At 70.3% G+C, this 54,064-nt stretch carries 61 protein-coding genes and 2 tRNA genes (1 of these 63 only partly in view); 31 read left to right on the forward strand and 32 right to left on the reverse strand.

Translation table 11 applies throughout. The features are described 5' to 3' along the window. Positions 1-122: the final stretch of a creatininase family protein gene (locus E3328_RS19840; protein ID WP_135366363.1), read on the forward strand. It extends 661 nt beyond the left edge of the window; the window shows 122 of its 783 coding nt (coding positions 662-783); the start codon falls outside the window, past its left edge; its stop codon occupies positions 120-122. A 24-nt stretch (positions 123-146) separates the two neighbouring features. On the opposite strand, the gene E3328_RS19845 is transcribed toward E3328_RS19840, so the two are convergent. The 3 genes from E3328_RS19845 to E3328_RS19855 form a co-directional block, all read right to left on the reverse strand. Beyond that, positions 147-617: a DUF5790 family protein gene (locus E3328_RS19845; RefSeq protein ID WP_135366364.1), complete on the reverse strand. Its 471-nt coding sequence runs from the start codon at positions 615-617 to the stop codon at positions 147-149. 146 nt (positions 618-763) lie between these two features. Further along, positions 764-1,936: a DUF7544 domain-containing protein gene (locus tag E3328_RS19850; RefSeq protein ID WP_135366365.1), complete on the reverse strand. Its 1,173-nt coding sequence runs from the start codon at positions 1,934-1,936 to the stop codon at positions 764-766. A gap of 91 nt (positions 1,937-2,027) precedes the next feature. After that, positions 2,028-2,381: a dihydroneopterin aldolase family protein gene (locus E3328_RS19855; RefSeq protein WP_135366366.1), complete on the reverse strand. Its 354-nt coding sequence runs from the start codon at positions 2,379-2,381 to the stop codon at positions 2,028-2,030. A 127-nt stretch (positions 2,382-2,508) separates the two neighbouring features. Here E3328_RS19855 and E3328_RS19860 point away from each other — a divergent pair, with 127 nt between their 5' ends. The 4 genes from E3328_RS19860 to E3328_RS22395 all read left to right on the forward strand — a co-directional run bounded on the left by E3328_RS19860 (position 2,509) and on the right by E3328_RS22395 (position 6,679). Next, the gene (locus tag E3328_RS19860; protein WP_135366367.1) at positions 2,509-3,015 is read left to right on the forward strand and encodes a hypothetical protein; all 507 of its coding nucleotides are present in this window, start codon (positions 2,509-2,511) and stop codon (positions 3,013-3,015) included. A gap of 81 nt (positions 3,016-3,096) precedes the next feature. After that, positions 3,097-4,542, forward strand: a complete 1,446-nt coding sequence (locus E3328_RS19865) for an Hsp70 family protein (protein WP_167837491.1) — start codon at positions 3,097-3,099, stop codon at positions 4,540-4,542. Positions 4,543-4,840: 298 nt separating this feature from the next. After that, the gene (gene azf, locus E3328_RS19870; protein ID WP_135366369.1) at positions 4,841-5,620 is read left to right on the forward strand and encodes an NAD-dependent glucose-6-phosphate dehydrogenase Azf; all 780 of its coding nucleotides are present in this window, start codon (positions 4,841-4,843) and stop codon (positions 5,618-5,620) included. A gap of 135 nt (positions 5,621-5,755) precedes the next feature. Further along, positions 5,756-6,679, forward strand: a complete 924-nt coding sequence (locus tag E3328_RS22395; RefSeq protein ID WP_209452243.1) for a hypothetical protein — start codon at positions 5,756-5,758, stop codon at positions 6,677-6,679. A gap of 124 nt (positions 6,680-6,803) precedes the next feature. Here the strand turns inward: E3328_RS22395 and E3328_RS22240 are convergent, their stop codons facing one another. The 8 genes from E3328_RS22240 to E3328_RS19910 all read right to left on the reverse strand — a co-directional run bounded on the left by E3328_RS22240 (position 6,804) and on the right by E3328_RS19910 (position 10,663). Further along, positions 6,804-6,950 carry a DUF7563 family protein gene (locus tag E3328_RS22240; RefSeq protein WP_167837492.1) on the reverse strand — a complete coding sequence of 49 codons (147 nt, stop codon included), beginning with the start codon at positions 6,948-6,950 and terminating at the stop codon, positions 6,804-6,806. Positions 6,951-6,991: 41 nt separating this feature from the next. After that, positions 6,992-7,198: a YgaP family membrane protein gene (locus E3328_RS19880; protein ID WP_135366370.1), complete on the reverse strand. Its 207-nt coding sequence runs from the start codon at positions 7,196-7,198 to the stop codon at positions 6,992-6,994. Between the two features lie 83 nt (positions 7,199-7,281). Continuing rightward, entirely contained in the window at positions 7,282-8,010 is a 729-nt protein-coding gene (locus E3328_RS19885) for an HVO_2922 family protein (protein ID WP_135366371.1), read from the reverse strand. A gap of 81 nt (positions 8,011-8,091) precedes the next feature. Beyond that, positions 8,092-8,712, reverse strand: coding sequence for a DUF309 domain-containing protein (locus E3328_RS19890; RefSeq protein WP_135366372.1), 621 nt, complete (start codon positions 8,710-8,712; stop codon positions 8,092-8,094). Positions 8,713-8,744: 32 nt separating this feature from the next. After that, entirely contained in the window at positions 8,745-9,245 is a 501-nt protein-coding gene (locus tag E3328_RS19895; protein WP_209452244.1) for a DUF6653 family protein, read from the reverse strand. Between the two features lie 60 nt (positions 9,246-9,305). Continuing rightward, positions 9,306-9,791 (reverse strand): DUF6653 family protein, encoded by a 486-nt coding sequence (locus E3328_RS19900; RefSeq protein WP_135366373.1) that lies wholly within the window; start codon positions 9,789-9,791, stop codon positions 9,306-9,308. A gap of 46 nt (positions 9,792-9,837) precedes the next feature. Further along, positions 9,838-10,212: a VOC family protein gene (locus E3328_RS19905; RefSeq protein ID WP_167837493.1), complete on the reverse strand. Its 375-nt coding sequence runs from the start codon at positions 10,210-10,212 to the stop codon at positions 9,838-9,840. A gap of 103 nt (positions 10,213-10,315) precedes the next feature. Then, a complete protein-coding gene (locus E3328_RS19910; RefSeq protein WP_135366375.1) occupies positions 10,316-10,663 on the reverse strand; it encodes a cupin domain-containing protein in 348 nt (115 codons plus the stop codon). 163 nt (positions 10,664-10,826) lie between these two features. Between E3328_RS19910 and E3328_RS19915 the strand changes: the two genes are divergently transcribed. After that, positions 10,827-11,546 carry a hypothetical protein gene (locus E3328_RS19915; protein ID WP_135366376.1) on the forward strand — a complete coding sequence of 240 codons (720 nt, stop codon included), beginning with the start codon at positions 10,827-10,829 and terminating at the stop codon, positions 11,544-11,546. A gap of 54 nt (positions 11,547-11,600) precedes the next feature. Here E3328_RS19915 and E3328_RS19920 read toward each other — a convergent pair. After that, a tRNA-Arg gene (locus E3328_RS19920) sits at positions 11,601-11,673 on the reverse strand. A gap of 113 nt (positions 11,674-11,786) precedes the next feature. Between E3328_RS19920 and E3328_RS19925 the strand changes: the two genes are divergently transcribed. From E3328_RS19925 to E3328_RS19945, 5 genes are all read left to right on the forward strand, one after another. Next, positions 11,787-12,443, forward strand: a complete 657-nt coding sequence (locus tag E3328_RS19925) for a RodZ family helix-turn-helix domain-containing protein (RefSeq protein WP_135366377.1) — start codon at positions 11,787-11,789, stop codon at positions 12,441-12,443. Between the two features lie 688 nt (positions 12,444-13,131). Beyond that, positions 13,132-14,619, forward strand: a complete 1,488-nt coding sequence (locus E3328_RS19930; RefSeq protein ID WP_135366378.1) for a single-stranded DNA binding protein — start codon at positions 13,132-13,134, stop codon at positions 14,617-14,619. A 136-nt stretch (positions 14,620-14,755) separates the two neighbouring features. Further along, entirely contained in the window at positions 14,756-15,193 is a 438-nt protein-coding gene (locus tag E3328_RS22775) for a histone (protein WP_135366379.1), read from the forward strand. 4 nt (positions 15,194-15,197) lie between these two features. Then, positions 15,198-16,214 carry a histone deacetylase family protein gene (locus tag E3328_RS19940; protein WP_135366380.1) on the forward strand — a complete coding sequence of 339 codons (1,017 nt, stop codon included), beginning with the start codon at positions 15,198-15,200 and terminating at the stop codon, positions 16,212-16,214. A 271-nt stretch (positions 16,215-16,485) separates the two neighbouring features. Then, complete coding sequence (locus tag E3328_RS19945; RefSeq protein ID WP_394345917.1) at positions 16,486-16,665, forward strand: MarR family transcriptional regulator; 180 nt, start codon at positions 16,486-16,488, stop codon at positions 16,663-16,665. Between the two features lie 126 nt (positions 16,666-16,791). Here the strand turns inward: E3328_RS19945 and cca are convergent, their stop codons facing one another. Then, on the reverse strand, positions 16,792-18,171 hold the full coding sequence (cca, locus tag E3328_RS19950; protein ID WP_135366382.1) for a CCA tRNA nucleotidyltransferase: 1,380 nt from the start codon (positions 18,169-18,171) through the stop codon (positions 16,792-16,794). Between the two features lie 146 nt (positions 18,172-18,317). On the opposite strand from cca, the gene E3328_RS19955 reads away from it, so the two are divergent. Continuing rightward, positions 18,318-18,420: transfer RNA gene (locus E3328_RS19955), tRNA-Asn, on the forward strand. A gap of 49 nt (positions 18,421-18,469) precedes the next feature. Here the strand turns inward: E3328_RS19955 and E3328_RS19960 are convergent. From E3328_RS19960 to E3328_RS19970, 3 genes are all read right to left on the reverse strand, one after another. Further along, on the reverse strand, positions 18,470-19,267 hold the full coding sequence (locus E3328_RS19960; RefSeq protein ID WP_135366383.1) for a polysaccharide deacetylase family protein: 798 nt from the start codon (positions 19,265-19,267) through the stop codon (positions 18,470-18,472). Between the two features lie 125 nt (positions 19,268-19,392). After that, the gene (locus tag E3328_RS19965) at positions 19,393-20,970 is read right to left on the reverse strand and encodes a lipase maturation factor family protein (protein WP_135366384.1); all 1,578 of its coding nucleotides are present in this window, start codon (positions 20,968-20,970) and stop codon (positions 19,393-19,395) included. A 90-nt stretch (positions 20,971-21,060) separates the two neighbouring features. Beyond that, a complete protein-coding gene (locus tag E3328_RS19970) occupies positions 21,061-21,258 on the reverse strand; it encodes a hypothetical protein (RefSeq protein WP_135366385.1) in 198 nt (65 codons plus the stop codon). A 120-nt stretch (positions 21,259-21,378) separates the two neighbouring features. Here E3328_RS19970 and E3328_RS19975 point away from each other — a divergent pair, with 120 nt between their 5' ends. The 4 genes from E3328_RS19975 (at position 21,379) to E3328_RS19990 (ending at position 27,251) form a co-directional block, all read left to right on the forward strand. Beyond that, positions 21,379-22,278, forward strand: a complete 900-nt coding sequence (locus E3328_RS19975) for a DUF7351 domain-containing protein (RefSeq protein WP_135366386.1) — start codon at positions 21,379-21,381, stop codon at positions 22,276-22,278. A 154-nt stretch (positions 22,279-22,432) separates the two neighbouring features. Continuing rightward, positions 22,433-23,794 carry an O-acetylhomoserine aminocarboxypropyltransferase/cysteine synthase family protein gene (locus tag E3328_RS19980; protein WP_246023064.1) on the forward strand — a complete coding sequence of 454 codons (1,362 nt, stop codon included), beginning with the start codon at positions 22,433-22,435 and terminating at the stop codon, positions 23,792-23,794. Further along, on the forward strand, positions 23,795-25,006 hold the full coding sequence (metX, locus tag E3328_RS19985) for a homoserine O-acetyltransferase MetX (protein ID WP_135366387.1): 1,212 nt from the start codon (positions 23,795-23,797) through the stop codon (positions 25,004-25,006). Between the two features lie 121 nt (positions 25,007-25,127). Then, the gene (locus E3328_RS19990) at positions 25,128-27,251 is read left to right on the forward strand and encodes a hypothetical protein (RefSeq protein ID WP_135366388.1); all 2,124 of its coding nucleotides are present in this window, start codon (positions 25,128-25,130) and stop codon (positions 27,249-27,251) included. On the opposite strand, the gene E3328_RS22245 is transcribed toward E3328_RS19990, so the two are convergent. Continuing rightward, on the reverse strand, positions 27,248-27,388 hold the full coding sequence (locus tag E3328_RS22245) for a DUF7503 family protein (protein WP_167837494.1): 141 nt from the start codon (positions 27,386-27,388) through the stop codon (positions 27,248-27,250). The two genes, E3328_RS19990 and E3328_RS22245, sit on opposite strands and share 4 nt — an antisense overlap. Positions 27,389-27,636: 248 nt before the next feature. Here E3328_RS22245 and E3328_RS19995 point away from each other — a divergent pair, with 248 nt between their 5' ends. Together E3328_RS19995 and E3328_RS20000 are read left to right on the forward strand one after the other, a co-directional pair. Then, positions 27,637-28,239 (forward strand): DUF7504 family protein, encoded by a 603-nt coding sequence (locus E3328_RS19995; protein WP_135366389.1) that lies wholly within the window; start codon positions 27,637-27,639, stop codon positions 28,237-28,239. A gap of 58 nt (positions 28,240-28,297) precedes the next feature. Further along, positions 28,298-28,912 (forward strand): hypothetical protein, encoded by a 615-nt coding sequence (locus tag E3328_RS20000; RefSeq protein ID WP_135366390.1) that lies wholly within the window; start codon positions 28,298-28,300, stop codon positions 28,910-28,912. Positions 28,913-29,114: 202 nt separating this feature from the next. Here E3328_RS20000 and E3328_RS20005 read toward each other — a convergent pair whose 3' ends face one another. The 5 genes from E3328_RS20005 to E3328_RS20025 all read right to left on the reverse strand — a co-directional run bounded on the left by E3328_RS20005 (position 29,115) and on the right by E3328_RS20025 (position 34,511). Then, complete coding sequence (locus E3328_RS20005; protein ID WP_167837495.1) at positions 29,115-29,771, reverse strand: helix-turn-helix domain-containing protein; 657 nt, start codon at positions 29,769-29,771, stop codon at positions 29,115-29,117. Between the two features lie 252 nt (positions 29,772-30,023). Further along, positions 30,024-30,920 carry a hypothetical protein gene (locus tag E3328_RS20010; protein WP_135366392.1) on the reverse strand — a complete coding sequence of 299 codons (897 nt, stop codon included), beginning with the start codon at positions 30,918-30,920 and terminating at the stop codon, positions 30,024-30,026. A 95-nt stretch (positions 30,921-31,015) separates the two neighbouring features. Then, the gene (locus E3328_RS20015; protein ID WP_135366393.1) at positions 31,016-31,825 is read right to left on the reverse strand and encodes an MFS transporter; all 810 of its coding nucleotides are present in this window, start codon (positions 31,823-31,825) and stop codon (positions 31,016-31,018) included. Positions 31,826-31,946: 121 nt separating this feature from the next. Next, entirely contained in the window at positions 31,947-33,350 is a 1,404-nt protein-coding gene (cofH, locus tag E3328_RS20020) for a 7,8-didemethyl-8-hydroxy-5-deazariboflavin synthase subunit CofH (protein WP_135366394.1), read from the reverse strand. A gap of 129 nt (positions 33,351-33,479) precedes the next feature. Beyond that, positions 33,480-34,511 (reverse strand): sodium:calcium antiporter, encoded by a 1,032-nt coding sequence (locus tag E3328_RS20025; protein ID WP_135366395.1) that lies wholly within the window; start codon positions 34,509-34,511, stop codon positions 33,480-33,482. 152 nt (positions 34,512-34,663) lie between these two features. On the opposite strand from E3328_RS20025, the gene E3328_RS20030 reads away from it, so the two are divergent. After that, a complete protein-coding gene (locus E3328_RS20030; RefSeq protein ID WP_135366396.1) occupies positions 34,664-35,716 on the forward strand; it encodes a phosphoribosylaminoimidazolesuccinocarboxamide synthase in 1,053 nt (350 codons plus the stop codon). A 13-nt stretch (positions 35,717-35,729) separates the two neighbouring features. After that, entirely contained in the window at positions 35,730-36,116 is a 387-nt protein-coding gene (locus E3328_RS20035; protein ID WP_135366397.1) for a CHY zinc finger protein, read from the forward strand. Between the two features lie 72 nt (positions 36,117-36,188). Here the strand turns inward: E3328_RS20035 and E3328_RS20040 are convergent, their stop codons facing one another. Together E3328_RS20040 and E3328_RS20045 are read right to left on the reverse strand one after the other, a co-directional pair. Beyond that, positions 36,189-37,022: a CPBP family intramembrane glutamic endopeptidase gene (locus E3328_RS20040; protein ID WP_135366398.1), complete on the reverse strand. Its 834-nt coding sequence runs from the start codon at positions 37,020-37,022 to the stop codon at positions 36,189-36,191. Positions 37,023-37,310: 288 nt separating this feature from the next. Next, positions 37,311-38,291 (reverse strand): formyltetrahydrofolate deformylase, encoded by a 981-nt coding sequence (locus tag E3328_RS20045; protein WP_135366399.1) that lies wholly within the window; start codon positions 38,289-38,291, stop codon positions 37,311-37,313. Positions 38,292-38,485: 194 nt separating this feature from the next. Between E3328_RS20045 and E3328_RS20050 the strand changes: the two genes are divergently transcribed. The 4 genes from E3328_RS20050 to purQ are packed head-to-tail and all read left to right on the forward strand — an operon-like array spanning position 38,486 to position 41,102. After that, a complete protein-coding gene (locus E3328_RS20050) occupies positions 38,486-39,409 on the forward strand; it encodes a GAF domain-containing protein (RefSeq protein WP_135366400.1) in 924 nt (307 codons plus the stop codon). Beyond that, entirely contained in the window at positions 39,406-40,068 is a 663-nt protein-coding gene (locus E3328_RS20055) for a DUF7504 family protein (RefSeq protein ID WP_135366401.1), read from the forward strand. Before E3328_RS20050 ends, E3328_RS20055 begins: the two co-directional genes overlap by 4 nt. A 49-nt stretch (positions 40,069-40,117) precedes the next feature. Beyond that, positions 40,118-40,369, forward strand: coding sequence for a phosphoribosylformylglycinamidine synthase subunit PurS (purS, locus tag E3328_RS20060; protein WP_135366402.1), 252 nt, complete (start codon positions 40,118-40,120; stop codon positions 40,367-40,369). 55 nt (positions 40,370-40,424) lie between these two features. After that, on the forward strand, positions 40,425-41,102 hold the full coding sequence (gene purQ, locus E3328_RS20065) for a phosphoribosylformylglycinamidine synthase I (protein ID WP_135366403.1): 678 nt from the start codon (positions 40,425-40,427) through the stop codon (positions 41,100-41,102). A gap of 47 nt (positions 41,103-41,149) precedes the next feature. Here purQ and E3328_RS20070 read toward each other — a convergent pair whose 3' ends face one another. Together E3328_RS20070 and E3328_RS20075 are read right to left on the reverse strand one after the other, a co-directional pair. Continuing rightward, entirely contained in the window at positions 41,150-41,335 is a 186-nt protein-coding gene (locus E3328_RS20070) for a hypothetical protein (protein WP_135366404.1), read from the reverse strand. A gap of 60 nt (positions 41,336-41,395) precedes the next feature. Further along, the gene (locus E3328_RS20075) at positions 41,396-41,944 is read right to left on the reverse strand and encodes an NUDIX domain-containing protein (RefSeq protein WP_135366405.1); all 549 of its coding nucleotides are present in this window, start codon (positions 41,942-41,944) and stop codon (positions 41,396-41,398) included. An 86-nt stretch (positions 41,945-42,030) separates the two neighbouring features. On the opposite strand from E3328_RS20075, the gene E3328_RS20080 reads away from it, so the two are divergent. Then, positions 42,031-42,774, forward strand: a complete 744-nt coding sequence (locus E3328_RS20080; protein ID WP_246023065.1) for an ABC transporter ATP-binding protein — start codon at positions 42,031-42,033, stop codon at positions 42,772-42,774. 49 nt (positions 42,775-42,823) lie between these two features. Beyond that, entirely contained in the window at positions 42,824-44,068 is a 1,245-nt protein-coding gene (locus E3328_RS20085) for an ABC transporter permease (RefSeq protein WP_135366406.1), read from the forward strand. A 19-nt stretch (positions 44,069-44,087) separates the two neighbouring features. On the opposite strand, the gene E3328_RS20090 is transcribed toward E3328_RS20085, so the two are convergent. Together E3328_RS20090 and E3328_RS20095 are read right to left on the reverse strand one after the other, a co-directional pair. Continuing rightward, complete coding sequence (locus tag E3328_RS20090) at positions 44,088-44,534, reverse strand: thiol-disulfide oxidoreductase DCC family protein (protein ID WP_135366407.1); 447 nt, start codon at positions 44,532-44,534, stop codon at positions 44,088-44,090. Positions 44,535-44,651: 117 nt separating this feature from the next. After that, the gene (locus E3328_RS20095) at positions 44,652-45,296 is read right to left on the reverse strand and encodes a hypothetical protein (RefSeq protein ID WP_135366408.1); all 645 of its coding nucleotides are present in this window, start codon (positions 45,294-45,296) and stop codon (positions 44,652-44,654) included. Between the two features lie 144 nt (positions 45,297-45,440). Here E3328_RS20095 and E3328_RS20100 point away from each other — a divergent pair, with 144 nt between their 5' ends. The 5 genes from E3328_RS20100 (at position 45,441) to E3328_RS20120 (ending at position 49,913) form a co-directional block, all read left to right on the forward strand. Next, positions 45,441-45,851: an SRPBCC family protein gene (locus E3328_RS20100; RefSeq protein ID WP_135366409.1), complete on the forward strand. Its 411-nt coding sequence runs from the start codon at positions 45,441-45,443 to the stop codon at positions 45,849-45,851. 144 nt (positions 45,852-45,995) lie between these two features. Next, on the forward strand, positions 45,996-46,220 hold the full coding sequence (locus E3328_RS20105; protein ID WP_135366410.1) for a hypothetical protein: 225 nt from the start codon (positions 45,996-45,998) through the stop codon (positions 46,218-46,220). A gap of 161 nt (positions 46,221-46,381) precedes the next feature. After that, positions 46,382-46,696, forward strand: a complete 315-nt coding sequence (locus tag E3328_RS20110) for a DUF7990 family protein (protein ID WP_135366411.1) — start codon at positions 46,382-46,384, stop codon at positions 46,694-46,696. A gap of 97 nt (positions 46,697-46,793) precedes the next feature. After that, positions 46,794-47,765: an ArsA family ATPase gene (locus tag E3328_RS20115; RefSeq protein ID WP_135366412.1), complete on the forward strand. Its 972-nt coding sequence runs from the start codon at positions 46,794-46,796 to the stop codon at positions 47,763-47,765. 270 nt (positions 47,766-48,035) lie between these two features. Then, the gene (locus tag E3328_RS20120; RefSeq protein WP_135366466.1) at positions 48,036-49,913 is read left to right on the forward strand and encodes a carbon starvation CstA family protein; all 1,878 of its coding nucleotides are present in this window, start codon (positions 48,036-48,038) and stop codon (positions 49,911-49,913) included. Here the strand turns inward: E3328_RS20120 and E3328_RS20125 are convergent. From E3328_RS20125 to E3328_RS20140, 4 genes are all read right to left on the reverse strand, one after another. Further along, positions 49,910-50,596, reverse strand: coding sequence for a DUF8052 family protein (locus tag E3328_RS20125; RefSeq protein ID WP_209452246.1), 687 nt, complete (start codon positions 50,594-50,596; stop codon positions 49,910-49,912). The genes E3328_RS20120 and E3328_RS20125 overlap by 4 nt on opposite strands. After that, on the reverse strand, positions 50,593-51,012 hold the full coding sequence (locus E3328_RS20130) for a cupin domain-containing protein (protein WP_135366413.1): 420 nt from the start codon (positions 51,010-51,012) through the stop codon (positions 50,593-50,595). The genes E3328_RS20125 and E3328_RS20130 overlap by 4 nt, the downstream gene beginning before the upstream one ends. A gap of 740 nt (positions 51,013-51,752) precedes the next feature. Continuing rightward, a complete protein-coding gene (arcS, locus tag E3328_RS20135) occupies positions 51,753-53,549 on the reverse strand; it encodes an archaeosine synthase subunit alpha (RefSeq protein ID WP_135366414.1) in 1,797 nt (598 codons plus the stop codon). 85 nt (positions 53,550-53,634) lie between these two features. After that, positions 53,635-53,952 (reverse strand): hypothetical protein, encoded by a 318-nt coding sequence (locus tag E3328_RS20140; protein ID WP_135366415.1) that lies wholly within the window; start codon positions 53,950-53,952, stop codon positions 53,635-53,637. Positions 53,953-54,064 lie beyond the last annotated feature (112 nt).

The raw sequence follows: 54,064 nt of genomic DNA on the forward strand, positions 1-54,064 counted from the left end.
GCGACCCCCGCGACGGGACCGGGGCGCTCGGGGAGTGGCTGCGCGAGCGGGCGGCCGAGCGACTGGCGACGCTGCTGGACGCGGTCGCGAGGCGGGACCTGTCGCGGCCCGACCGGCGCTGACCGGCGGCCCGGACCGGACTCGCCTCAGGCCTCGGCTTCCTCGGCGTCCGCGTCGGCCTCGGCGTCCGCTTCCTCCTCGGTCTCGTCGTCGGCGTCCGCCTCGTCGGCCTCGAACTCCTCCAGGGCGCTGCGGAGCTGCGGGACCGTACTCGCCAGCTCGCTGACCTCCTCGTGGGCCGCGGTCACGTCGTCGACCAGGTCCTCGACGGCCTCGATCTCCTCGGCGAGGTCGTCGGCGTCCTCGAAGGCGTCGGCGCGCTCGCCCATCGTGTACCACTTCTTGGCGTCGACGAGGTGGTCCTCGGCGTCCTCCACGTCCAGCGCCGACCGGAGCGCGTTCAGCACGCCCAGCGTGTTGTCGGCGTCGACCTCCCAGATCGCGTCGGCCTCCGGCAGCGCCGCGCGGGCCTCCGAGAGGCTCGCCTCCACGTCCTCGCGCATCTCGCTGGCCGCGTCCTCGAACAGGTCGTCGTCGTCGAAGGTCGCTTGACTCATGTCTCCCCCTTCGGCCCCGTCCCGTTTAAAAACACGCCTGGAACCGAAAGTGAAACTCGACCGTAGCGGCGTCGACCGGAGCGATACCGCCGGTCCGCCCGATCAGTTACGGTCCGCCGGTATCGATCCCGGCCAGACGGGCGGACTCACCGCCGGTCGTCGCCGTCGCTGTCTCCGCGGTCGACGTTCCAGTCGTCGCCGTCGGTTCCGCCGTCGTCACCGGGTCCCGAGCCGCCCGGGTCGTCGTCGGCCGGAGCGTCGGCGGTCCCGTTCCCGGTATCGTTGTCGTCGCTGTCGCCGCCGTCCGTCCGGACGGCCGCGCGGGCGTCGGGGACCACGTCGAACGCGGGTTCGACGTCGCCGAGGACGAACAGGGCGTAGTAGCGCAGGAACGTCTGGAAGGGCACCTGGATCAGCAGCGCACCGACGAACACGAGCAGGCCGTACAGGAGCACGAGCACCAGGACCACCGCCGCGGCGGCGGTCCCGCCGCCGGCCATCGCGAGGGCGAACCCGAGCGGCGCGCCGACGACCAGGAACGGGATAGCGAGCGCGATCAGCAACAGGACGAGCAGGAACCCCACGGCCATCGAGACGCCGATCCCGAGCAGAACGGAGAGGAGGAGGTAGGCGAGAAACTCCAGGGGCTCGTCGGTCAGCGTCCCCCCGAAGCGCCGCCACGCCGAGAGGACGCCCCGGTCCTCCGCGAGCATCACCGGGACGACGAAGACGGTCGTGAACCCGAGCAGTATCCCGAGGATCAGGGCGCCGACGCCCAGCACCGGGATCGCGAGGATCACGACGGTCAGGATCGTCCCGTCGTTCCAGGCGGTCGGCGGCCACCCGCCCATCGACGCGCCGACACCGAGCAGTGTCGCCGCGGCCGTCGCGATCGCCACGACCCACACGGTCAGCCGGAAGCCGAACAGCCGGAGGCCGCGCCGCCAGTACCGCCGGACCGACCGGCGCAGCCGCACCTCCTCGTCGCGCAGCGCGGCGACGAACGCGAACTCCATCGTCGCGCCGACCACCGAGTACAGCAGGAAGGCGACGACCCCGAGGACGGCGATCCCGACGATCAGCGCGATCAGCTCGGGCGTCAACTCGGGCGCGATGTCGGGCGCGCCGGGGCCCGGTTCGGGGGCGTCGGCGTCGCCGCCGAAGTTCGTGGTCGGCGCGCCTGGGAAGGAGAGGCCGGCGCCGCCGACGAAGAACATCACCACCGCGAGCCGGAACCACCGCACGCGGTCGACCGGCGTGAGGAACCGCTTGGTCGCCTTGATGGCGTCCTCGATATCGTTCAGGGCGGCGAGGGACATACCGGACCGGTTGTCCGCCCAGTCACATATCTCTCGTGGTCGGTTCGGCGCCTCGCCGGTCCCCGACACCCCGGCCCGGTACCACCGACGGTCAGGAATCGGGAGCCACGTCGACGACGCGCATGAGCGGGTAACCGTCCTGCATATCCATCCGCGTCCGGACCTCGGTCCCCTCGTAGTCGATCGTCATCTCGACCTCGACGAACCGGCCGGTCAGCTCCGTGTACTCGGCGGTCGAGTCGGCCAGCTCGGCCGCCAGGTCGTCGACCAGCACGTCGACGGTGACCGACTCGCAGTACGGCTGGTTCTCGATGGCCTCCTCCATCGCGCGGGCGAGGCTGTCGGCGCTCGCCGGGCTGACCGGCGTGCCGGCGAACTGGTGGTACAGCGACCCGAACTTGATGCCCGCCTCGAAGCAGGCCGTCTGGGCGTCGGTGGCGTCCATACCGGCCGCTGGGTCGCCCGGGAGTAATGGGTGTCGGGTGCTGGCAACGACCCGTCACGTGCAGACTGACGGCCCGGGACTGTAGCTCAAAAAAAAAACAAAGTGTGTGGATGCGGATGTTTGACGCGTGCCATTCGACATCGCTGATAGGATCCGCGGTGGCCTCGGGCCCTCGGACGACTCCGGGGTATCGTTCGAAGACGTGGACCGGCCGGACGACGTGACTGTCGAGCGTGTCACGACCGATCTCACGAACGCAGTAGCGAACGGCGACCTCGCAGTCGAGGACACTGGGTTCGACGGCGAGTCGGACCTTCTCGGAGCCGTCGAACCGATCGTCCGGGATTACCGCGAGTACCACGACTCGATCGACTCCTTGGTCCAGGTCCAGACGGCGTGGGAATCTGATACCCCCGATACGGACTCGGGTACGACCGACGAGCCGGAGGGCGACGAGGTTGTCGAAGCGCTCGACCGACACACGTCGAAGATCGTGTCGCTACTGGAAGGGTTCGGAGAGACTGAACCGTTGAGATGGACGCGCGCCTACGCCAACCGGTATCCCTATTTCGGCTGCCTCGTCGAATACGTCTTCGCGTATCGCGAGCTCGAGGACCGGGACTACTTCGAGTGACGGGCCGGACGGAACTCCGGCTGGGCGGGTCAACACTGGCCACACCGTATGATTTTTACTGTCGTTTCGTATACTGATAGTGTGTCTGATCGGAAGTTTCTCGGTCTCGATTTCGGCACGCGCCGGTGCGGAATGGCGGTGTACGGAGACGGTCGACCGGAGCTCGTGGCCGCCGGTAGCCGGAACGGGGGCGTGAGTTCTATCGTCGCGCGGTCCGGCGACGGGCAACCGGAACCGGGACAGCCCGACACCGAGCCCGTTCCGTCGGACCGACGCGCTCGCTCGGCGAAGCGACTGCTCGTCGAAGCCGATCTGGCGGACGAACTGCCGGAGGCGCTACGCCCGGTAGCTACGGTCTTGCGACGGGTCAAGACGACCGCCGAAGAGCGACTCGGTACCGAGATGCCCCACCTCGTCATGGCCGTACCGACGCGGCTGAGCGTCCGACGCCGGAAGTTGCTGGCCGACGTCGCGGAAGTCGTGGGGTTCTCCCGGATGCATCCTCTCGACGAGACGACAGCGGCCGTGATGGCGTACGGACACGGGACCGAAGCGAACGGAACCGTTCTGGCGATGGATGTCGGTGCCCGGACGGTCAGTACGTCGCTCGTCGATATCAACGGCGGTGCGTACGAAGTCCTCGCCACGACCGGCGAGCTACATTTCGGCGGGGACGACTGGGACGAAGCGGTCGTGGACTGGGCCATCGACCGAACCGGTGTCGAGACAGTCCCCGATTCGGCGCGGTCTCGGCTCCGGGAACAGGCGGAGCGCGCCAAACGTGACCTGGCTGTGCACGAACAGACGGAGGTGACGGTTCCGACCGACGGGCGGAACCGCCAGTTGACACTCACGCGGTCGAAGTTCGAACACGTGACCACGTCCCTCACGGGTCGGCTCACTGACCAGCTGCGGCAGGTGTGTAGTGATGCCGGTGTCACGCCGCAGGAGATCGACGAAGTCGTGCTCACCGGACAGACGGCACGGCTCCCACAGGTTCGGTCGACTGTCACCGAGTTCGCGGGCAGTGAACCGACTGACGGGATCGACCCCGAGACGGCCGTCGCGCGCGGGATTGCAGTTCAAGCCGGCGTCTACGGCGGCCGGTGTGACGATGTCGTGGCGCTCCCGTCCCACGGGACCGCAATCGGCATTAGATCCGGCGACGGGGCGTTCCAGCCGGTTCTCGAACAGGACGTGACGTTCCCGACTTCGGAGACAGTGGTGGGCACGACCAGTTCCGACGACGCCTCGGCCATGCGTTTCGACGTGTACCAGGGCAACCGCGATGCCGTCACCGAAAACGAGCTGATCGGCTCGTTCCGAGTGGCGGGTCTCCCTTCGGCGCCGAGCGGCAAACCGGACGTAGAGCTATCCTTCCATCTCGACGAGCGCGGACTGCTCCACGTCGACGCCGAAGAGACCGCACTCGAGACAGCGACCGAGGTCACTGTCGAGGGAGATATCGGACTCTCGGACAGGGAACGGAAGGAACTGGAGACGTGGCTCACTGAGCGGGATCGCTGATGAGGACAGCGGACGGCGCGGACTCTATCGAGCGCATCGCAGTTCCCGCCCGAGGCGTAGCACGCCGGCGCGACGGACAGGCTGTTCGCGGCTGCCTCGCCTAGGCACCCGGTGTAGCCGCTGTTCTCGGTGGCGATTGACAGCGGAACGGTGAGTCGTACAAGGGTTCGCGAACCCGTTTTCACCCCTGTTCTGTCGTCGGGTTCCCCGCAGGTCGCCGCAGGTGACAGGGCAGACCCGAGCGGCAAAGAGACGGAACCGTACCTTACTTACTGACCGGTCGCAAGGGTACACCTGAATGGACGAGCCGGTCTTACTCACAGGTGCAGGCGGGCGCGTCGGGCAGGCCGTGCTGGAGGGGCTCGCCGACGAGTACGAGTGGAAGCTGCTCCTCCACAGCCCGCCGGACGAGGAGCCCGACCACGAGTACCTCGTCGGCGACGTGACCGACGAGGAGACGGTCGCCGAGGCCATGGACGGCGTGGGGGCCGTCATCCACCTCGCCGGCGACCCGCGGCCGAGCGCGCCGTGGGACTCGGTCCTCTCGAACAACATCGACGGCACCGAGAAGATGTACGAGGCCGCCGTCGCCGAGGGCGTCGCAAAGTTCGTCTTCGCCTCCTCGAACCACGCCGTCGGCGCCTACGAGACCGACGAGCGCACCCCCGACATGTACCGCAGCGGCGACGAGTTCCGCCTCGACGGCACCGAGTTCCCCCGCCCCGGCAACCACTACGGCGTCTCCAAGGCCGCCGGCGAGGTGCTGGGCCGCTACTACCACGACGAGCACGGCATCTCGGTGTGCAACATCCGCATCGGCAACCTGACACGGGGCCACCCGCCGATCGACTACGAGCGCGGCCAGGCGATGTGGCTCTCCTACCCCGACTGCGCCCGCATCCACCGCTGCGCCCTGGAGGCCGACTACGACTTCGAGATCGTCTACGGCATCTCCGACAACGACCGGAAGTACTACTCGCTGGAGCGCGCGAGGGAGGCGCTGGGCTACGACCCCCAGGACAACTCCGCCGAGTGGGACGGCGACGACCACGTCGCCGACTACGAGCGCGACGCGTAGCGACGCCCGGAACTCGACGACATCTGCTCACTTCTGTCCCTTCGAACCGGACGAACGCACGGCTTCGCCGCGAGCACGAGAGAGAAGTGACTCTTTCGGAACGTTTTAGATCCCTGATTTGAATGGTCGAAGCGGATGAAGCGACTCGGGCTTATCGTCGTGTTGGTACTGTTAGTCGCCTGTGCGCCGGGCGCGGTGCAGGCGGACGAGGACGAGATTCCGGACACCTGCGACTACACGCCGTACAACATCGAGGAGTTGGAGGACCGGTACGACGCGAACGCGACGGGTGTCGGCGGCGCGATCAACTCCCCCGACGACACCGACGCGTTGCCGCTTCGGGCGGACAGCGGCGATTACTTCGCCGTGACTATCCACCACGGGGACATCGGGGACGAGGAACGGCGGCTCACGTTCGCTCTCCCGCTGGGTACCTCGGTGACCGAACAGCGGAACGTCGAGGAGTACAACGACAGACTGGACTTCCTCACCGTCTCCGACTCGTCGGAGAACGCGTCGTTCAAGTTCTACGCGGAATCGGACGGGCCGGTCTGTCTCCGGATGTCCGAGGAGGGCCGGTTCTACGGCGAGTACAACTGGAGTTTCACGATCAGTCAGAACAACGAACACCAGTGGTATCCCGCATCTGACGGCTCGACGGCCACGCCGACCCCGACGCCAACGCCGACCGCTACGCCCACGCCGACCCCGACCGCTACGCCGGCCCCGACGGCCACGGCGACGCCCACGCCCACGGCAACTGCGACGCCGACCCCGGTCCAGACGCTCTCGGCGACCGCGACGGAGTCGGCGTCGGAACCGGGCGACTCGTCGAGCGAGGCGACCGACGCTCCGGCGGCCGGTGACGGCGACGACGTTCAGGACAGCGACGGCGACGGCGTGATCGATTCGGAGGACTACGCGCCGAACGACCCGGACGTACAGGAGAAAAGCGACCTGGTAGACACGACGGCCAGCGGGTCCGGGGCCGGCTTCGGTCTCGGGCTGGCCGTCACCGCGCTCGCGCTCGCGGCAGTCGCGGCCACGCGGCGGTCCTGACGGCGCGGCGTCGCGTCTCAGTCGATTCCGGCGGGCCGGACTTCCGAGGACAGGGGACCGACGACTACTCGGACCGAAGGATTCCCGACGCGGGTCCGCGGTCGGCGACCGCGGGACCGGCCGTTCAGTTCCGTTTGGTTCGCACGTCGCCCTTGTCGCGGGTCTTGTCCTCGCAGTTCGGGCAGACGCGGGGCTGGTCCATCCCGTTCGGCGCGAACACGCGAACGTACGATTTCGTCACGACGGCGTCGCAGTTCCGGCAAGTGGGCACACCGGTACGAGTGCGAACAGACTGATAACGCTTGTTTTCGGTCACTCCGTCGTCGTGTCGATCCCGAGCGCGCGATTCAGCCCGCAAAAGCAGGTCACGGCGTTGATTCCCAGACCGAGGGCAGCGACACCCAGCAGGACGGCCCGCGAGCGCCTGCCGCTGGCCAGCGCCTTCACCGCGACGACGGTCAGTAGTACCGCGACGATTCCGCGGGCGATGCGGTCGCGTCCGCCGACGTTGGATTCCATGCGTGACGGTTAGGGCGCCACCGTCTCAAAGCCACCGGCGGCGCCGCGTCCCCGCGGTGGACCGGCGACGGCGGAGACGCCGCTCAGTCCTCGACGACCTCGGCGCCGGACGCGTTGGCCATCACGCTGCGCATGCCCTTCTCGGCGTTGTGCTTGCGGGTGTAGCCCTCGCCGCTGGACGCGATGACGTTGCCGTTCCGGTGGACGAGCCGCCAGCGCCACTCGTCGGCCCGGTCGCGGAACAGCTCGAACCGCGCCTGGCTCACGACCGGCGCCGCGGCCGCGACGGGCGATTCGACTTCCTCGCTGCCGGAGACGGGCTCGTCCACCTCGTCCCCGTCACCGGCGCCAGCATCGTCTCCATCCCCAGTCTCGCTCTCGCTCTCCTCGTCGGTATCGGCGCCGGCCGCGGCGACCGTCGCCGTCTCCACTGCCGGTCGGTCGGCGTCCGCTCCGTCCTTCGGTTCGGGCTCCGACTCGTCCGCGTCGTCACTTGCCGCGACGGCCTCGGGTGTCGCGGGCTCGTCGCCGGGCGCCCACTCCAGTTCGACCTCGATCTCGACCTCGTCGTCCTCGCGCTCGTACTCGACCTCGAACTCGAAGCTGTCGGGGACCGCCACGGCGAGCGCGTCCTCGCCCTCGCCGAGCGCCACCGCGCCGGCGTCGACCCCGTCCGCGAGGCCGCGGAGGACCGCGGCCGCCTCGGCTCGCGTCGCTGTCCGCTCGCTCTCGAACGCCTCCTCGGCGTCGTCCGGTTCGTCTTCGGACCCCTCGGCGGGCGATTCGTCGGCCGCGTGGTCGTCGTCGGACATGGGTCGAGGTAGGGCGTCCGCGCGGAAAACAGTTGACTGCGATCGGTCGCGGGCGGCGTCGAACGGGGAGGGGTCGGCGGGTCACCGCTCGTCGAACAGCCCGTCCACGTCGGACTCGCGGCGCTCCCGGCGGTCGACGTGCTCGGAGAGCCGCTGGGCGACGATCCCCCGGCTGTCGGGGTCGCGGACGAAATCCAGCAGGAAGGTGACGAACCGGCTGCCCTCCTCGCCCGCTTCGAGGTCCGCGCGAGCGTACTCGACGGCTCGCTCGACGGTGTCTTCGTCGTATCCCAGGTCCTCGGCGAGCACTTCGGCGGCCACCGCGGCCGACTCGAAGTCCAGGTCGGCGAGCGCGAGCGCCTCGCCCGCGCGGGTGAGCGCGGGGGCGGGCGCCCGCTCGATGCGCTCGGGGTCGCGGGCGAGGGCGGCGAGGTACTCGCGGACGCGGCCGACGTTCACGCCGCGGTAGTCGGCGGGGAGGTCGGCGAGGTACTCGCCGCCGCTCTCGGCGAGGCCGACGGCGCCCGACCAGTTGCGCTCGCGGGCGTGGTGGACGGCGGCGGTGAACTGGATGAGCCCGTGGAGAAAGCGCTCGTCGTCGCCCTCGTCGAGGGCGAGCCACTGCTCTTCCCAGGCGTCGTGGGCGGCGTGGTAGTGGCCGGCGTTGTAGACGGCGACGCCCGCCCGCAGCTGCGCGTCCATGGGCACGGGTCGGGCCGCCGGGGCGAAAACACCTACGGGCCGGCCTCGTCGGGGGCGTCGGCGTCGACGCCCCCCGTCGCGGTCGTCGCGGCGTCGTCCTCGTCCTCGGTTTCGGCCTCGTAGTGGCGGACGAGGGCGTTGACGAACGCGAACTTCAGCGCCATCGAGAGGGCGGTCAGGACGGCGGTCGACCGCGGTTTGCGGCGGTAGGCGGCGTACAGCGCGCCGACGGTCACGGGGAGCGTCGCGGCGTCGAGCGACCGGAGGACGGCGCCGTGTTTGCCGTGGTCGACCCAGTAGCGCTCGGCCTGGATCACGTCGCTGGTCCAGGCCTGCGCGTCGTCGGGCTGGGGGAGCACGACCGGGTTGACCGCGATGGCCGCGACCGCCGCGACCAGCAGCCGTCTGCGCCGCGTCAGGACGGCGTACACCAGCACCGGGAACGCGAACACGCGCGTCCACCCGCTCCAGGGGTTGGCGTGTCGTTCCCAGAGGAACTCTGCGAGTCGTTCCGATGGCACTGTGGTCGACACGTGAGCGATTTGGTAGCAGACCGCAATAAGCGTGGGGTCCGTCGGGCGACGGCGCGGCGGTCAGTCGCGGTCGCCGTCGCCCTCGCCGTCGGTCGAGCCGCCGCGCTCGGCAGGCAGCGCGTCCAGGTCGCCCTCGTAGCGCCGGACCAGCGCGTCGACGAACGCGAGTTTCAGCGTCATCGCGAGCGCGCCCGCGACCGTGGCGCCGCCGGTGTCCTGGCGGGCGGCGGCGTAGACGGCGTACAGCGTCGCGGCGGCGTTTCCGACGTTGAGGAAGTGGAGCGCACCGAGGTCGTCGCCGGTCGCCCGCCAGCGCCGCTCGGCGAGGACCACCTTCGTCATCCACGCGTCGGCGTCGTCGGGTTTCGGGAAGAGGACCGGGTTGAACAGGGTGAACGCGACCGTCGCGGCGAGCAGCCGCCACCGGCGGTGGTACACCGCGTACAGCAGCGCCGGCAGCGTCAGCGTCCGCGACCACCCGCTCCAGGGATTGGCGTGGCGTTCCCAGAAGGCCCGCCCGGCTCGCGCTCGTATCGACTCGTCCATACCGCGAGTTCGCGGGCGGGCCCGAAAAGGGGCGGGGCCGCGCCGGCTACAGGTCCTCGACCAGTTCGATCCCCCAGCCCTCCGGGCCGGTGACGAACGCGACCCGGGAGTCGAACTCCTCCATCGTGATCGGCCCGTCGTCGACTCGCTCGTCGTCCAGGGATTCGACCGCGGCGTCCACGTCGTCGACGGTCAGCGCGACGTGCTCGAAGTCGCCCGTCTCGACGGGCCCGCCGGCCTCCACGAACTGGATGGCCGCGGGGTCGTCGGTGTCCGCGTCGGCGGGGTCGCCCACGAAGACGTTGCGCGTGCCGTCGTCGGTCTCGAACTCTCGCAGCACCTCGTAGCCCAGCAGGTCCGCGTAGAAGTCGACGCTCGCCTCCACGTCCTCGACGCGCAGCGCAGTGTGTCGGAGTGTCATCGGGCGGACCCTCGGAGGGAGGGGGGTTAAACGCTCCGCGACAGTGCCGGGAGCGTGCTGTCGGGGCATGCGGGGTACTCCGGAGCGGCGCTCGCGTCCGCGCTCACTCCTCGCGGTCGGTCCAGAAGTCGAACGAGCGCCCGGGGACGAAGATGTCGAGGCCGACGGCGGTCTCCTCGCCCTCGTTCGCCACGCGGTGGGACTCCCAGGGGTCGAGCCACACGGAGTCGTACCGTTCGAGGCGTTCGCTGGCCTCGTCGGTGTGGACGGTGAGTTCGCCGTCGAGGACGAGACACACCTGCCCGTTCTCGTGGTCGTGGGTCGGCGAGGAGTGACCGGGCGGCTTCTCGAACCACTCCAGGCTCACGTCGTCGTCGCCCGCCAGCGCGACGCGGCGCCACCCCTCCTCGGGCTCGTACGTCTCGGCGTCGTCGAAACTGACTCGCTCCATACCCCGAAGTCGGCCGCTCGCGACTAATCTCTGGGGGTGATCGGCTCACGCGACCGCACTGGTTCCCCGGCGCGTCCGCTCGAACCACTTAAACGATTCGCCCCACTGCCGACCGTGAAGCGCGGCTGTGGGGTATACCCCCTTCGGGCCTCTATCGGTAGGTATGACGGACGTAGACACCGTGCGCGATGTGGATCGACCGAACGCCGACGGACCGACCGAGGGGCGCGACCCCGTGCCGGCGGTGGCCGACTGGCTGCTCGGCCTCGTCGCCGGCGCTATCGGGCTCGTGCTGTCGGCGGTCGGGGTCGGACTGTACGCCCGCGTCGACCGGGCGCTGCTCACCGACTTCGTCACCAGCGAGGAGGTGGAGGTGAACGGACTGACGCCCGCGGAGGCCGTCACCGCCGGGGTGCCGTTCGTCGACTGGCTCGCGGCCGGGCTCGTCGTGACCGGACTGGTGCTGGTCGGCGCCGCCGCGGCGTTCGTCGTCGCGCGCCGGCGCACCCGCCGCCGGGTCGACCGCGAGGGCGGCACGACCGCGACCTTCCGGGCCTGTGCCGTCTACGGCGCCGCCGTGACGGCCCTGGTCTCGTTCGTTCCGGGGTCGGCCATCGCGGGCGGCAGCGCCGCGGCGTACCTCCTCGGCGACGACGACGCCGGCGTGCGCGTCGGCGCCGCCGCCGGCCTGGTCGGGTGGGCGCTGACCGCCCCGCTGCTCGTCTTCGTCGCCGGCGGGTTCCTCGCCGGCGCCGACGCGATCGGCCAGCTCGCCGGCGGCGCCGTCCTCGTCGGGATCATCGTCGCCGGCGAACTCCTGGCGCTGGCGATCAACGCCGCGCTCGGCGGCGTCGGCGGCTTCCTCGTCGGGAAGTTCGCCTGACGCCGCGACTCGACGGATGGACGCGGCGCTCCGGGAGTTGCGTCGGAGAGGAAACGTCCGGACGGCGATTTGAACGCCGGTCCCTGGCTCCGCAAGCCAAGAGGATAGTCCACTACCCTATCCGGACTCACTCCTACGTACCGCGGTTGATTGTAAAGGGGTTACGATCCGTCCGGGCAGTGTCAAAGGGTCGCTTGACCGTCGACAAGGCCCTTTATTTCGACGCGCCTCTCTCCGGTCGTGAAGCGACGCGCCCTCCTCCGCGGCCTCGGCGCCGCGGGCACGCTCGCCCTGACCGGCTGTCTGTCCGACGGATCGGGCGATCAGCCGACCGATACCGACGAACCAGTCGATACTCCGACCGACACGCCCGCCGGCGGTTCCACGGACACCGACCGGCCGGCGGCGACCCCGACCGACCGGAGCGACGACATCGTGACCGAACCGGACCCCGGCGGCACCGACGACCCGAGCGCCACGCCGAGCGACTCGCCGGCCGAGACGGCGAGCGAGACGCCCGACGGCGAGCCGTCGGCGACGCCCGGCGGCGTGACCGACTCGTCGCTCGACGTCACCGACAGCGGCTGTGGAACTCAGACCGACGAGGCCTCGGTCGACTTCGACGGGAGCGACGGGACGGTCACGGTGACCGGGACGACCTGGGGGTCGGACGCGTGTTACACGGCCGTCCTGTCGGACGTGCGTCTCGACGGCGGCACGGCGACCGTCGTCGTCGGCTCGGAGTCCGACGCCGGCACGGACACGATGTGCGCCCAGTGCATCACCGAGATCGACTACGAGGCGACGGTCGCGTTCGACGGCGCGCTCCCCCGGGAGGTCGTCGTGGTCCACGCCCACGACGGCGAGGACACGCGCGTCACCTCGACGACGCGATAGGGTCCGTCGGAGGTGGCTGTACCCGTCGGCACGTGGTGCAGGCTCCTCCCCGTGCTCGCTAGCTGGAATCAGTACCGCAGCCGACAGCAGGCGCTGAAAGCCCTCGCCGCGCTCGCGGTCGCTGAGCGACATACCCTCGCAGCCGTGCGGCCGCTTCGGGTAGGGGTCGCTCAGGCGACTGGCGGCGCGAGCGCGCCTCGCCCGTTCAGTCCGCCGGGAGAGCAAGCTCTCCCGAGCCCGCGCTCACACGTTCGCGTGGACGCCAGGGACGCACGGCGCCACAACCGCCCCGCACAGCACCGCAACGGGCCACGAGCCTCCCCAGCCGATTCGCGACACGCGAGTCGCGAATCCACCGTCGGAGCACGCTCCGACGAGCCTTCGTTCACACAGTTCACGAAGACCTCGCGCGGCTACCGTCGCGCGCACGAGAGCGCGCTCCAGCGCGCGCCGACCGCACCACACTGGACCGCCGTCCCCTCACGGCGGCTGACCGCATCGGCCGACCCTCGAACTTATACCGGAAGCCCGGACCACCTCGGGGTATGACCGCGACAGCGGCGAGGCGGCGGGTCAGCGCGCCGGTGCGGTCGGCGGGCCGGCCGGCCCCGAAATCGAGCGACGAGAGCGGGGTAGCGAGGCAACGACAACGCTTAAGCGGAGTGCAACCATGCCCAATGCTAGACTAATGGGAGCGATCGAGGAGGTCTACGCGGATCTCGATACGGACGTCTCCGAGGAGGAGTTCCGCGAGGCCGTCGAACAGAAGGTCGAGCAGATGGGCGGGCTCGCCGACGAGGAGACGGCGGCGATGCTGATCGCCCACGAGCTCAACGAAGGGGAGGTCGACACCGTCGCGGACATCGAACCGGGCATGGACGAGGTGAAGTTCCTCGCGAAGGTGGTCTCCATCGGCGAGTTACGCACGTTCGAACGCGACGGCGAGGACGAGGAGGGCCGCGTCGTCAACGTCGAGGCCGCCGACGAGACCGGCACTGTCCGGCTCGCCTTCTGGGACGAGCAGGCCGCCTCCGTCGCCGAGGGCCAGCTGGAGGAGGGACAGGTCCTCCGGATCGCCGGCCGGCCGAAGGACGGCTACAACGGCCTCGAAGTCTCCGTCGACAAGGCCGAACCGGACGAGGACGCCGAGATCGATGTCGACCTGGGGGAGGGGTCGACCGTCGACGCGCTGACGATGGGCCAGTCCGACGTGAACGTCCGGGGGATCGTCCTGGAGACGGAGTCGGTCCGCACGTTCGACCGCGACGACGGGACGGAGGGGAAGGTGGCGAACTTCCTGCTGGGCGACGAGACCGGGCGCGTGCGCGTGACGATGTGGGACGACCGGGCCGACCGCGCCGAGGAGCTGGAGCCCGGCACCGCGGTCGAGGTGGTCGACGGCTACGTCCGCGAGCGGGAGGGCGACCTGGAGCTGCACGTCGGTGACCGCGGCGCGGTCGACGAGATCGACGAGACCGTCGAGTTCACGCCGGAGGCAGACGCCATCGACGCCGTCGAGATGGACCAGGTGGTCGACCTGGCGGGCGTGGTGCGGTCGGCCGACCCCAAGCGCACGTTCGACCGCGACGACGGCTCGGAGGGGCAGGTCCGGAACATCCGCGTGCAGGACGACACGGGCGACATCCGGGTGGCGCTGTGGGGCGAGAAGGCGGACAAGGAGATCGCGCCCGGCGACGAGGTGTTCGTCGCCGACGCGGAGATCCAGGACGGCTGGCAGGACGACCTGGAGGCGTCGGCGGGCTGGCAGTCGACGGTGGTCGTCCTCGACGAGAACACCGAGGCGGGCTCGGCCGCGCCCTCGCCCGGCGGTGTGAGCGGCGACGACGGCGGGTCGGGCGGCTCCGAGTCCGCCGGCCTCGGTGCGTTCACCGGCGACGACGATGGCGACGACGGCGGCGAGACGGACGCGAGCAGCGCCAGCGCGTCGAGCGATGCGGGATCCGCGGGCGGAGGTGCCGACGGCGGCGCCGCGGCGGCCGCGGCCGAGGAAGTCGAGTTCACGGGGACGGTCGTCCAGACGGGCGATCCGGTGATCCTGGACGACGGCCAGGAGACGATGCAGGTCGAGACGGACGCGGCGCTGACGCTCGGGCAGGAAGTGACCGCCCGGGGCGCGATGGTCGACGACCGGCTGGACGCCGACGACGTGTTCTAGCGGGCCAGCGCCGCTCGCGGCCGTTCACGGCGTCGCTGTCGGAGCCGTGGGTGCGTGGCGCGGGCCTCGAACCGCTATCGATGGCCGAGAGCGGGTTTCGGAAACGCTTAAGGCCGGAACGACCGGCTTGTGTTCTATGAGCGTCGAGCTACCGTTCGCGCCGGTCGACACGATCATCCGGCGCAACGCCGGGAGTTTGCGGGTCAGCGCCGAGGCCGCCGAGGAACTCGCTCGTCGCATCCAGCGGCGGGGGGCCGAGCGGGCGGTCGAGGCGGCCGACGTCGCGACCGCGGACGGGCGGAAGACGCTGATGGCGTCGGACTTCGGGACCGAGCCCGCCGGGGACAAGGACGATCTGGAACTGCCGATCGCCCCGGTCGACCGCATCGCCCGCCTCGACATCGACGACTACCGGGTCTCGATGGACGCCCGCCTCGCGCTGGCGGCCGAGCTGGAGGGGTTCGCGGACGAGGTGGCCGCGGCGGCCGCGGACCTGGCGCGCCACGCCGACCGGCGGACCGTCAAGGCCGAGGACGTCGAGGCCTACTTTCGACTGAGCGAGTACTACGAGTGACCGCATGAACTTCGGCTACCGGGAGGCCTGTCTCGACCACGACACCGGCAAGCGCCACCCCGAGAGCCCCGACCGCCTGCGCGCCATCCGGCAGGGCCTCTCGGAGAGCCACGGCGTCAGGTACGTCTCCCCGGAGGACGCGACCGTCGAGCAGGTCGCGGCCGTCCACGACGCCGACTACGTCGACTCGGTCGAGGACTTCTGCGCCGACGGCGGCGGCGACTGGGACGCCGACACCGTCGCCGTCGAGGCCACCTGGGACGCCGCCCTGGCCGCCGCCGGCATGGCCAACTGGGTCGCCGACGAGGCGCTCGACGGCGCCGACGGGCGCGACACCCCCTTCGCACTCGGGCGGCCGCCGGGCCACCACGCCGTCTACGACGACGCGATGGGCTTCTGTTTCTTCAACAACGTCGCCGTCGCCGCCCAGCACGCCCTCGACTCGCTGGGCGCCGACCGCGTCGCTATCCTCGACTGGGACGTCCACCACGGCAACGGCACCCAGGACATCTTCGACGACCGCGGGGACGTGTTCTTCGTCTCCGTCCACGAGGACGGCATCTACCCCGGCACCGGCGACGCGAGCGAGACCGGGACCGGCGACGCCCGGGGGACGACGATGAACGTCCCGTTCCCGCCGGGGACGACCACCAGCGGCTACCTCGCCGCCGTCGACGACCTGATCCTCCCGGCGTTCGAGGCGTTCGACCCCGACCTGGTGCTCGTCTCCGCGGGCTTCGACGCCCACGAGCACGACCCCATCTCGCGGATGCGCGTCTCCACGGAGGGCTACGGCCTGCTCGCCGAGCGCGTCGACGCGTTCGCCGACCGCATCGGCGCCGGCCTCGGGTTCGTCCTCGAAGGCGGGTACGGGCTCGACACGCTGACAGAGAGCATCCGCACCGTCCACGAGGTGTTCGACGGCTACACCCCGGCCGAACCCGACGAGGACGTCCAGGACGCCGCTCGCCAGGTCATCGACGACGTGCGCGCCCAGGGGTTCGACCTCGTCGACGAGTGACCGCCCCGCGCGGAGCGAACTCTTCGGCGGACCGGCATCCGACTACTGTGGCACCCGCCGGTCTATCAGTCCAGCGAGGGACGAGCGACGCGCGAGTATCAGTCCGTGATCTGATGGGTACCGGCCTACACATCAACGCGCCGCGGAAACCTATACATGGGTGTGTGCGGAACCGTGCTGTTGGTGACCTTTCCCCGTGTGCTGTTGTACGGAACAAACGTATCGTGACTGGGAATCGAAACTCGACGATCTGACACCGAGCGCGAAGTTCGTGTACACGGTCCTCGAGTACGAAGGCCCACTGACCCAGAAGACGCTCGCCGAGGAGACCCGGCTCTCCCAGCGCAGCGTCCGCAGCGCGCTGTCGGACCTGACGGAGACGGGCCTCGTCGAGGAGCGGATCTACCCGGCGGACGCCCGCCAGCGGCTCTACGCTATCGACACCGAGTGACCCCGCCCGTCGGGGTCGGCCGTGTCGAGTGCTTTTATTCCGGCCCGGACAGGGAGCGGCCGCAGCCGCGAATCCGGGGGAACAGTTGCAGCGCGACCCCGGGGACCGGCCGCAGTCGCGCGCCCGTCAGGGCCGCGGGTCGAAGTACCGCGCCAGCTCGACGCCGAACTCGTCGGCGAGCGCGCCCACCGCCTCGCCCGATAGCACCGCATAGTTCTCCCGCATAGCCGTCTCGACCTGCGCGCCCAGCGCCACGTCGAAGACGGCGTCGCTCTCCAGCAGCCCGACGGCGGTCTCGAACTCGCGGGGCCGCTCGACGACGTAGCGGTCGCCGTCGAGGAACGGACCGTAGGTGCCAGCCGTCCCGTCGTCCGGCGCGGCGGGCTCGTCGGCGTAGGCGTCGTAGAACCCCCCGGCGTGGTCGCGGACGTGGACCGGCGGCCCCTCGTGGCGCTCGACGGCCGGCCGCTCGGCGACCGCGAGTTCGGCGAGGAAGACGACCGTCTCGTCGGCCCACGCGGCCGCCCGCAGCACGTCGAACCCCCGGCGGTCGAGCTCGCCGACGAGACCCTCCAGCGACCGGTCGAGCTGGGGGTACAGCTGGTCGTCGACGATGTCCGGAGCGTCGAACCGGATAGCGACCGGCGCGGTCCCGCGGCGCTCGACGGCGTCGACGACCGCCTCCGGGTCGAGCGGATCGGGGTCGTCGGGGACGAACAGGTCCTCCCGCGGGTCGGCGAGCAACTCGCGGGCGTAGTGCTGGAGTCGCGCGACCGCCTCCGCCGAGCAGACTGCTGCGACGTTGCGCTCGGGGTCGGTCGGGTCGATCACGACCAGCGGGTCGTCGAAGGATTCCTGTGCGTGGTTCTCGGGGTCGAACTCGACGGGCGGGTGCCAGTCGGCCGCGGCCGCGACGAACGGCCGGAAGCCGTCGTACTCGTGGACCAGGAGCTCGGTCAGATAGCCCGAAAAGCCCCGCGTCCGGAGGTCGCTCCCGTAGACGCCGATCCCCGTGAGGAACTGCTTGGCGACCCGCACCTCGCCCGCCAGGTCGGCGTCGATCCGGTCGGCGAGGTACTCGGTGTGGAAGGGGGTGCGGTCGACCGCCGACCGGGTCGCGGTGGCCTCGGCGACCGCGTAGCAGGGGACCAGGTCCACGTCGAACCCCTCGTAGGTCCCCTTGACGTAGGGGTGTTCGGCGAACTCCTCGTGGCCGTCCGGGAGGACCGCGTGGCCGACTTCGAGGCCGTACGATTCGAGGTCCGCGCGGTCGACGCCCGTCGGGAACGAGACGAACAGATCCACGTCGCGGTCGCCGGCCAGCCACGTGTCCCGGGCCGTCGACCCCACCTGGATCACCTCGGCGTCGACCGGCAGGTCCGCGACGGCCTCGCGGGCGCGCTCGCGCAGGTCCGCGACGACCCTATCGAGGCGCTCGCGCTCGTCGTCGTCGGGCGTCACCCGCTCGCGAACCCGTTCGACGACGGCGTCGAACTCGTCGCTCATGGCTCCGCGTTGTTCGGGGGCGGTGAAAACCGGTCCGGTGTGTCGCGAGGGGGAGCCCGTCGGTCGAATCGCCGTACGTGACTCCGTGTCGTGGCGAGGGCAAAGCGAAATCCCTATACAATAACTCCGGCTATGGTGGGATGCGTGCCGCCGTAGCTCAGTTGGTAGAGCACCTCGCTGTTAGGGTGCGCAGGGTACCTGCGTGCCGCAGACACGAGGTTGTCCCAGGTTCGAGTCCTGGCGGTGGCGTTTTCCACTTCGCCGCTCCGTTCGGTGAGTCGCTTCGCCGCGCGCTCGCTCAGACCGCCCGGCCGACGAGGCGGTCGGCGACGGAGCCGACGAACGTGCCGGCGTCGGAGAGGTCCCAGCGCACCTCCCAGAACGGGTTGGCGCCGTTGACCTGCGGGACCGCCTCCGGGTCGGTGTCCGCCGAGAGGTACTCGCGGCGGCCGCGGCCGGCGACCCCGATGTCGTGGGACTCGCGGACGAGTTCGGCCGCGTGTTCGTCGCAGCTGTTGTACGGGTAGCTGAATCGGTCGATGTCGACACCGAGCGCCCGTTCGAGGCGGCGCTTGGCGCCGACGATCTCCCGTTCGAGGCGGTCGGGCGGGACCTCGGCGAGCTTCGGGTGGGTCCGCGTGTGGTTGCCGATGGTGACCAGGTCCTCGTCGAGGAGCGCGAGGAGGTCCCCGCGGTCCATGTACTCGTAGTCGAAGCGGTCGTTGTGGGTGAACGACGGGTCGTCGATGGCGTCGGCGATCACGAAGACGGTCGCGGGCACCTCGTACTCGCGGAGGACGGGCACGACGTGCTCGGCGAAGTCGCGGTAGCCGTCCTCGAAGATGAGGGCGATCCGTTTCTCGTCGCTCGGCTCCCTCACCGCGGGGAGGTCGACGAGCTCGTAGTGCGTGTCGAGGTACTCGATGTCGCGGCGGAGGCGGTCGGGGGCGATGTCGTCGTGGAAGCCGCCGCCCACCGAGTGGTAGGCGACGATCTTGTTCGTGCCACGCGAGGACAGCGACTCCACGCCCGAGAAGTGACCGACGAAGGCGACGGTCCGCCACGCCCTGAGCAGCTGCGACTCGGAGACGAGCATACCGGTTGTGCAACCGACGGCCCCTTCGTTATGTTCGACCTGATACCGCTCGCGACCGGGTAATACGCCGCCTACGTGCGGGATACGTTCCGCGACGGCCGCGGACCCCGGCGGCGTGCGGTCTGTCACTCGGCGTCGGCGACCCGTGCGGTCTCGCTCGCCGCGGTGGGTCTGTCGTCGCGCTCCCGCTCGGGTTCGGGCACGTCCCAGCCGCGGCGCTGCAACTGGAGCCGGAACCGCGAGTCGTCGAGCGAGACGGGGCCGTAGTAGGTGCCGACGCGCTCGCGGCGCCACCACCGGCCGGTCTCGCGCAGTTCGCCGAGGTCGGTGAACTCGTAACGATACCGGAGCGCGCGGACGTGCTCCGGGGGTTCGTCGGGGAAGGGATCCGTCCGCAGCAGCGAGCGGGCGCCGTCGTCGCCGGCGAGTAGCTTCGCGAGGAAGTGGACGAACCACGGGTGGCGGGCCGGCGAGGGGGCCATCGCGGCGAACCACAGCTGCCAGTCCAGCCGGAGGTGATAGGGCGCCCACTGCGGGGGCAACCGCCCGGGGTCGGTGGGCTTGCCGGGGAACTCGTAGGTCTCCCACTCGGTGTCGTCGGTCACGACGGCGTCGTCGGTCCCCTGGACGACGATCTCGTAGCGGGTGCGGGTGATCGACCCGAACGCGCCGTAGGTGTTGACGAGATTGAGGGGGTCGAACGCGCGGTTCATCGCCTGCGACGAGGAGACCATGTTCCGGACCGGGTAGTAACTCAGCGCGGCGACGAGGACGACCAGCGCCGCGACGGCGACCTGGAACCACAGCGGGAGCGGTGCGAGCGCGCCGGGGTCGGGAACCGGGAGGGACAGGCCCGCGGGGAGCGCGCCGGCGACGACGGCGTCCGCGAAGAGGCTCCCGGCGAGGACGATGCTGAGAAACGAGAGGAAGGCGAAGTTGCCGGTCAGCATCAGCCAGAGGTGAAAGCCGACGGTGGCCAGGCCCGCGGCGGCGGCGACGCGGGGCGGGCCGAAGTAGAGGACGGGGACGAGGAGTTCGACGACGTGGTTGCAGAGCACCTCGACGCGGTGGAAGCGGTCGGGCAGGCGGTGGGCGACCCACGAGAGGGGGTTGGGCATCGGCTGGGTCTCGTAGTGGTAGTCCATGCAGGTGAGATCGCGCCAGCAGTCGTCGCCGCGGATCTTGATGAGGCCGGCGCCGAGCATGTTGCGGAACTCGACCCACCGGAAGAGGTAGACCACGACGGCCGGCGCGACGAGGTCGGGCGCGCCGAGGAAGATGGCGAGGAAGCCCGCCTCGCAGAGCATCGACTCCCAGCCGAAGCCGTAGAAGGTCCCGCCCGCGTTGACAAAGGAGAGGTACAGCGCCCACATCGCGGTCCAGACGGCGAGGTAGGCGCCGAGGCCGAACCGGCCGGGGAGGCCGAGAAGCGCCGCGGCGGCCAGCGCGACGCCGAGCCAGGCGCCGACGGCGAGCGCGCGGTCGCTGTCGAGGTAGTAGAACAGGGAGGGCTTCTCGCGGAACTCGTAGCGCTCGACGTACTGGCCGAGCGGGAGCAGGCCGTCCTCGCCGGCGAGGGGGCGGAACTGCCGCGCGGCGACGAGGAAGGCGACCAGGTACGTCGCGGCGATCCCCCGCTGGAGGAGCAGCCGGGCGACCTGGAACTCGCCGCCCCACGGCGCCCAGGCGTACCACGGTGCCATCGGTTCCCCGAGGGACGGCCAGCGCCATAAGCCGGACGGACGCGGCGGCGGGTGACGGACGCCCGACGACTCGCCGGCCGGTCGCCGCCGTCACGCCGAGCCGACGACCGTCGGCAGCGACACGCCCCGGTGGAAGACCAGCACGGCTGCGAGGGCGAACCCGGCGAGGGCGGACACGACGGTCTCGACGTAGATACCGAACGGCGCGCCGAGGGCGGGGAAGACGGCGAAGTTCAGGACGACGAGCGCCCCGAACCAGATGGCGGCGAAGTCACCGAAGCGGCCCATATCGACGGGGACCTGTCGGCGACACAAGTGCTTTCGGGCGGACGACCCCCGATGGGCCGCCGCGGCTCGCGCTCGCCCGAGAGACAGGGCTAAGTGGTCGGCCGCGCGATGTGTGTGGCGATGACCGACGCCTTCCAGGTCTCCGAGCGACGGTCGGTCCCGCCCGCCGAGGCGTTCTCCCTGCTGGGCAACGAACTGCGCGTCTCCATCCTGCTGGAACTCGGCGACGCCAAGGAGGGCAGCCAGCCCCGCCCGCTGCCGTTCGAGGAGCTTCGCCGGCGCTGTGACGTGTCCGACAGCGGCCGGTTCAACTACCACCTCCAGGAGCTGCTGGGGGTGTTCGTCAAGGAAAAGGACGAGGGCTACGGCCTGCTGTACCCCGGGGTCATCCTCTACCAGGCGATCAAGGCCGACAGCTTCACCGACCGGACGACCGTCGAGCCGTTCCCCGCCGACGCCGGGTGCGCCGAGTGTGACGGGCGGCTGGAGGCGACCTACCGCAACAGCATGCTCGTCGTGCGCTGTCCCGACTGCGGGGCGCTCGCGTTCAAGTACCACCTCCCGCCGGGCGCGATCCGGTCGAACGACCCCGACGCGGTGCTGTGGGCGGCGAACGTCTACGCGCGGCGGGACCTCATGACCGTCGCCGGCGACGTGTGTCCCACCTGCGCGAGCGAGATGTACCACGACGTGGTGCCCGACGACGAGAAGTCCAGCGAACTCGAACAGGCGATGCCGGGCCCGGCGGTCGTCCACCACTGCTCGTACTGCAAGAACTTCTTCTGCACCGACCTGCCCGAGGTCCTGACCTACCACCGCGACGTGTTGCCGTTCGTCGCGGCCAACGCCCCCGACCTGCTGACCGACCCGCTGTGGACCGTCGACGCCTGCGACCCCGACGACATCGCCGTGGCGGAGCGCGACCCGCTCCGCGTGACCGTCCCCGTCGAGGCGGGCGACGACCGCCTCGACGTGACCGTCGACCGCTCGCTGGCCGTCCTCGACACCGAGCGGGCGTGAGCCGCGACTGGGTCCTCTCTCTCACCTCCCGCCTACCCGACCGCTCCTCGCTCGCTGGCTCCGCGTCCGCCCACCTCCGCGTGGGAACCTCTCTCACTGAGATATTTGCCGTAACTCGTGGTTATAGATGTTTGGAGATATATGCACGACACACATGACCGATCCGTACGCCTTCGGGACTCGCTGCGTCCACGCCGGCCAGGCGGTCGATCCCGCGACAGGGGCGCGGGCGCCGCCGATCTACCAGACCACGTCGTACGTGTTCGAGGACGCGGACACGGCGGCCGACCGCTACGCGCTGGACGACGGGGGGAACGTCTACTCGCGGTTCGACAACCCGACCGTCTCGACGCTCGAACGCCGGCTCGCCGCGCTGGAGAACGGGACCGCCGCCGTCGCCACCGGCTCGGGGATGGCCGCCCTCGACGCCGCGACCTCGATCCTCGCTCGCTCGGGCGACAACGTCGTCACCGCCTCCTCCATCTACGGCGGCACCCACTCCTATCTCTCCAACATGGGCAGCCGCCGCGGGATCGAGACGCGCTTCGTCGACACGCTCGATCCGGACGCCTACGCCGAGGCCATCGACGACCGCACCGCCTACGTCCACTACGAGACCATCGGCAACCCCTCGCTGGTGACGCCCCCCATGGAAGAGATCGCCGCGGTCGCCCACGAGCGGGGCGTGCCCGTCTTCGTCGACAACACCTTCGGGACGCCGGCGCTGTGTAACCCGCTCGACCACGGCGCCGACATCGTCTGGGAGTCGACCACCAAGTGGATCCACGGCTCCGGGACGACGGTCGGGGGCGTCATCGTCGACGGCGGCTCCTTCCCCTGGGCGGAGTACCCCGAGAAGTTCCCCGAGCTGGGCGCGCCCAACGACGCCTTCGACGGCGTCACCTTCGCCGACCGCTTCGGCGACGAGGCCTTCGCCGTGGCCGCCCGCCAGCGCGCCGTCCGCTCGCTGGGCGACGGCCAGAAGCCCTTCGACGCCTGGGCGACCCTCCAGGGGACCGAGACGCTCGAACTCCGGATGGAGCGCCACTGCGAGAACGCCCAGCGCGTCGCCGAGTTCCTCGCCGACCACGACGGCGTCGAGTGGGTCACCTACCCCGGGCTCGACTCCCACGAGACCCACGACAACGCGGGCGAGTACCTGGCAGGCGGCTACGGCGGCATGGTCGCGTTCGGACTGACCGGGGGGTTCGAGGCCGGCAAGCGCTTCTGCGAGGAGACCGACCTCGCGCAGTTCCTCGCCAACATCGGCGACGCGAAGACGCTCGTCATCCACCCCGCCAGCACCACCCACGCCCAGCTCACGCCCGAGGAACAGCGCGCCAGCGGCGTCACGCCGGACCTGGTGCGCCTGTCGGTCGGCATCGAGGACGCCGCGGACATCCTCGCGGACATCGACGGCGCCATCGAGCGCGCGAACGCCGGCGCGAGCGGCGGCACCGACGGGGACGGCGGGACGGGCGCCGGCGACGGACCGACGAATCCGGGTGACTCGTAGATGGAGGTCGAACGGGACACCGTCTCGCTGGGCGAGTTCGAGTTCGAGTGCGGCCGCTCGATCCCCGAACTCGAAGTGGCCTACGAGGCCTACGGCGAGTTCACCGGCGACAACGCGGTGCTGGTCTGTCACGCGCTGACCGGCAGCGCCCACGTCGCCGGCCGCCACGCCGACGAGGGGACCGACGGCCAGGCCCGCGCCTGGTGGGACGACATCGTCGGCCCCGGCAAGGCCATCGACACCCGCGAGTACTACGTCCTCTGCGCCAACGTCCCGGGATCGTGTTACGGCACGACCGGCCCGGAGAGCACCAACCCCGAGACGGGCGAACCCTACGGGACCGACTTCCCAGCCGTCACCGTCACCGACTGGACCGACGCCCAGCGGCAGTTGCTCGACGAGCTCGGGATCCCGCACCTCCACGCGGTCGTCGGCGGGAGCGTCGGCGGCATGAACGTCATCGAGTGGGCCAAACAGCACCCCGACCACGTCGAGCGCATCGCCCCCATCGCCGCTGCGGCCCGGCTGGACGTGCAGTGTCTCGCCATGGACGCCATCGCCCGCCGCGCCATCACAACCGACGACGACTGGCAGGGCGGCGACTACTACGGCGAGGGCCCCGAGCCGACCGACGGGCTGGCGCTCGCCCGCCAGATCGGCCACGTCATGTACCTCTCGAAGGCCTCGATGGAGCAGAAGTTCGGCCGCCGGGCCGCCGGCCGCGACGCCGCCCGGTCGTTCCCGACCGACCCGGCAGCCGGCTTCTTCCCCTACCGCGACGTGGAGTCGTATCTCGACTACAACGCCGAGTCGTTCGTCGAGCGGTTCGACGCCAACTCCTACCTCTACCTGACGCGGGCGATGGACAACTACGACCTCTCGGCGGGCTTCGAGTCCGACGAGGACGCCCTGGCCGCCTTCGACGGCGAGGCGCTGGTGATGTCCTTCACCGCCGACTGGCACTTCACGCCCACCCAGGCGGAGGAGCTGGCCGACGCGCTCCGCGCGGCGGACGTGGCCGTCGCCCACCACCTCGTCGAGTCCGACCACGGCCACGACGCCTTCCTCGTCGAGCCGGAGAGCGTCGGGCCGCCGCTCTCGGACTTCCTCGCGGACGGCGTCGAGGGGACGGCCGTCACCGACACCGACGAGCCGCCCGAGGACGACGACCCCTCGTTCGCGCCCGTACACACCAGTCTCTTCTCGGATTGAGATGTTTTCGCGGCCAACAGGCTTTTTTCTCCCGGCCGCGTTCCCACGCCTATTCGCTCGCGCGGGCTGGGTGTGGGGTCCACCCCTACCACCGTGAGAGCCGACGGAGCCCTCCCTACCCATGAACGTCGACCCGGACGCAACCCGACCGCAGATCCGAGCGCACCCGAGCCGCGACGGCGTCCAGGTCGTCGACCCGATACAGGAGACCCAGTTCTCGCTGTTGACGACCGACGAGCCCGGTATCGACGACTGCGACCCCGACCGGTTCCACTTCCCGGCGGACGTCGGTGCGACCGTGCGGACCGCGGCCGTCGAGACGCCCTACTTCGTCCCGCTGTGGATCCGCGACCCGGCGGGCAACACCGTCGCGGAGGTCAACGACAGGGAGTCGGTGAGTCTCCCGCCCGGCCGGTACAACGTCGAACTGGCGACTACCCAGGTGAAACTGCAGTTCGCCGTCGACGGCGGGATCGAGGTCACGTCGATGGAGGACACCGTCCGACTCGCGCTCTCGGAGACCGACCGGATCCACGTCGGCGCGCGGTCGGTCCACGAACAGCCGGCGGCGACCGTGACGACCACGGACGACCCGTCGGACCTGATGACGGCGCTCTCGACGCTCGGGTCGGCGCTGAAGACGACCAGCTGTGAGCGCTCGTTCCCGTCGCTCCGCGGGCACCCGCCGCTCGTGGAACTCGGCGAGGAGCTGGACATCCCGAGTTCGATCGAGCGACCGGCGACCAGCGTCGGTATCGAGGTCCCGCCGATAGAGGAGTACATCTACCCCGTCGTCCCGCTGGCGTACTACACCGGAGCGCGGATCGAGTCCGGCCCGTCGCCGCGGATCGCCGGCGAGGGCTGGTCGTACCCGCTCGACGGCGACGACGGCTTCGAGGTCGAAGTCGAACGCGTCCTGAAACACGTGTTTCTCATGGACTGCGTCACCCGCACCGAGGGGTACTACGAGGTCGACCTCCACGAACGGGCCGAGGTCGAGTCGCGGGTCGACCTCGAGTTCGCCGAGGTGTACGAGCAGCCGCTCGCCGAGCAACTGCGGACGTATCTGGACGTGCCCTTCGACGCGGTGGCCGACGTGGTTCCCAAGTGGAAGCTCACCGCCGACGTCCGGCCCGACGCCGCGAACGTCAGCGCGCTCCCGTTCCTCGCGAACGAACTGGCCGTGGTCCGCTGTCCGAGCACGCCCCAGTCCCGCGACGAGGCCCTGGAGGAACTCACCGACCAGGTCGAGTCCTTTTTCAGGAACAATCCCGGTGCGCTCCGGCGGAGTGCCCGCCCGAAGACCCGCTCGGAGTCGTCCTCGACCGCGAGTCCGGAGATCTTCCGGCCGGACCCCGCGGACAGCATCGAACAGGCCTACGTCGGCGACGGGCTCCCTGTCGGCGCGAGCAAGATGACCGTCGACGCCTACTACCGGCGGCTGGACTTCGAGCCCACCACGGACCCGCAGATCGAGGTCGCCGTCGTCTGCAACGACCAGGAGATGACCGACGAGAACGTCGTCTCCGAGATCTACGGCACCCGCGACTGGATCGAGTTCGACATCGTGTTCCGGGAGCAGCTGACCGCGATGGAGATGCGCGAGCTCCTGCGCTCGGACGTGGACTTCCTACACTACATCGGCCACGTCGACGACGAGGGGCTCCGCTGTACCGACGGCTACCTCGACACCCGCCACCTCTCGGAGGTCAACGTCAGCGCGTTCCTGCTCAACGCCTGCGACTCCTACGAACAGGGCCGCGGTCTCGTCGACGCCGGCGCGATGGCCGGGATCGCGACCGTCACCGACATCGTCAACGAGGCCGCCACCTCCGTCGGCCGGACCGCCGCGAAACTGCTCAACCAGGGCTTCTCGCTCGCCGCGACGGTCTCGATAATCAAGGAGTACGAGCAGATCGGCCATCACTATCTCGTCGTCGGCGACGCGAGCGCGTCTATCGTCGAAAATCGGTCGGGGACTCCAAATAAAGCAGTGGTCGAAGAAACTGAAGCCGGGAGCTACGAGTTGAATCTATACGGTTATCCAACCCTGTCGACGCCTATGGGATCCATGTTCATTCCACAAATCGACGGGATACAGGCGTTTCGTCTAAACTCTGGGCTAATGGGATCGTACGTACTAGATCAATCCACCACTATCGAGTTCCTTCACAAACAGGACGTTCCGGTAGAAATCGACGGATCGCTTCGATGGAGTACGGACCTTACGAAAACCTCAATCTAGGGACCGGTCATGGTACCGCCATTTGCCGCCGCCACGCTCCCGACCTGCGAGAGCAGGAGCAGCGCGCTGAACATGACGCCGATCCATTTGGGGTTCTCTTCGAGGAATTCGCGGAGTCGCGTTGATTCTTGGCTCATAGCCAAGTGTTTATTCAGCCCGTCTGTGATTGAATTTATCTAAAAGTTCGGGATAAATTAACCGTTGTATTATCAGTATGTTCTAGAGAGATTTGCGAGCGATATTTCGACTGTAGAATCACTAACAGTAAGACGTTACGAAATCGGAGGGTCAGCGGGGTGTCAGAGAACGGCAACACTCATTGTCGTGTGGGTCGGGAGAGTCGATACGAGGCGATGCCGACCAATCCGCACGGGGGGAACGAACGGTGACCGTCGACAGCAGGGGCGGGGTAGATATCGGGGACGCGACGACGGTGCTGTTGCTGGCGCCGGCCGTCGGTGACCGCCCGACGGACGCCTGCGTGACCTTCCTGGACGGGCTCGACGACCGGGTCGACCGGGTCGTTCCGGTCACGATCACCGTCCCGGTCGGGGAGTGGATCGGCCAATGGGAGCGCGCGACCGACGGCGACCCCGCGCTCGGCACCTGCGTCGACGTGGACCGGACGACGCGGTCCGCGGCGGTCGCCGGCGACGACCGCCCGGTCCCGGTCGAGCGGGTGGTCGACCCGACGGACCTGGAGGCGGTCGGGCGCCGGGTCAGCGACGCCCTCCAGCGGGCCGACGAGGAGGGCGACCGCGCCGGCGTCGCGGTCCACTCGCTGACCGGGATCCTCGGTCACGTCGACGAACCGACCGCGTTCAAGTTCGTCTACACGCTCGGCGAAGTGGCCCGCCGCGTCGACGGCGTCGTCGTCTTCCACCTCGACCCGTCGGTCCACGACGGCGAGACCGTCGAGACGTTCCGCATCGTCTGCGACGCGGTCGTCGACGCCGACCGGGGTCGCTCGGCGTCGCCCGACTCCTGACGAAATCGAGGGACGGCAAAGGAGTGGCTCTTTATACCCTCCGCCCTTCGCGCCGGACATGGCCCCGGCACGGCATCTGGTCGTCGTCGCCGGTGGCGAGCCCGCGGCCACCGACGCGCTGGCGACGGCGCTTCGCGACGACGGCACCGTTCGGACGGCCTACAGCCCCGACGCTCTCCGCGAGAGCCTCGACGCCGAGGTCGACGTGGTGCTCGTCGACGTCGACCTGGTCGACGGCCCGATCGACCCCCTGTTGACGGACGTTCGCGCGCGCGAGTTCGACTGTCAGGTCGGGGTGTCGACGCCCGACCCGGAGCGGACGGCCGCGGAAACCGACGCCGCCGTCGACGCGGTCGTCGAACGCGACCGGGCGGCCGTTCGCGAGACGGTCCGGTGGCTCGCCGGGCGGGCGCGGTATCGAGCGCGCCTGGAGGAGTTCTACGACCTGTCCGAACGGCGAGCGGAGCTGACCGGCGCGGACGACGACGCGGCGCGCGACCGGCTCGACCGGCAGCTCGACCGGCTCCGGCGCGACCTCGCCGAGCTGTTCGACGACCTCGACGAGGGCTCGGCGTTCGACGCCGCGCTCGCGCCCGACGAGCGGGGCTTCGGACCCCGCGGGGACGGCGACATCGCTACCGACGATTCGAACGACCGCACCGACGGCGCGTGAGGACCCTGCCGGTAGCGGTCAGTACAGACCATCTTTTTCCCGGCGGGGTTTCCTCGGTCGCTCCGCTCCCTGCGGGGAACCCCGCCGGCAAAAACATGGGTGAAAAAGGCCACCTCCGCCGTCTCCGACGGCTCCGGTGGTCGAACCGCGCGCCACAGGCGCGCGGATGCCGACGGTAAGTACGCACGTTTCCCTCCTCGCACTACTCCCCGGCGACGAACCCGGAGAGGACGCGGGACTCGATCTTCCGGAGGTGTTCGCCGACGGTGGCGGGCGACACCCCGAGCTCCTCGGCCAGCCCCTCCTGGGTGGTCTCGCGGGGGTTCTCGTAGTAGCCGGCGCGCACGGCGGCCTCCAGCACCTCCCGCTGGCGGGCGGTCAGCCGGCCGAACAGCTGTCGGACGCCGGGGTCGTACTCGCCGGTCTCGACGACATCGATACTCACCTCCGCCGGGATCGGGTCGAAGGCCCCGGAGAAGGCGGCGGCGTCGCCGACGAGCGTGACCACCGTGGCGCCGTCGGGCTCGGACTCGATGGGCATCTCGACGATCAGGTCCGAACTGCGGCGGTACCGCAGGAGCCGCCGCGTCAGTTCGTCCAGTTCGAAGTGCGTGTACGCGAACCCGCGGTCGGCGCCCGTGGTCGTGTACTCGATGACGTACGGCGAGTCGGCGAGGACCTCGCTGTAGCGGTCGAGCCCCGACCGGACCTCCGACAGCGAGACGCCCGTGTCGCCGTCGATCAGCTCCAGCTGGTGGATCGGACCGGTCGTGACCGCCGGCTCGTCGGCCACGGCCGCCCCCAGCGGGTGGAACGCCTCGCCCTCGGCGTGGGTCGCCCGGACCGTCACGTAGCGCATACCGACCCCTGGACTCGCCGACGGAAAACTCCTACGTATAAAACAGCCTCGCATAACCGGCGACAGAAATAGGCCGGACGCGTCCGAACCGGCAGGTGCTGGACGGGCACGGTCACGGCGGCCCCGGGCGCTCGTCCCATCTGTCGCCCTGAATCGCTCGCCCTCTCCCGGGACCGCCGCTCCCTCGCTGACGCCGGGCCCGCCGCTGCCCCACTGACGCCGGACACGCTCCTGCCCACTGACACCCCGGAACTACCCCCCGTCGGTCCGCTCGTACTCGGCCCGGTCGTCGCGGCCGCGAACTCGTTCGCGAGCCGTGCCACCGGCGCGCGAGCCGTCCCCGCGGTCGGCGTCCAGTCCGGCGAGTTCGCGACCACTGTCGGCCCCGCCGGACCGGTCGGTGTTCGAGGTGACCGACGAGAGGCCGGCCTCGTAGGACTCGCCCGCTCCGCCGGGGGTTCCGGACGACGCACGTCCCCGGTCGGTCGCCCGTCCGCGACCGGGAACGAGCGACCGGAGGCGCTCGACGAATCCGGGGTCGGGGTCGGGAGCGGCCCGGTACTCGCTCCCCGCGCGCTCGACCGCTCCCCGGTCTCGCAGGCGGTCGAGCGCGGCGTCGACGGCCTCGTCGTCGGCGTCGACAGCGCCGGAACCCGCGTCGGCAGCGTCGCCGACCGCCTCCCGGAGTTCGCGTCGCGTCCGCGCCTGGTCCTCCAGCGCCGCCAGGACGGCACGGTCGGTCGGCCCCGTCCGGTCCGTCGCCGATCCCGCCCGGTCCGTCGCCGTCGACGGCCCGTCGCGGGCGGACTCGTGCGCTGCCAGGCCAGCCTTCGCCGCGCCGTACCCGCTCCTGACGCCGGCGAACAGGACGATGAACACGAGCGACGGGTCGCTCCCGAGCGCCAGCAGCGCCCCGGCCCCGCCGACCGCGGCGAGCGCCGACGCGGCCTCGGCGACCCACTCGCGAACGGCCCCCGCCGCTTCGGCGACGGTGGCCCCCTTCTCGGCGTGCAGGACCGCGAGGACGACCCCCAGTTCCGCGGCGGTCGCGTCCAGCGCGCCAGCGAACAGCCCCGCTGCCGCGACCACTGCGAGCACCCACCAGTGGTCGATCTCCGTGCGGAGGCTCTCTCGAACGGACGGCGACATCGCCGGCGGCTTCGACCTCCGCTCACTAGTTCTTGTCGACTCGAACGAACGTCCGCTCGGGCGAAGGCCTCCAGTCGCGGACTGGCCCCGGCCCGTCAGTCCGCGGACTCACGCTCGCGGTCCCGCTCGCTGGCGGGTGTGCCCGGGTCGCTCGCTCCCGGATCGTCCGCTCCCCGGTCGCGGTCGGCCCGGTCGTCGCGGCCGCGGGCGGCTTCCACCCGGTCGACCGGCCCCCGTTCCGAGTCGACACTGCCCTCGTCGTCGCTCCCGTCGCTGTCGAGTTCGAGCGTGAGCGGCCGGGCGATCCGCCGCGCGAGGCCGGCGATGCGGGCCGCGACTCCCCCGTCGTCGGCGTCGTCGATGCGGAACGCGCTCCCTTCGCGGGCGACGGCGCCGCGCGACCGGAGCTTCGCGAGCGCGGCGTCGACGGCCTCGTCGTCGGCGTCGAGCGCCTCCGACAGTTCCCGTCGCGTCCGCGGGCCGTCGTCCAGAACTTCGTGGACCCGCCGGCCGACGTAGTCGTGGTACACCTCGCGGCCGGTGGGCTCGTCCTCGGTCGCGCCCTCGTGGCGGACCGTCTGGACGGCGTCGGCGACGAACCACGCGCCGACCAGCAGGAAGGCGACCGGGAGCGCGACGAGCCCCGAATCGCCCAGCAGGAGCATGGCGGCGCCGCCGACCAGCGCGTAGACGCCGAACCCCGCGTTCCTGACCGACTGGCGCACGTCGTACACGTCGGTCACAAGTTCGGAGAGGCCGAAGACCGCCATCGAGACGGCCGTGGTCACGAACTGCGCGGGGGACGGGTCGAGCAGGTGCCAGAGGACGGCGCCGACGGCGATCCACTGGAGCGCGGGCCAGAAGCCCAGCCGGTCGCGGAGAGCTTCACGGAGGGTGTCCGCCATCGCCGTCGTGTTCGCCCACCGAACGGATAGACCCGTCGGAGCGCGCCAGCGAGCGCGGCCCCCGGCGGTCGGCGCTGGTCAGCGGCGGGCGCTCACCGCACTCCGGTCTTCCGCCGCCCGGTCAGTCGTCGGCGCTGGTCGGGTCGCCCGCGGCGTCGTCGGTCCACTCGGGGTCGACCAGCGGCGTCCCGTCGGCCTTCGGGCCGAGTTCGGGGCCGTGAGGGGCGTCGTCGGGGTCGATGCGGCGGCGCTGGCGGTAATCGGTCGACCGCTCCACGGGAACGCGACCGATCGCGTCGATCATCTCGACGTACTCGTCGAACGAGCGGAGCTCGCCGAACGACCCGCCCGCGCGCTTGGTGATCTCCTCGCTGAGGATCGTCCCCATGAAGTCGTCCGCGCCGCAGGAGAGCATCTTCAGCCCCTGCTCGTCGCCGTACTTCACCCACGATGACTGGATGTGGTCGATATTGTCGAGGAACAGCCGGGAGACCGCGATCAGCAGCTCGTCCTCGTCGGTGGTCGCGCCCGCTTCGACCATCCCCTCCTCGTACAGCGGTGTCTCCTGGTGGACGAAGGATAGGGGGACGAACTCCGTGATCGCGCCGGTCCGCTCCTGCAGTTCGCGGATCCGCTTCAGGTGGAGAACCCTGTGCATCTCGTTCTCGACGTGGCCGTACATGATGGTCGAGGTCACGTCGAGGCCGACGTTCGCCGCCGCCTCCATCGCTTCGAGCCACTCGTCCGTGCCGATCTTCCCGGGGCAGATCACGTCGCGGACCTCGTCGACGAGGATCTCCGCGGCCGTGCCGGGCACCGAGTCCAGCCCGGCCTCCTTCAGGCGGCCGTAGACCTCCTCGTAGGACCAGTCGGTGCCCCGCCGGCCGTGATAGGCTTCCTCGGGGGTCATCGAGTGGACGTGGACGCCGTCGACGCTCATCGCCCGGATCTGCTCGCAGTAGGTACCCGGGTCCACGTCGTACTCCGCGGGCGGCCGGTAGTTCAGGTCGCCGCGGTCGCTGGATTCGAGGATCGCCCGGTGTTCGTCGTCGAGCGCGAACGCGGGGTGGAGCCCGGAGACGGACGTGACCTCGTAGATGCCGCGTTCGACGGCCTCGCGGACGATCTCCCGCGATTCCGCGGGCCGTTTCGTGAACCCTCCGTGGTCCGCGTCGTTGGCCGACCGGAACTGCTCGGAGCGGTCCTTGAAGTTGCAGAACAGGCAGCCGGTGTTGCAGGCGGTGGTGACGTTGTTGTTGAGGTTGGCGACGAAGGTGACCTCCTCGCCGACCACCTCGGCGCGGCGCCGATCCGCGGCTTCGAGGACGAGTTCCTTCCGCTCGCGGTCGATTCCACTACTCCGGGTTCCGGTCGTCAGCAGCTCGACGCCGTCGGCGACCGTCAGTCGCTCGCCGGCCCGGGCCTTGGCCAGCGCGTTCTCGAACGACCCGTCGGTCTCGGGGACGCGGTCGAACCCGAATTCCCCGCGGGGCACGTTCGGGCGCGTCTCGGCGGCGTCTGTCATTGGCCCACAGCACAGCGCCCACCCGTATAAGCGGCCGGGAACCGGTCGATGGCCCCGCCGTCGGTGACGACGGGCGTCCGCGACGGCGACCGGCACGGCTGTCGACGACCGTCGGGGACACCCGCGGGGTCACCCGCCGGTGTTCGGCAGGAACGCCACGACCGTCGAGACCGCCTCCAGGACGACCCAGCCGACGAACAGCGCGTAGGCGAGCAACAGCGCGACCGACTCCGGCGTCGAGAGCGCCAGATCCGTCCGGAGGAACGTAAAGAGGAGCACCGTCGCGAGCGTCAGGACGGCGAACATCGGCACGGCGAGTTCGAAGTTGAACGTCCACGTCCCGGCGATGAGCACCCCTACCGGGATCGCGACCAGCAGGTCGAAGGTGTTCGAGCCGAGGACGTTCGCCAGCGAGGCGACCCCGCGGCCGTCCCGGGCCGCGCGGACGCTCACCAGCGCGTCGGGCAGGCTCGTCGCCGCGGCCGCGACGGTCACGCCCATGATGAATTCGTCGACGCCGACGGCCGCGCTGATCGTCTCGACCGCACCGACGAGTTCGTGGACCGCCACGAGGATCACGGCGAGCCCCGCGAGCAGGTATCCCCACTGCCGGCGGCTGTCGACGCCGTCTCCGGCGTCGGGGTCGGCGGTGTGGTCGGCGGTGTCCTGGGCCTGGATGAAGACGTACAGGCCGTACAGCGCAAGCGGGACGGCCGCCAGCGGCCGCGTCATCTCGCCGGAGATGAACCCGGTCCCTCCGACGGGGTAGTAGATGACCGCCATCGCGAAGGTGATCACCAGCGCCGACACCGCCAGCATGTAGAACTGCGCCTCCTTGTAGACGAGCGTCCGACTGGCCTCGATGTCCTCGTCGGTCGAGACGCCCGCCAGCGCGGGGATCACGAGGACGTTGAAGATCGCCGACCCGACGATCGCGCCGGTTCCGATCCCGAGCGCACCGCCGAACGCCGAGACGGCCACCGTCGCCAGCTCGGGGAAACTCGACCCCACGGCGGCGACAACCGACCCCTGGACGACCTGCGGCAGCCCGTAGTACTCCGACAGCTGCTCGCTGGCGCTCTCCAGCCAGGAACTTCCCAGCCAGACGGCGCCGGTCGTGACGGCGACGATCACGGCGGCCAGCCCGACGGATTCGACCATCGGGCGCATCTCCACGGGGCAGGCAAGTAGGCGTTTTGGGCCGGCGCGACGCGGGGGCCGGCGTCGTCACACCGGTCGGATCCGTCCGACCGCGAGTACGGTGCGACCGCGAGTGAGAAACGACTTTGCCGCGGGAGCGAGAGAGTCCGGCAATGACTTCCGTGAAGGAGTTCCGGGTGGAGGAGGCCGCCACGGCCGAGGACCTCGGCCGCGGCGCGTTCGTCTTCACCGACGACTACTCGGTGTTCGACTGGGGAAAGATGCCGGACGAGATCCCCGACAAGGGCGCCTCGCTGTGTACGATGGGCGCGTTCAACTTCGAACTGCTCGAATCGGCGGGCGTCCCCACCCACTACGAGGGTGTCGCGGCCGACGACACCGACGGCCCGGTCCCGCTCGACGAGGCGCTCGATGCCGGCGCCGCGCCCCGCGAGATGGTCATCGAACTCACGCAGGTCCCCGACCTCCCCTTCGAGGGCGACGCGTCCGACGACCCCAGCGGCTACGACTACGACGCCTACCACGCCGACGCCGGCGAGAACTACCTCGTCCCCCTCGAGATCGTCTTCCGCAACCGCGTCCCGGTCGGCTCCTCGCTCCGCAAGCGCACCGACCCCGCCGACCACGGCCTCGACGTCGACGAGTGGCCCGACGAACCCGTCGATCTCGACGACCCGGTCGTCGAGTTCTCTACCAAGTACGAGGAGCAGGACCGCTACCTCGACCGCGAGGAGGCCGACCGCATCGCCGGCGCCGCCGACATCGCGGACCTCGAATCGGTCGCCCGCGAGGTCAACGCGGTCGTCACCGACCGGGCCGCCGAGGCCGACCTGACCCACGAGGACGGCAAGATCGAGTGCCTGTACTTCGAGGGGGAGATCCGGGTGGCCGACGTGGTCGGCACGTTCGACGAGAACCGCTTCTCGTACGGCGACCAGCAGGTCTCCAAGGAGGTCGTCCGCCAGTACCACAAGCGCACCCAGCCCGAGTGGGTCGAGGCCGTCTCCGCCGCCAAGCGCGAGGCCGACGAGCGCGGGATCGCCGACTGGAAGTCGCTGTGCGAGCGCCAGCCCGAACCGCTCGACCACGACGTGATCCGGGCCGCCCGCGACCTGTACTGCGCCGGCACGAACGCCTACGTCGGCCACGAGGTCTTCGACGCGCCCGACATCGAGCGCGCCGTCGAGACCGTCCGGGACCTCTGAGCGGAGCGCGAGGATGACCGACGACCCGGGCGACGACCGGCGGACGACCGAACCACCGGGAGCGGACGGTCGCTTCCCGGTCCCGCTGCGCGGCGTCGCGGTCGACGCCGAGACGCGCTGCGCTCACTACGACTCGGCGGTCGACGTGGTCGCGCTCCGGTTCCCCTGCTGTGACCGCTACTACCCCTGTTTTCGCTGCCACGAGGCAGTGACCGACCACGACCCCGAGCGCGTCCCCCGCGAGGCGTTCGACGACCCCGCGGTCCTCTGTGGGGTCTGTGGCGAGACCCTCTCCGTGCGCGAGTACCTCGACTGCGAGGACGCCTGTCCGGCCTGCGGCGCGGCGTTCAATCCGGGGTGTCGGCGCCACCGCGACCGGTACTTCGCGAGCGAAACGTGACCGTCCAGAGCCGCCACGCCCGGCGTCGTCGGAGGCCCGGATGACCGCCCACGCGGACGCCGGGGTGTCCGTTCACGCGCTGTCGCGCTCGGCTGACGCGTCGGCTGGGGACGCCGCGGTCCCGGGGAGCGACGGCGACCCCGTGAGCCGGACGCCGTTTTTCGCGACGAGGCCGACGACGAGGAGCCAGTAGACCGCGAGGACGACCAGTTGGGACGTGAACACGACATCTTCGGAGACACGTCCGGCGACGGTGACCAGCTCCGGCGCGTCGAACCCCGCGTGGGCGACCACCGCCGGTAGGACACTGCCGCTGCCGGCGTCGTACAGCCATCCTAGTAACACGGAGATCGGAATGACGGAACCTGCAAACAGCAGAAACGAGCCGTCGAATCCCACGCCCAGCCGTTGCAGGGGAAGATGCCAGACGGCCCAGGTCACACCGATCAGGAACCCCGCCTGAAGCCCGCCGTGTCGACGCCGGAGTCGCGGGTGAGCGAACCCGCGGAGTCCGATCTCTTCGCTCCCACCGGCGAACAGCGCGACTGTGAGCCCGGCCATCGGACCCACGACCGCCACTTCGAGTCCTGTGTCCGCCAGTCCGGTCCGGGTCACGGATCCGACGATACCGAGGAGCGCCGGCGCGACGAGCGCGACGACGTACCACCGAGCCCGCGCCGCCGTCCGTAGCGTCCGGCCGAGAAATCCGCGGACGCTCCCGCCCCTCGCCCACGTCACCACGACCGCGCTGACCGGCGGCCCCCACAGCCCGGGCAACGTCACGAGATACGACACCGCTGTCGCGTCGACAGCCACGGTGACTAGCGCCCAGTACCCCCACGACCACGCGAACATCACGGCGAAAAACGACGCGACGGGGCGCCGCGTGGCGACCGCTACCTTCATGTCTGTTCACACTACGGAAGACGTAATAGTAGTTGACATTTTTGCCCGCTTCCGGGCTGTGGCGTGCTGGGCCCGAGTGAGCGAAGGAGCCGAACCATCGTCCCGGAATCCATCGCTCGCACTCCCGCTCGGCGAGAGTTCAAGTACCGGGCCGCAACGAACCCCGGCCATGCGCTGAGAACGGCACGGGACGGCCAGCGGGTGTGCGATACGACCGTCCCGTCGGTGGAGTCGCGTCTCTCGCGGCGAGTGTCGCCTGCTCGCAGAAAATCGGCCGAACGTTGCCGATCAGTCGTCGGCTTCGGCTTCCTGCTCGTCGTCCTGGTCGGCGACGTACTCGCCGAGCCCGTCGATGGGTCGGTCTGGGTTGGCCCGGTCGAGGTCCTCGGGCGCGCCGAGCTGCGCGTCGGTCTCCTCGGGGTCGCGCAGCCTCGTCCGCCCGCGGTGGACCGTCACCTCGTCGTTGAGGTGCAGGTCGATGGCCTCCAGCAGCGCCTCGGCTTCGAGGGGCTGGCCGATCTCCTGGAGCTCCGCCTCGGTGGCGTCGTCGGGGACGTTGAACGCCCGCTGGGTGATGATCGGCCCCTGGTCGAGGTCCGTCGTCACGTAGTGGGCGGTGACGCCAGCGATGCGGACGCCCTCCTCGATGGCCTGCATGTAGGCCGAGGCGCCGGGGAACGCCGGCAGCAGGGAGGGGTGGACGTTGATGATGCGGTCCTCGTAGCGGAAGACCACGTCGGGGCTGAGGATCCGCATGTAGCGGGCCAGCACCACCAGATCGGTGTCGTACTCGTCCAGCAATTCGAGCAGTTCGTCCTCGTCGGGGGTGCCCTTCTCGTCGCCGATGTCGTGGAACGGCACGTCGTACTTCTCCGCCAGCGGTTGCAGGTCGGAGTGGTTCCCGATCACCACTTCCACGTCCGCCCCGAGGTCGCCGCTGGCCCACGCCTCGAAGATGGCCTCCAGGCAGTGGGACTCCTTCGTGACCAGTACGGCGATCTGCTGAGTCTCGCGGTCGTCGGGGAATCGGACCTGCACGTCGACGCCGAGGTCGTCCCCCAGTTCGTGGAGGTTCTCCCGCAGCGTCTCCTCCTTGACGATCATCTCGGAAGTGTCGACGCGCATCGTCATCCGGAAGACGCCGTCGCGGACCGCCTGGTCCAGGTCCTCGATGTTGATGTTGCGCTCGAACAGCAGCGAGGTGACCTCGGCGATGAGTCCCGTGTCGTCGTCGCCGACGACGACGATCTCGGTCAGCTCCCGGGTCATCGCGACCACCGCCGGCAGGCCGGCGAGCGCGCGCGTGAACGGACAGTCATCGGATAGCGCTGACGGCCCTCGCCGTCTAAAGGCTTCCCGTCCGTCGTCGCGGGTTCGCACACCCCGCGGCCCGCAGTATCAACGCTGGATCGCGTACGCAGAGAGTTATAGTGGTGGAGGCGAAACGGTGGGCAGAGACGGACATGCCCGAACTGACTGTGTTGTGCGTCGACGCCGACGGGGACGAGCGCGGCGAGACGCGCGACGCCCTCGTCGACGCGGGGATCGACGTGGTCGAGGCGGGGTCGGTCGCCGAGGCGAGCGATAGCCTCGCCGCTCACCGCGTCGACTGCGTCGTGACGGCGTACGACCTCCCGGACGGGACCGGCCTCGACGTCGCCGCGCGAGTCCGGGAGACGGCGCCCGACACCCCGTGTATCCTGTTCACCGACGCGTCGCCCGACCGGATCACCACCGCCGACCACGCGGACGTGGTCGTCGAGTACCTCCCGCGGGACATGCCCGACGCGCGGGAGTCGCTCGTCCGACTCGTCGGGAACGTCGTCGAGCAGCGCTCGCAGGTGGGCTACCCGCTCCCGACCGACGAGGACGAGCGCCTGGCGGCGCTGGCACAGTACGACCGGCCCGGGATGGCGGCCGCGGACACGTTCGACCGGCTGACGACGCTCGCCCGGTCGCACGTCGGCGTCGACGTGGCGTTCGTCGGCCTCGTCGACGCCCACGAGGAGCGCTTCCTGGCCTGTGCCGGCGCGTCCTGGGAGACGCTCACCCGCGAGGACTCCATCTGTACCCACACGATCCTCGAAGACGACCTCTTCGTCGTCGAGGACACCCACGAGGACGACCGGTTCGCGGACAACGACCGCCTCGACGAGCTGGACATCCGCGCCTACGCCGGCGTCCCGCTGGAGACGCCCCGTGGCGCGACCGTCGGCGCGTTCTGTCTGACCCACGACGAACCGCGGACCTTCTCGGCGGACGAACTCGCGGACCTGCGGCTGTTCGCCGACGAAGCGATGGAACAGCTCGAACTCCGCCGACAGCTGAACGACTGCGAGTCCGGGCGGGCCGAAGGGGAGCGAGCCGACGGCGGTGGTCCGGAATGAGTCTCGGCGAGCAGGTCTACTCGTTCGAGGGGTTGCCCATCGGCGACATCGAGCCCGGGACGAACCTCCTCGTCACGGGGCCGGCGCTGGGCGGGATCCGCGAACTCACGATGCGGCTGCTGCTGCGTCGGCACTCCCGGGAGGGCGCGCTGTTCATCGCCGGCGACGTGGACGGCCGTCAGACGCTCCGGGACTACGAGGCGGTCGGCGGCGACCTCGATTTCGCCCGGGTCGGCGTGGTCGACTGCACCGAGAACGGCGCCGACGACGACGAGTGCAACGTCCACGCGGTCGGCAGCCCCGCCGACCTGACCGGCGCGGGCATCGAGTTCTCCTCACTGTACGAGCGGATCCACGCCAACGGCGCCGGCCACGTCCGGACCGGCGTCTACACGCTCTCGCCGTTTCTCGTCTACGCGCCGTCGAAGTCGGTGTTCCGCTTCGTCCACACGCTCACGGGTCGCATCCGCACGGCCGACGGACTCGGCGTCTGTGCCGTCGACCCGAGCGCTGTCGACGACAGGACCGTCTCGTCGATCGCCCAGGCGTTCGACGGCAAGGTCGAACTCCGCGAGGCCGACGGCCAGCGGGCGATCCGGGTGCGCGGGCTCGCGGACCAGCCCGAGGAGTGGCAGCCGGTCGACCTCGACGCCGCCTGACCGCGGCGAGTCAAAACCGTTTTCTCCCGGCGTGTCCGCCGTTCACGTGATGACCGCCTACACCGCGACGGTCGAGGTCCGCCTGAAACACGGCGTCCTCGACCCGGAGGCCGAGACGACCGGGCGCGCGCTCGAACGGCTCGGGTTCGAACTCGAGGACCTGCGGGCCGCCGACCTCTTCGAGGTCGACCTGGAGGCCGAGTCGGTCGACGACGCCGCCGAGCGCGCCGGCGAGATGGCCGAGCGTCTGCTCGCCAACCCGACCATCCACGACTACGAGGTCACCGTCGAGGAACGATGACCGTCTCCGTCTCTCCGACGCCGACGCTCTGCTCGCACACCGGGGGGTGCTCGCCGTGACCGTCGCCGTCGTCCAGTTCGGCGGGTCCAACTGCGACCGCGACACCGTCCGGGCGCTCGCCCACCTCGGCATCGACGCCGAACTCGTCTGGCACGAGGACGGCCTCCCCGAGGATACCACCGGCGTCGTCCTCCCCGGCGGCTTCTCTTACGGCGACTATCTGCGTGCCGGCGCGATGGCCGCCCGCTCGCCCATCATGGACGAAGTCCGCGAGGCCGCCGCCGACGGGACGCCGGTGCTGGGCATCTGCAACGGCGCCCAGATCGGCTGCGAGTCGTCGCTGACCCCCGGCGCGTTCACCACCAACGAGAGCGCCCGCTTCCAGTGCGAGCGGGTCCACCTCCGCGTCGAGAACGCCGACACCCCCTGGACCGACCACTTCGAGGCGGGGGAGGTCGTCGAGTTCCCCATCGCCCACGGCGAGGGCCGCTACGAGATCGGCGACGACCGCCTCGACGAACTCGAAGCCGACGACCGAGTCCTCTTCCGCTACTGCGACGAGGGCGGCGAGGTCACCCCGGAGGCCAACCCCAACGGCTCCAAGCACAGCGTCGCGGGCGTCCTCGGCGACCGTGACTCCGTCGCGGTGCTGATGCCCCACCCCGAGCGCGTCTCCCTGCCCGACATCGGGCGCACCGACGGCCAGGGCGTCCTCCGCGCGTTCGGCGAGTAGCGCCCGTCCGGCCGCTTTTCGACTCCCGTGGGTGACGCGCTCGTCCGTCAGGAGTCCCGCTCCTCCCGCAGTTCCTCGACCTCCGCTTCGAGTTCCTCGATCCGTTCGTCGGTCCCGGAGTCGGTGAACCGGCGGACGAGGTAGACGACCCCGCCGACGACGCAGGCGAGGATACCCAGGTTCACCAGGATGACGAACAGCTCGGTCAGACCGAGGAGCAGGAGGAGGACCATGCCGGGATCTGTTCGGTGAGCGACTTGTATCTGTGGGGGCGCGAGCGGCGCTCCGTCGGGCTACCGGTCGCGATGCTCCAGCGCGGTCTCGTATACCTCGCGGGTGTGTTCGGGGTTGAACACGTCCTCGGGCAGCGACTCCAGCCAGGCCGCTTCGGTGATCTCCTCGTCCGGGTCGCCCAGGTCGCCGTCGGCCACCGACGGGTCGGTCGCGCGACACAGGAAGTGGACGAAGCGCATCTCGACGCGGCGCCCGCTGCCGTCGCCACCTCCGGCACCGCTCTCCTCGACGACGACGCTCTCGTCCACTCCCACGGGTCGCACCGGCTCGACGGCCACCCCGGTCTCCTCGCGCACCTCGCGAGCGACCGCGTCGGCGAGGGTCTCCCCGGGCTCGACGGCGCCGCCCGGGAGCGTCCACTCGGTCGGGTACGCCTCGTTGCGGATGGCCAGCAGGCGCTCGGCCTCGAAGACGACGCCCGCCACGCCCCACCCGGACGCGAACACTTCGGACTCGCGCAGTTCGTCGAACCGCTCGGCGTCGACCGCGTGACGTTCCCGGCGGACGACGAGGTCGTCGTACCGCTGGCGCGGGTCGGGTCGCTCCATGCGTCGCCGGTCGCCCGCCCGGTCGATAACCCTGTCGGCCCGCGGCGCCGCGGTCCCCGACCGAGACCAGAACAGTCAACTGTGTGATGTTCGACGGATCGGCCGACATGGGGACCACGGCGGTGCAGGTCGAGGACCTGCGCAAGCGCTACGGGGACGTACAGGCCCTCGAGGGGCTGTCCTTCGAGGTCCGTCCCGACGAGATATTCGGGCTGGTGGGTCCGAACGGGGCGGGGAAGACGACGACGCTGCGGACGCTGGCGACGCTCCTCAACCGCGACAGCGGCACCGTCACCGTCGCGGGCCACGACGTGGACGACGAACCCGACGCCGTCCGGCGGGCGATCCGCTACCTCCCGGAGGACGCCGGCGCCTACGAGTCGATGAGCGGCCGGCAGTTCCTGGAGTTCGTCGCCGACTTCTACGCCGACGGCGAGGAGGCGACGCGGATGGTCGAGCGCGGCGTCGAGATCGCGGACCTGGGCGACCGGATCGACGACGACACGGGGGCGTACAGCAAGGGGATGACCCGCAAGCTCCTGCTCGGCAGCGCGCTGATGACCCGCCCCAGGCTGGCGATCCTCGACGAGCCCACCTCCGGGCTGGACGTGCAGAACAGCAAGACCGTCCGCGAGGTCGTCAAAGCCTTCCCCGACGACGAGCGGTCGATCCTCCTTTCGTCCCACGACATGCTCGAGGTCGAGTACCTCTGTGACCGGGTCGGCCTGCTCAACGACGGCGTCGTCGTCACCACCGGCTCGCCCGCGGAACTGAAAGCCGAGTACGACGCCCAGAACCTCGAAGACGTGTTCCTGGAGGTGGTGGCGTGACGGCGTCCGCGAGTCGCATTCTCGACTGCACCCGCGTGGAGGTCCGGCCATGAAGCCGTTCACCCGACTCATCTGGAAGGAGGCGCGGGAGCTGTTGCGGCCGCGGTACATCCTGCCGATCCTCCTGCTCCCGCTGATCTTCATCGGGATGGGCCAGGGGTTCTCCGGCGTCGAGGCCCAGCTCGGCCAGGAACCGACCGTCGGCGTCGTCGACCGCGACGGCGGCGAGTACGGCGACGTGGTCGTCGAGACGCTCGACGAACGGGCGGAGCTGGCCTACCGGTCGACGGACGGCTCGGTGGACGCCGCGCTGAACGAGACGACCGCGGCCGGCGGGTCGGCCGTCGTCGAGGTCCCCGCGAACTTCACCGAGCGGATACGCGCCGGCGAGCGGGGGCGGGTCCACCTCTACACCAGCGTCGAGAGCGTCAGCATCGTCGGTATCGCCAGCTCCGCGCAGGTCGAGGAACTGCTCTCGGCGTCGGCGCACAACGTGACCGTCGCCGTCACGGGGGCGAGCGAGGCGCAGCTCGACCCCATCGAGCGCGACCACACGACCTACGTCAAGGGCCGCCAGCTGTCGGCGCCACCGGGTGTGATCTCGACCGCGTTCACCTCCCAGTTCGTCTTCGTCCCGGTCATCATCATGCTCGCGATCGTCTTCTCCGGGCAGATGGTGATGAACTCGATGGCCAGCGAGACGGAGCACAAGACGCTGGAGACGCTGCTCACGATGCCCATCGAGCGGCGGTCGATCGTCGCCGCGAAGCTCGTCGGCGGGTCGGTGGTCGGCCTGATCGCCACCGCGCTGTACACCGGCGGGATCGCCGTCAGCAACCTCTCGATCGGCGACGTGGGCGAGACGGCGGCGCTGACGCTCGGCGCCGGCGACTACCTGCTGGTCGGCGTCTCGCTGTTTTTCACGCTCGTCGGGACGCTGGCGGTCGCGCTCTCGCTGGGCATCTTCGCCGACAGCCAGCAGGGCGCCCAGATGCTGCTGCTCCCGCTCTCCGGACTCGCCATCGTCCCGATGTTCGCGACGATGTTCACCGACGTGGACGTGCTCGGCCTCCCCGCCAGGGCCGTCCTGTTCGCGATCCCGTTCACCCACCCGATCGTCGCCCCCAAGCGACTGCTGTTCGACGACGTCGACCTCGTGCTCGCGGGGATCGCCTACGAGGTCGCCTTCGCCGTCGCCGCCGTGTGGTTCGCCGTCAAACTGTTCGAGTCGGACCGCCCGATCACCGGCGACGCCGGCTGGCTCGACCGCCTCGTGCGCCTCGTCCAGCGATAGGGGGCGGTCGGCGACGCGATCAGTCCGCGTCCGCGGGGCGGCCGTCGCTCATCTCGACGAACCGCTCGCGGACCTCGGGGGAGGGGATCATGCACTGGGCCTTCCTGCCGAAGACGGCGTAGCGGTGGCTGGCGACGGCCCCGTAGACCGCGTCGCGGAGCGGCCGCGGCACGACCCGGAGGAGTCCCGCGAGCGACCACGGGAACTCCAGTTCGCTCGCGACGCGCAGCGCGGCCTCGGATTTCGTGTAGTAGTCGTCCCCGTCGACGAGGACGAACGTGTCGAAGTCGTAGTCGTCGAAGCCCACGTCGTCCAGGAGCCGTTCGGCGGCCTCGGACTGCAGCGGCGCGAACCGGAAGACGCCCTCGGGGTCGTGCTCGATCACGAACTGGATCGACCCGTTGCAGAGGTTGCAGACGCCGTCGAACAGCAGGATCGGCTTCTCGCGCGGGATGTCTCCGGTCATCGCCGGAGCTACGCGTGCCACGCACTTGAAAGACGGTTCGCGAGCGGCGCGAGGATGCCGGTCACCGGACGGCGCGCAGTCGGCGCGGCGGGAGCCGACTCCGGGACGGCGCCGCGGTCACCCCGAGGGACACTCCGCGCCGAACGGTCCCTCGTCGTTCGCGCGGAGCCTGGCGTCGGCGGTGTACGCCTCGGTCGCGCCACCGGGCTCGCGCTGTCGGCTGGGGCTGCCGAAGTCGACCTCCGCCCAGGCGCACTCCCCGCGGGGCCAGGTCCCGTCCGGCAGGTCCGCGTCCACGGCGAGGTCCGAGTCGACTGCGTCGACCCGCAGCCGGTAGGCGGCGGGCTCGCCCGCCCAGTCGCGGGCGATCCTGGCGCTCGAATCGTTCGCGATAGTCTCTGTCGTCGCGAACAGCTCCGATCCGTCCGCAGTGAGCGTGATCTCGACGGTGATCGAGTCGCCGGTCCAGTTGTAGACCTCCATCCCCGTGAGGACTACCTCCTCGCGGCCGCCGCCGAGACAGCCCGCGAGGCCGGTCGCCGCCCCGGCGCCGACCGCGGCCAGGGCCGCTCTGCGGGTGAGTCGTCCCGGATGGTCGTCGATCGATCCCTGGCCGTCGGCTGACCCCTGGCCGTCGGCTGACCCCTGGCCGTCGGTCGATCCCTCGCCGCCGACGCGGTCGGACGGCTCGCGGGTCATCGCGTCCCCGATGTCACCGTTCGGTCGCCCCTCGACGCGCCCCGGCGCACCTGTGTCCCACACATCCGTCCCCGGGCGAACGGACGCCCCGCTCGTAAGGATTTCCCCCGGCGGGCGGACGACCGGGCAGCCGACGCGTCCGTCCGTTCGGGCGCTCGTCCGGCGTCGGGCCAGCGTTTAAGCCCCGCGGCCGCGAGGAACGGGTCGATGCGAGAAGTCACGGTCGAGCGGTTCGTCGGCGCGACGCCCGCCGAGGTCCGCCGGGCGCTCGACCCGGCGGTCGTCGTCGAGTACGAGGGCAGTTTCGAGGTGCTCGAGATCGAGGAGCGCGATGACGCGACGTTCGTGACCGCCGGGGCCCGCGGCGTCGGCGTCACCCTCCGGTTCGAGTCCCGCGAGGGCGGCCTGCGCTACGAGCAGGTCGGCGACGCCGGCCCGTTCGACGAGATGTGGACCGACATCGACTGGGACCCCGAGAACGAGGGGAGCCGCGTCACCGCCCGGTCGAGCGTGAGTCTCGGCCTCCCGGTCGCCGCCGTCACCGACCGCGTCGCCGCCTGGAAGCGCCGGGGCGAACTCGACCGCGCGCTCGACCGGCTGGCTGCAGACCTCGAATAGGCGACCGGCTGTCGCCGCGCCCGGTCGCCGCCGCGCTTGACCGCCGTGCCCGAGCGCCGATACTCGTCGCTCCGGCGGCCGTGCGAGACCGTCGCACGACCGGCCGGGGTATTTTGTCGGGGGCGCTCCCAGTTTCCCGCGCCCATGGGTGTGATCGCCACGGTCAGGGAGCTGCTCCGCGCCTCGACGCAGAATCCCACGCGAGGCGACGACCCGACCCGCCAGTCCGAGGGCGCCTACTGGTGTCACGACTGCGGCGAGCGGGTGCTCGACGGCGACGCCGGGGACGGGGAGCCGCCCGACTGCCCGTCCTGCGGCGACGCGATGACGTTCGAGCGCTCCGCCGCGTCGACCGGTTGCGCCTGCTGAGGGTCGGGAGCAGCGGCCCCGCGGTCCGGACTCGCCCGCTCCGGACCCGCCCATGGGATTGGGGGAGCCACGACGGGTCCCGTGTCCGCGCGCCGCCATGGCGACGGTCGCCGCGGCGGCACGCTGGCACCTTTAAATACGTCCGTCTGCTACGAACGTTCATGACAGACGGCGACAGGTCGCTCGCCGACCGCATCGCGTCGTTCCGCGAGCGGGTCGAGGAGTGGCTCCACGGGTTCTACCACGGGATGATCGAACACCCCTCCTTCGAGAAGATCGAGAAGGAGGCCGAGGACGTCGAGGACACGTTCCTGTTCGCCTGTTTCGCCGACGCCTTCGGGATCCCGAGCCCGGTGTCGTACTACACGGTCGAACTGCTGCCGTACCTCGCCGACGAGTTCGAGGCCTGGGAGCGGCGCATGTGGGACCGCGGGTCGCTGCTCGAACGCAAGGGCCAGCAGTACCACTTCCACTGATGACGGGCGCACCACGTCCGCCGGCGGCGGAGGTAGGACTTCCGACGACGACGGGCGCCACCGCGCGCCCGGGGCGCGCGACGGGGGCGGTCTGACCGTGGAGAAGTTCGTCTTCTTCGGCGGGAAGGGCGGCGTCGGCAAGACCACCGTCTCCAGCGCCTACGCGCTGAAGTGCGCCGAGGCGGGACTGAAGACGCTGGTCGTCTCGACGGACCCGGCCCACAGCACCTCGGACGTGTTCGACCAGGACTTCGACGACGAGCCGACGCCCGTCGACGGCCACGAGGGGCTGTGGGCGATGGAGCTCGACCCCGAGGAGGAGGTCGAGCGCCACATGGGGGAGATCCGCCGGCGGATGAACGAGCAGGTCAGCGCCGCCATCGTCAACGAGATCGACCGCCAGATCGAACTCGCCCACCGGACGCCCGGCGCCTACGAGGCCGCGCTGTTCGACCGGTTCATCGAGGTGATGCGCGAGGCCGACGACTACGACCGGGTCGTCTTCGACACGTCGCCGACCGGGGGGACCCTGCGGCTGCTCGCGCTGCCCGACTTCCTCGGGGAGTGGATCGAGCGGCTCGTCGCGAAGCGGGCGAAGTCGGTCGACCTCTTCGAGAAGGCGGCCGTCGGCGACCGGGAGGCCCGCCGGAAACTCGACGAGGACCCGCTGATCGCCCACCTGCAGGGCCGCAAGGAGAAGTTCGAGTTCGCCGGCCGGACGCTGCGCGAGGACGCGGCCTTCTTCCTCGTGCTCAACCCCGACGAGCTGTCCATCCGCGAGACCGAGCGGGCCGTCGCCGAGATGGCCGAGCAGGACCTGGCGGTCGAGGGGTTCGTCGTCAACAGGGTGACGCCCGCGCCCGACGACGACGAGCAGGGGCGGGGGGCGACGTGGCTGCGCGACCGCGTCGAGACCGAGCGCGAGCGGATCGCGGAGATCCGCCGCGAGTTCGACGAACCGGTCGTCGCGGAGATCGAGTCGCGCGTCCGCGAGGTGAAAGGCGACCTGCTCGCGGCCGTGGCCGACGAACTCGCCATCGACGTGGACCCCCCGCCCGCCGAGGCGTAGCCGGGCGTCGGCCCGGAAGTCGTCCCCGGGAGCTTCCCCGGGAGTCGTCCCGTTCGACCGCCGGTGACCGCAGGCGTCCGACCGCTCCCGCGTTCGGATCCATAACACAGACAACATCGATCGGCCGCGACGGTCCCCGTCGCACCGCCCGCTGGCCCCACACGGTCGTTCGTACCGTCACTTTACGGCCAGTAAGTGTCGGGTAGGTTATATCATAATCTTCAAGTTTTATGGTGTTCTTTCGTGATGTAGGGTGTGAGGTGGCAACACATGGTACAGGTGATGTGGCTCGCGATCGCGGCACTGGTAACGTTCTCGGTGGGGTATCTCGGATACTCCAGGTACCTGGCTCGGTTCGTCGAGCTGGACGACGAACGGGAGACACCGGCACACAAGTACGACGACGGCCAGGAGTACGTCCCGTCGAAGAAGCCGGTCTTGCTCGGACACCACTACTCGAGTATCGCGGGCGGGGCGCCCATCGCGGGGCCGATCACGGCCGCGGCGGCGTTCGGCTGGATCCCGGCGATCATCTGGATCGCCGTGGGCAACCCGCTCTTTGGCGCGGTCCACGACTTCATGTCGCTGTCGTCGAGCGTCCGCCACGACGGCAAGTCGATCGGGTACATCATCGGGCAGTACGTCGGCGAGCGCGGCAAGAACATGCTGCTGTGGTTCGCGTACCTGACGATCATCCTCGTGATCGCCGCGTTCGCGTACCTGATCGGCCTCGTGCTGGACGCGTTCCCGGCGGCGGCGACGGCGTCGGTGATCTACATCGCGCTGGCGGTGCTGTTCGGGGTGTACCTCTACCAGCTGAACCTCCCCTTCCTGCCGGGGGCCGTGGCGTTCGTCGCCATGGTGTTCGGCGGCGTCTGGGTGGGGCTCCAGTACCCGCTGGCCATCTTCGCCCGCCCCGAACTCCCCGAGGGGACCATCGTCCTCTTCGGCTCGGGCGGCGAGTGGCTGCCGCTGGCGGGCGCGTTCGACCCGAACATGGCCGCCTGGGTGCTCGTGACGGTCCTCTACGCGTTCGCCGCGAGCGTCCTGCCGGTGTGGGTGTTGCTCCAGCCGCGTGACTTCCTCACGTCGAGCCTGCTGTACACGGGCGTCGGCGGGATGATCCTCGGCGCCATCGTCGGGACGATCGTCGGGTTCAGCCCGGTCGACGTCAACGTGTTCGTCCCCGGGCTGGAGGACCCGGTCCAGACGGCGACCATCGAGACGCTGACGACGCAGGTGCCCGGCTGGACCGGCTTCGTCTCCAGCCTCGGGCCGCTGTTCCCGTTCCTGTTCGTCACCATCGCCTGCGGGACGATCAGCGGGTTCCACTCGCTGGTCTCCTCGGGCACGACCGCCAAGCAACTGGACAAGGAGAGCGACGCCCGCCTCATCGGCTACGGCGGCATGCTCGGCGAGGGGCTGCTCGGTATCACCGCCGTCCTGGCGGTCGTCATCGTCGCCGGGTCGACGGCCGGCCTCGGGTCGGCGCTGGTCACCTTCCCCTCGGGCGGCGGCGCCCTGCTGACCGTCTTCGGGGTCGGGACCGCGGCGGCCGCGACGTTCATCGGCCTGGTGTTCGTCAGCTTCCTGCTGACCAGCACCGACACGGCCATGCGCCTCGGGCGGTACATGCTCGAGGAGGTCGTCGGCGCGCCCGAGACGAGCGTCGAGGAGACGGTCACGAACCGCTACGTCAACGCCGGGATCCTGTCGCTGGCCGGCTACCTGCTGGTCGCGTCGGGGACCTGGGAGAACATCTGGCCGCTGTTCGGCGGCGCCAACCAGGCGCTCGCCGCGCTGGCGCTGCTGGTCGCGACCGTCTGGCTCGCCAACTGGGACGACTCCAAGCAGCTGGTCAGCACCGGCGCGCCGCTGGTCTTCATGCTCGCGGTGACCGTCGTCGCGCTGCTGTGGATCGGGCTCTACCGCAACCCCTCGACCATCGTCGCCGGCGAGTACGAGACCACGATCGGCGCCGTCTCGCTCGGCTTCCAGAGCCTCATCGCGCTGGTGCTGGTCGGGCTGATCTTCGGGATCACCCGCCGCGCCTACAGCGACATCAAGGAGGCCCGCGGCGGCCTCGACCGCGAGGCCATCGTCGGCTCCGGCGGCGGAGGCGGCGGCGTCGAGCCCGGCGACGACTAGAACAGCCGACCGAGGAGTCCCGACGACTCCTCGTCGGGGTCGGACCACAGGTCGAACGCCCGGTCCAGATCCGTCGCCCGGCTCGTCACGATTTCTTCCCGGTCGGGCGCCACGACGACCAGGTTCACCTCGTAGTGGCCGTAGTAGCCGTACCTGATGAGCGTCCGGTCCTTGAACCCCGAGACGAACTCCCGGACGGCCCCCGGAATCCGCGGGACGACCAGCGCCACCGTGAAGTCCGTGCTGAAGTGTTCCTCGTCGGCGTCGATCCACTCGTCGGCCAGGTCGTGGGCCCACTCGACGAGCGCTTCGAGGTCGGCGACGCCGACCCCGTCCCGGCGGGCGACGAACAGGTGTTCCGTCGAGTCGTGGTTCGCGTAGTTCAGCGCCGCGTGGAACAGCTGTTTGCGGCTCTCGATCGCCATCCGCCCGTACAGCGTGAACGACTCGCCGGCGACCGTCCGGTCTTTCTCCAGGTCGAAGTTGTGCATCAGTCGGCCGCTCACCCGCTCGACGTACTCGTCGTCCCAGACCGGCACGTCCTCCGGCCTCGCCTCGCCGGTCGCGGTCTCCTCCTCCAAGTCCGCGGCCGCCGCCTCGTCCGCTTGCTCGGCCTCCGTCGGCCCCCCCGGGTCCGGGCCCTCGCCGTCGGCGTCCGCGCCGCCTCGCTCCCGGTCGCTCATGCGTCGTCCCCTCCGTTCCCGCTCTCGTTCTCCTCGTCCCCGCTCTCGCTTTCTTCGTAGGCGTGTACGTCGTCGACGGCCGGCGCGCCCACGACCAGCGCGACCGCCCGCTCGTCGGCCGACTCGGGGACGTGGGCGCGCTGGGGGCTGTCGGGTTCGACGACGAACGCCTCGTCGGCCGCGACCTCGTAGGTCTCGTCGGGCGTCTCGACGGAGAGCGTCCCCGACAGCACGTAGAAGACCTCCTCCTGTTGGTCGTGGTAGTGGTAGGCCAGCGGGACCGCCTCGCCGGGTTCGACCTCGTAGCGGTTGACCGCCACGTTCTCCAGCCCCGCCGCGTCGGAGACCGACCGCTGGACGCTCGGCCGGTCCGGCGCGGGTTCGATCTCCCCCACCGCCACGTGGTGGTATCCCATGTCACGTTCGATGGGTCCGGGACCGTAAAAACGTGCGCCCGGGACGGGTCTCGACGGTTTCGGTTCGACGTGCGAGTCGAGTAGTTGTTTCCGTTTGTGGTGTCGTGAAACGAAGTCACGTCGGGGAGAGCGCAGTCAACCGCAGGCATCGAAAGCCCTCGGCGGGCTCGCGGTCGCTGTCTCCGAAAATCTTCGATTTTCGGGATCTCGCAGGAGCGGAGCTCCTGCGGACCTCGCGAATCTCCGATTCGCTCAGTGACGAGAGAGCGGAGCTCTCTCGAACCAAGCGGGATATCCGCGCTCTCCGCACTGCCCGCTCACGGCACAGCCGTTCGCTTCGAGGCGCCCAGCGCCTCGCACCGCGCGGATAGTCGCCCGCTCAGACGACTCAACTGGACGCGAGCACGCCTCGCCTTTTCAGTCCGCCGGGAGAGCAAGCTCTCCCGAGCCCGCGCTCACACGTTCGCGCGGACGCCAGGGACCGTACAGCACAGCACCGCGACCGCACCGCAGACGGCCACGAGCCTCCCCAGCCGATTCGCGACTCGCGAGTCGCGAATCCACCGTCGGAGCACGCTCCGACGAGCCTTCGTTCACACAGTTCACGAAGACCTCGCGCGGCTACCGTCGCGCGCATGAACGCGCGCTCCAGCGCACGCCGACCGCACAGTAACCGCCCACCGCAACAGCGCTCACCTGTACTGGACGCCCTCCATCGAGCGAGCCGGGCCCGGATCGACTCAGTCCAGTTCCTCGACGTGGCGGACGTGGGCGGCGATCCCGCGGGTCGAGCGGGTCATCTCGGGGCCGGACATCTCGGCGCGGCCGACGGCGAAGGCGCTGGGGCCCTCGAAGACGACCTCGTCGCCGACGCGGATCGACTCGTCGGCGTCGACGATGCCCGGCGCGAGGACGCTCCCGTGGGGGACGAAGTCGTCGATCTCGACCCGCTTGGTGGGCGCGTCGCTCTCGACCCAGCGGCGGGCGCCCGCGAGCGTGAACGCCAGCGTGCCGTAGGGGCGGACGACCACGGCCAGTTGCTCGCCGTCGCCGTCGTGGGCCTGGAGTCCGGGGTGGCTCCCCCGGATCCGGAGGTCGTCGAACAGATCGTCGCCCGCGCCGGCGCCGAACTGGTAGTCGGCGATGGCGCGGACGGTGTTGTGCTGGCGCTCGCGCTTGCCGTACTTCAGTTCGCCCGAGAGCTCGCTGGCGAGGTTGCCCAGGGAGTCGGTCGTAGTCGGGTGGTCCTCGACGGTGTAGGTGAACTCGGTCCCGAGACTCTCCTCGACGCGCTCGCAGATGGGGCGGTAGTCCTCGGGGACGTGAGCGATGACCCGGGGGTAGTCGGTGTGCTCCAGGTAGCGCTCCAGCACGCTCGCGACGAACTCGACCTCGTTGGCGCTCCAGCGGCCGGTCACGACCGAATCGTAGTGCTGGGCGGGGTAGGTGAGTTCCAGTTCCTGCGGGACGACGCCGATGGGCGAGGTCATCGACACCTTGTGGGCGCGCCACTGGACGGCGTCGTGGTACTGGCCGTGGCTCTGGGAGTCGCTGTACGGTTTGCGCGCCGAGCAGGGCACCAGCACGAGCGGGTTGTCGAAGCGGTTTCGGTACCGCGACGTGACCCGCTCGGCGAACCGCTGGATCTCCACCCGGCGGATGGTGTCCTCGGTCGCGGCGGTGATCTCGGCCTGCCGGAGGACCGGCGTGCGCTCCTCCAGGTAGCCGTACTGCTGGTCGAGCCGCCGGAAGACGGCGGTGAGCCACTGCTCGTGGCGGGCCTGGCCCTCGATGTAGTCCCGCAGCCGGCCGTCGCGGATCCGCCGGCGGACGGTCTTGAGGGCGGCGGCCAGGGCGTTGACGTTGTGGCGGGCGCAGTCGGCGCGGTCGAACTCGTCGCGCGGCTGCTGGCAGGCGGGGCAGGCGCAGGGGAGCTCGTCGAGGTCTTCGAGGAACTGGTGGCCGTCGACGGTGAGATAGCGGCCCTGGGTGCCGCGGACGACGGCGCGGTCGGCGTCGACCAGATCGACGCCCGCGTAGACCAGCGTCGCGACGTTCGCGGGCGTGGCGACGCCCGGCAGGTACAGCGCGGCGTCGTAGGGGATCGCTTCGCGGACCTGGATCATCGCGTCGACGAACTGCTCGGCGTGGCCGGCGATCCCCGGCGCCCCCGAGAGGACGTAGGCGTCGGTCCCGAGATCGTCGGCGGTGTCGGCCGAGATCACGGCGGCGCTCGGGAAGTCGGCGTCGGGGACCTCGGGCGCGAACGCGTCCTGCACCTCGTCGGGCGTGCCGGCGGGGAACCCGCGGGCGGGCAGGACGGTGAGCCGCGAGTCGTCGCCCTCGGGGGCGTCGGGTTCGGTCGCCCATCCGCTGCCCTCGTCGGCGAGGACCGGGTGGGCGACCCCCGCCTCGGGCGCGTCGTCGTCGCGGTCGGCGTCGGTGACCAGGGCGGGCGTCGTCACCGGCGAGTCGAGGCGCACCTCGGCGAGACGGGCCGCCCCGTCGCGCTCGTGGACCTCGAAGTGGTCGGTCATGGTTCTCCCGTCGGGGTGCCGTGGGATGAGACTGTCGTCTCGGGGCGGGGGCGGGGACGGAACCGGAGATGCGCCACCGAGCCGCTCACACCACGAGCGGGAGCGCGAGCAACACGACCGCGCCGATACAGGCGAGCGTCGCCAGCAGCAGCCGCTCGAAGCGGTCGCCGACCGGGACGACCTCGCGGTAGGCCGGGTCGAGCGTCCAGACCATCCGGTGGTACAGCCCCGCGGTCGACGCGGCGAACAGCCCGGTCGAGACGACCACCCCGTACCGGATCGGGAGCCCCAGCGCCCGGAAGTACAGCGGGCCGAACGAGTAGACGACCGCGAACGCGATGCCCGCGACCACCAGGAAGGGAACGGGGTCGACCGCCTCCCCTTCCCGGTTCCGGAGCTTCATGCGCGCGCTTGGGGCGCGACGGCCGTATGTCTTGTCCGCCGATATCCGCGGCGGCGGTGAGGCGTGCCGGCGGTCGTCCGGCCACCGGGGCGTTTAGGTGGGGCCGTCGAGA

It is taken from the genome of Halosimplex halophilum (assembly GCF_004698125.1).
Lineage (GTDB): Archaea > Halobacteriota > Halobacteria > Halobacteriales > Haloarculaceae > Halosimplex > Halosimplex halophilum.

Excerpts from the sequence above, each read along its gene's own strand:
- E3328_RS20120 (WP_135366466.1), top strand. The coding sequence starts at position 48,036 with ATGGTACAGGTGATGTGGCTCGCGATCGCGGCACTGGTAACGTTCTCG.
- E3328_RS19910 (WP_135366375.1), bottom strand. The coding sequence starts at position 10,663 with ATGGAGCGAGTCAGTTTCGACGACGCCGAGACGTACGAGCCCGAGGAG.
- purS (WP_135366402.1), top strand. The coding sequence starts at position 40,118 with ATGACCGCCTACACCGCGACGGTCGAGGTCCGCCTGAAACACGGCGTC.
- E3328_RS20010 (WP_135366392.1), bottom strand. The coding sequence starts at position 30,920 with ATGTCGCCGTCCGTTCGAGAGAGCCTCCGCACGGAGATCGACCACTGG.
- E3328_RS19915 (WP_135366376.1), top strand. The coding sequence starts at position 10,827 with ATGACGGACGTAGACACCGTGCGCGATGTGGATCGACCGAACGCCGAC.
- E3328_RS20125 (WP_209452246.1), bottom strand. The coding sequence starts at position 50,596 with ATGAGCGACCGGGAGCGAGGCGGCGCGGACGCCGACGGCGAGGGCCCG.
- E3328_RS19990 (WP_135366388.1), top strand. The coding sequence starts at position 25,128 with ATGAACGTCGACCCGGACGCAACCCGACCGCAGATCCGAGCGCACCCG.
- E3328_RS19855 (WP_135366366.1), bottom strand. The coding sequence starts at position 2,381 with ATGGACGCCACCGACGCCCAGACGGCCTGCTTCGAGGCGGGCATCAAG.
- cca (WP_135366382.1), bottom strand. The coding sequence starts at position 18,171 with ATGAGCGACGAGTTCGACGCCGTCGTCGAACGGGTTCGCGAGCGGGTG.
- E3328_RS20105 (WP_135366410.1), top strand. The coding sequence starts at position 45,996 with ATGGGTGTGATCGCCACGGTCAGGGAGCTGCTCCGCGCCTCGACGCAG.
- E3328_RS20045 (WP_135366399.1), bottom strand. The coding sequence starts at position 38,291 with ATGACCCGGGAGCTGACCGAGATCGTCGTCGTCGGCGACGACGACACG.
- E3328_RS20110 (WP_135366411.1), top strand. The coding sequence starts at position 46,382 with ATGACAGACGGCGACAGGTCGCTCGCCGACCGCATCGCGTCGTTCCGC.
- E3328_RS20085 (WP_135366406.1), top strand. The coding sequence starts at position 42,824 with ATGAAGCCGTTCACCCGACTCATCTGGAAGGAGGCGCGGGAGCTGTTG.
- E3328_RS20025 (WP_135366395.1), bottom strand. The coding sequence starts at position 34,511 with ATGGTCGAATCCGTCGGGCTGGCCGCCGTGATCGTCGCCGTCACGACC.
- E3328_RS20130 (WP_135366413.1), bottom strand. The coding sequence starts at position 51,012 with ATGGGATACCACCACGTGGCGGTGGGGGAGATCGAACCCGCGCCGGAC.
- E3328_RS19885 (WP_135366371.1), bottom strand. The coding sequence starts at position 8,010 with ATGTCCGACGACGACCACGCGGCCGACGAATCGCCCGCCGAGGGGTCC.
- E3328_RS20050 (WP_135366400.1), top strand. The coding sequence starts at position 38,486 with ATGCCCGAACTGACTGTGTTGTGCGTCGACGCCGACGGGGACGAGCGC.
- E3328_RS19845 (WP_135366364.1), bottom strand. The coding sequence starts at position 617 with ATGAGTCAAGCGACCTTCGACGACGACGACCTGTTCGAGGACGCGGCC.
- metX (WP_135366387.1), top strand. The coding sequence starts at position 23,795 with ATGGAGGTCGAACGGGACACCGTCTCGCTGGGCGAGTTCGAGTTCGAG.
- E3328_RS19850 (WP_135366365.1), bottom strand. The coding sequence starts at position 1,936 with ATGTCCCTCGCCGCCCTGAACGATATCGAGGACGCCATCAAGGCGACC.
- E3328_RS22245 (WP_167837494.1), bottom strand. The coding sequence starts at position 27,388 with ATGAGCCAAGAATCAACGCGACTCCGCGAATTCCTCGAAGAGAACCCC.
- E3328_RS19900 (WP_135366373.1), bottom strand. The coding sequence starts at position 9,791 with ATGGACGAGTCGATACGAGCGCGAGCCGGGCGGGCCTTCTGGGAACGC.
- E3328_RS20055 (WP_135366401.1), top strand. The coding sequence starts at position 39,406 with ATGAGTCTCGGCGAGCAGGTCTACTCGTTCGAGGGGTTGCCCATCGGC.
- E3328_RS19965 (WP_135366384.1), bottom strand. The coding sequence starts at position 20,970 with ATGGCACCGTGGTACGCCTGGGCGCCGTGGGGCGGCGAGTTCCAGGTC.
- E3328_RS19975 (WP_135366386.1), top strand. The coding sequence starts at position 21,379 with ATGACCGACGCCTTCCAGGTCTCCGAGCGACGGTCGGTCCCGCCCGCC.
- E3328_RS20070 (WP_135366404.1), bottom strand. The coding sequence starts at position 41,335 with ATGGTCCTCCTCCTGCTCCTCGGTCTGACCGAGCTGTTCGTCATCCTG.
- E3328_RS19980 (WP_246023064.1), top strand. The coding sequence starts at position 22,433 with ATGACCGATCCGTACGCCTTCGGGACTCGCTGCGTCCACGCCGGCCAG.
- E3328_RS22395 (WP_209452243.1), top strand. The coding sequence starts at position 5,756 with ATGAAGCGACTCGGGCTTATCGTCGTGTTGGTACTGTTAGTCGCCTGT.
- E3328_RS20075 (WP_135366405.1), bottom strand. The coding sequence starts at position 41,944 with ATGGAGCGACCCGACCCGCGCCAGCGGTACGACGACCTCGTCGTCCGC.
- E3328_RS20035 (WP_135366397.1), top strand. The coding sequence starts at position 35,730 with ATGACCGACGACCCGGGCGACGACCGGCGGACGACCGAACCACCGGGA.
- E3328_RS19930 (WP_135366378.1), top strand. The coding sequence starts at position 13,132 with ATGGGAGCGATCGAGGAGGTCTACGCGGATCTCGATACGGACGTCTCC.
- E3328_RS19890 (WP_135366372.1), bottom strand. The coding sequence starts at position 8,712 with ATGGACGCGCAGCTGCGGGCGGGCGTCGCCGTCTACAACGCCGGCCAC.
- E3328_RS20140 (WP_135366415.1), bottom strand. The coding sequence starts at position 53,952 with ATGAAGCTCCGGAACCGGGAAGGGGAGGCGGTCGACCCCGTTCCCTTC.
- E3328_RS20040 (WP_135366398.1), bottom strand. The coding sequence starts at position 37,022 with ATGAAGGTAGCGGTCGCCACGCGGCGCCCCGTCGCGTCGTTTTTCGCC.
- E3328_RS19880 (WP_135366370.1), bottom strand. The coding sequence starts at position 7,198 with ATGGAATCCAACGTCGGCGGACGCGACCGCATCGCCCGCGGAATCGTC.
- E3328_RS22775 (WP_135366379.1), top strand. The coding sequence starts at position 14,756 with ATGAGCGTCGAGCTACCGTTCGCGCCGGTCGACACGATCATCCGGCGC.
- E3328_RS20005 (WP_167837495.1), bottom strand. The coding sequence starts at position 29,771 with ATGCGCTACGTGACGGTCCGGGCGACCCACGCCGAGGGCGAGGCGTTC.
- E3328_RS20030 (WP_135366396.1), top strand. The coding sequence starts at position 34,664 with ATGACTTCCGTGAAGGAGTTCCGGGTGGAGGAGGCCGCCACGGCCGAG.
- E3328_RS20015 (WP_135366393.1), bottom strand. The coding sequence starts at position 31,825 with ATGGCGGACACCCTCCGTGAAGCTCTCCGCGACCGGCTGGGCTTCTGG.
- E3328_RS19960 (WP_135366383.1), bottom strand. The coding sequence starts at position 19,267 with ATGCTCGTCTCCGAGTCGCAGCTGCTCAGGGCGTGGCGGACCGTCGCC.
- arcS (WP_135366414.1), bottom strand. The coding sequence starts at position 53,549 with ATGACCGACCACTTCGAGGTCCACGAGCGCGACGGGGCGGCCCGTCTC.
- E3328_RS20090 (WP_135366407.1), bottom strand. The coding sequence starts at position 44,534 with ATGACCGGAGACATCCCGCGCGAGAAGCCGATCCTGCTGTTCGACGGC.
- E3328_RS20080 (WP_246023065.1), top strand. The coding sequence starts at position 42,031 with ATGTTCGACGGATCGGCCGACATGGGGACCACGGCGGTGCAGGTCGAG.
- E3328_RS19970 (WP_135366385.1), bottom strand. The coding sequence starts at position 21,258 with ATGGGCCGCTTCGGTGACTTCGCCGCCATCTGGTTCGGGGCGCTCGTC.
- E3328_RS19905 (WP_167837493.1), bottom strand. The coding sequence starts at position 10,212 with ATGACACTCCGACACACTGCGCTGCGCGTCGAGGACGTGGAGGCGAGC.
- cofH (WP_135366394.1), bottom strand. The coding sequence starts at position 33,350 with ATGACAGACGCCGCCGAGACGCGCCCGAACGTGCCCCGCGGGGAATTC.
- E3328_RS20000 (WP_135366390.1), top strand. The coding sequence starts at position 28,298 with ATGGCCCCGGCACGGCATCTGGTCGTCGTCGCCGGTGGCGAGCCCGCG.
- azf (WP_135366369.1), top strand. The coding sequence starts at position 4,841 with ATGGACGAGCCGGTCTTACTCACAGGTGCAGGCGGGCGCGTCGGGCAG.
- E3328_RS19940 (WP_135366380.1), top strand. The coding sequence starts at position 15,198 with ATGAACTTCGGCTACCGGGAGGCCTGTCTCGACCACGACACCGGCAAG.
- E3328_RS20100 (WP_135366409.1), top strand. The coding sequence starts at position 45,441 with ATGCGAGAAGTCACGGTCGAGCGGTTCGTCGGCGCGACGCCCGCCGAG.